The following is a 55,725-nucleotide window of genomic DNA, read 5'->3' on the forward strand; positions in this document are numbered from 1 at the left end:
CGCACGCCCGTCCGGGGCGCGCACGGCCGTGTGCAGCGACTGGTAGTTGTTGCCCTTGGGCTTGAGGATGTAGTCGTCAAACTCGTTCGGGATCGGCGTCCACAACTGGTGCACAACAGAGAGCACCGCATAGCACTCTTCCACTTTGTCGACCAGCACGCGGAACGCGCGCACGTCATACACCTGCGAGAAATCCAGGTGCTTGCTGCGCATCTTGTTGTAGATGCTGTAGATGTGCTTGGGCCGCCCATAGACCTCGGCCTTGATGCCCAGCGCGGTGATTTCCTTTTGCAGTCGCTCGATGGCGTCGTGGATGAAGGCTTCGCGCTCCACGCGACGTTCGTCGAGTTGCTTGGCAATGCGCTTGTAGGTCTGCGGCTCGAGGAAGCGGAACGAGAGATCTTCCAGCTCCCACTTGAGCTGCCACACTCCCAGGCGGTTGGCCAGCGGTGCGTAGAGATCGAGGCTTTCGCGCGCGATCTCCTGGCGGACGGCTTCGTTGCCTTCCTCCTTGCGCTCGGCGAAATGGCGCAGCGTCTGCGTGCGCGAAGCAAGGCGCAGCAGGATGACGCGAATGTCTTCGGCCATCGCCAGCACCATCTTGCGCAGCACTTCGGTCTGCGCATGCAGGTCGGCATGGGAAGCCCCGTCCGACACCAGCCGCAGGCGGTTCAGCCGCCGGCCGCCTTCGGCCAGTCGCGCCACCATCGAGCCGAAACGCTCTTCGACCTGCGTGGCGAGCTTGTCGTCGTCTTCGCCGACGGCAAAGAGAATGGACGCCAGGCGTGTTTCGAGGTCCAGCCGCAGCGATACGCAGATCAGCGCCATGCCCAGCGCGTGCTGCCAGGTCGACTCGCCCGTGCCAAGGGTGGCGTCGCCATAAACGGTCTGTGCCCAATCGATGGCGCGGGCAAGCGGCTCGCGCGCCTCGCCTGGCAGGCCTTCGCCAAGCACTTCGGGCAGGGAAGATGTAGCGTCGGTGTTAGCGACGGAATGCTGAACTGAAACCATTGCGCGATTATCCCACAGCGCCCGCGGCGGCCACGCTACCCTATGGGGTCGCAAACAACACGCGTTCGCTTCATGTTCGGTCTGAAGAGTCTATTCCGGCGCGCACCGCGCCCGGATGTCCCCGAAACCCTCTGGCAAGAGGTGGAATCGGCCCTGCCGTGGCTGTCGTATCTCAGCGCGGCCGAGCGGCTCGACCTACGCAAGATGGCGCTGGAGTTCCTGGATCGCAAGGTCTTTTCCGGCGCTCGCGGATTCGAACCGAACAACGTCGTACGCCTTTCGATCGCCCTGCAAGCCTGCGTGCCGATCCTGAAGCTCGGACTATCGTCGTACGACGGCTGGAGCGGCATCGTGGTGTACCCGGGGGAATTTGTCATCCCCCGCCGCACCGTCGATGAAGACGGCCTGCTGCATGAATACGACGAAGAGGCGCTGGGCGAATCATGGGACGGCGGCCCGGTGATCCTCACCTGGTTCGACAACCCTGACGACTACGCCGGCGCCCAGGTCGTCGTACACGAGTTTGCCCACAAACTCGACCAGCTTTCCGGTGGAGCCGACGGCATGCCGCCGCTGCATTCGGGCATGTCGATCGACGACTGGTGCGACGCGTTCGAAGCCGCTTTCGATGATTTCTGCGACAAGGTCGACCAGGCCGAAGAGGATGGCTCGGAGACGGCGATCGACCCATACGCAGCCGAGCATCCCGCGGAATTCTTCGCCGTGCTGAGTGAAGTCTTCTTCACCGATCCGCAACGACTTCTGTCGGAATATCCATCTATTTATCAACAGCTTATGCTGTTCTACCGACAGGATCCGGGACACATCAACAAAGCGCCGTGACACATTTGTGTCCACTGAAATCCCTGCCTATGGTGAAAGTTCTGCCAGTGCAAAACTGCGCAGGTCTTCATGCACTTCATCGGAGGTTTTCCCTATGTCGACCACCTGGATTGTCGTTGCCAACGCCCGCACCGCGCGTATTTTTGCCAACCATGGCCCCAACAAGGGCATCGAACTGGTCACGGAAAAGGCCGCCGCTCCGGAAATCGAGGTATTCGACCCACTTGGGCGGTCCGATCGGCGCGGGGAACCGACCCGCGCCGCGACGCAGGGCTTTGCCCACGAGTTAGCGCGCGACCTCCAGATGGGACGAAGTCGCGGCGACTACAAGCGCGCCGTGCTGGTCGCGCCACCGAGCTTCATGGGCATGCTCAATTCCGAACTCGATCCGCCCACCGCATCGATGGTGTCGAACCGGCTGGACAAGGATTACACCAAGCTGCAGGGCCGCGATCTGAACACCCAACTGGGCCAGTGCCTGTGCGTCTGATCGACCGCTGAGCTTTCGGTCATCCAAAGAAAAAACGGCTCCATCGGGAGCCGTTCTTTTGTCTGGTGATGAGACGTCATGGATTGTCGGTCATGTAGAGGCCCGGCTGCGCCTCTCCCAGGGTGAGGACATACCCGCCGCCCGAAGTCGCCGCTGCATTGGCCTGCAGCGTCGACCTCACGAAATTCTCGTAGCGGCCATCGGCCGACAGGCGCGATAGCTGCCTCACTGTCACCGTGCCTTGTGCCGTGTAGCGGAACGTGATGGAACTGTTCGCCAGCGCGGCGAAATTGCCCTCGGCGATGACTTCGTAATTCATGCTTGCGCCACCGGATGCCGGCAGTACGGATTCAGGCGCGGCACCGACGCAGAGCTTGAGATTGCCCATGCCGGAAGTAGGCGTGTGGACGGTCAGTTTGGCTACGCCGTCGCTGCTGGTGACGGATATGTCGGCATTGGCCAGGCTACTCTCGCTCAGCGTTATGGCGGAATAATCGGCCGGGCAACTGCGTGCGGAAGAACTGCTGCTGCTCGACGAACTACTGGCGCTGGATGACGACGAAGACGAAGACGACGAACTCGACGACGAGTTGCCGCCGAATGGATTGTCTTCGCTGTGATCGTCACCGCCGCATGCGGCAAGGGAAAAAACGACGGCCGCGGCGAGGCAGCAGCGCAAGGCATGACGGGGCATGGATCTCTCCGGAATTTACAGCGACCGATGCCAGCCGCATAAGCCCGGAGATTCTAAATCATGGGTGCCATACAAGCTTGATGGCACGCAAGGGGTCGCTTCAGCGCGAGGCCGTGATCCGCCGCGACAGCACGATCACCGGCAGCAGGCCAGCCGCAACGATCGTGAGGGATGCCGTGGACGCCTCGGCCAGTCGTTGGTCCGAAGCAAGGATATTGGCCTGTGTCGCCAACGTGTCGAAATTGAAGGGGCGCATGACGAGCGTTGCGGGCAACTCTTTCATTACATCGACGAATACCAGCAAGGCCGTGGTCAACAGGCTGCCGCGCAAGAGCGGCCAGTGCACCCGGCGCATGACGTCCGCGCGCGAACTCCCCAGGCTCTGGGCGGCATCGTCCATATTCGGCGTAACCTTGAGCAGCCCGCCTTCCACGCCCTGCAACGCCACCGTGAGGTAACGCACCAGGTAGGCATACACCAGCGCAAAGATGCCGCCGGTCAGCAACAGACCCGGATTGTGGCCGGTCAGCGACTGGATCGTCGCGGCCAGCCAGTTGTCGAGCCGTGCCACGGGAATCAGCACGCCGACGGCGATGACGGCCCCCGGCACTGCGTAGCCCAGCCCCACCACGCGATTGAAGAACACTGCCAGCCTCGAGCGCGTCGCACGTGCGTTGTAGGTCAGCACCAATGCCAGCAGCACCGCGATCGCCGCCGTCACGCCCGCCAGCAATGCGCTGTTGCGCACCAGCCGGAAATAACGCTCGCCGAACTGGGCGTCGCCCTGCGTGATTGCCATGTGCAACAACAGGCCGGCAGGCAGGATGAAACCGAAGAACAGCGGCAACGCGCAGGCCGCCGTCACGGACCAGCCGCCGATGCGACCGAGCTGCGAACGACGCACCGGTCGATGCTTGCCACCCCCCGCATAGCGGGCGCGTCCGCGCGAGGCCCGTTCCAGCAGCAGAACCAGTGCCACCACCACCAGCAGGGCGGTGGCCAGTTGCGCCGCCGCCACGCGATCGCCGAGCGAAAACCACGCGCGGTAGATGCCGGTGGTAAAGGTCTGTACGGCGAAGTACTGCACCGTGCCGTAATCGGCCAGCGTCTCCATCATGACCAGCGCCAGCCCGGCGACGATGGCGGGCCGGGCGAGCGGCAAGGAAATGCGCCAGAACCTCGCCCACGGTGACAAACCCAGCGACTGCCCGGCATCGAGCATGGCGCCCACGCGCTCGAGGAAGGCCGTGCGCGCCAGCATGTACACGTATGGGTAGAAGACAAAGATGAACATGGCGCACGCGCCACCGAGTGTGCGCACGTCGGGGAACCAGTAATCCGCCCGCGTCCAGCCGAAGGTGTCGCGCAGCCAGGTCTGGAACGGGCCGACGAACTGGAAAAAGTCGGTATAGACATAGGCCATGATGTAGGCCGGCACGGCCAGTGGCAGGATCAGCGCCCAGTCGAAGAAACGCCGCCCGGGGAATTCCAGCATGGTCGTCGCCCACGCCGTGCCCACGCCGATCACCGCCACGCCGATGCCGACGACAGCGCACAGGATCAATGTGTTGGTCAGGTAGCGAGGCAGGACGGTGTCGAGCAGGTGCCTCCAGACTTCGCCCGTGCCGCCACTGAACAGGCTCGACGCCACGGCCAGCACGGGCACGGCGATGAGCAGAGCCACCACGGCGGCGGCAACGGCCAGGGCGGACGGCAGACGTAAAGGGGCAGACTTGGGCGATGCGGCGGCAGTGGCCGGCAGGGTTTGCTGAGCGGAGGTCAATTGCGGGATGGGCGGAAAAATGAATCGCTTGCACGACGCCCGACGGACGTCCAATGAGAATCATTATAATTGAGCCTGATCAAGAATCCCGCCGGCAGCCTTCATGTCATCTCCCATCCTCTCCGCCCACGCCCTGCGCCTCGGCTACGGCGCCATCGACGTCGTGCACGACGCCAGTTTCGCGCTGACGCGCGGCACCATCGCCTGCCTGCTGGGCCCATCCGGGTGCGGCAAGACGACCATCCTGCGCGCCATCGCAGGCTTTGAGCGCCTGCGCGCCGGCAGCATCTTCTTCGATGGCGATACGCTGGCCGCCGATGGCGTGCACGTGGCCCCCGAGCGGCGGCGCATCGGCATGGTGTTCCAGGACTACGCGCTCTTTCCACACCTGACGGTGGCGGACAATGTGGCCTTCGGCCTGCGCCGTCTGGATGCGGCGGCACAGAAAGCGCGACAGGCCGAGATGCTGCGGCTGGTCGGCCTGAGCGGACAGGGCGGGCGCTACCCGCATGAGCTCTCCGGCGGCCAGCAGCAACGCGTGGCGCTGGCCCGGGCGCTGGCACCCGATCCGCGGCTGGTGCTGCTGGACGAGCCCTTTTCCAATCTCGACGTCGATCTGCGCGAGCGCCTGTCGCTCGAAGTGCGCGACATTCTCGGCACGGCAGGGGCCACCGCGATCCTGGTCACGCACGACCAGCACGAAGCGTTCGCCATGTGCGACGAAATCGGCGTCATGCACGAAGGCCGCATGCAGCAATGGGGTGGTGCTCACCATCTCTATCACAGCCCCGCCAATCGCTTCGTGGCCGACTTCGTGGGGCAAGGCGTGCTGCTACCCGGGACGGCCCGTGCGGATGCGCGGGTGGATATCGAACTGGGCTCGCCCGCCGTGCACGGCGGCGATTTCGGTTCGGGCACGCGGGTCGAAGTGCTGCTGCGCCCCGACGACGTCGTGCATGACGCGGCCAGCCCGCTTCGGGCGCGCGTCGAGCACAGCGCGTTCCGTGGCGCCGAAATCCTCTACACCTTGCGCCTCGCCAGCGGCGCCAAGGTGCTCTCACTGCTGCCCAGCCACCAGGCGCATCGCGTGGGCGAGACCATCGGCATTCGCCTCGCGGTGGATGAAGTGGTAGCGTTCAACGCCTGATGCTGCCCTGGCTCACGACCCCTCATTTCCCGCCCGCCCGCCGCGCGCTCAAGGAGCCCAACGGCCTGCTCGCGCTGAGCGACACGCTCACGCCCGAATGGCTGCTGGCCGCCTACCGGCAGGGCATCTTCCCCTGGTTCATGGAAGGCGAGCCGGTCATGTGGTGGAGCCCCGATCCGCGCATGGTGGTGTTTCCGTCCGAACTGCGCATCACGCGCTCGCTGCGCAAGACGCTGGAGCGCGGCCAGTTCGAAGTGCGCTGCGATACGTCCTTCCGCCGCGTCATGGACGAATGTGCCGCACCGCGAGGCGGGGAGCGGCTCACCTGGATCGGATCAGAAATCACTGAGGGATACTGCCAGTTGCATGAACTAGGCTGGGCGCATAGCGTCGAAACATGGCTCGACGGTGAGCTGGTCGGCGGACTCTATGGTGTGGCCATCGGGCGCGTGTTCTACGGTGAATCGATGTTCCACCGCGTGAGCGACGCGTCCAAGGTGGCCTTCGCGCATCTGGCGCGCGGTTTGCATGATCGCGGTTACGCCCTCATCGACTGCCAGATGACGACGCCACACCTGGCATCGCTGGGCGGGAGAGAAATCCCCCGCGATGTGTTCATCGCCGCGCTGGAACGCTGGACCGAGGTCGATGCCCGCCCGCAGCGCTGGCCGGTGGATGCCTTGCGACGCGACTGGCGCACCGATGCACCGGCGCCTGAACGAACCTGAACAACGGACTTGCACGACCCTGCCGGGCTTGGCAAAGCGGTCAACGTGGAGCAGCACATGTCACTGTTGAAAGACCTTCCGTACGCCTTCCTGCAGTTCTATTCGACCGCCCCCTACAGTTGCTCGTACCTGCCCGAGCGCACAGCGCGCTCGCAGGTTGCTACGCCGAGCCACATGATCGACACGGTGCTGTATGGCGAGCTCGTTCGCGGCGGCTTTCGGCGCAGCGGCGTATTCACCTACCGGCCGTATTGCGATGCCTGCAACGCCTGCGTGCCGGTGCGCATCAACGTCGAGCGCTTCGACCCCGACCGCGCCCAGCGCCGCGCATGGCGCCAGCACGCCCGGCTCAGCGCGCGCGAACTGCCACTCACCTTCCGCGAGGAGCACTACCAGCTCTACCAGCGCTACCAACTGTCGCGCCACGCCGGCGGCGGCATGGACCAGGACAGCCGCGAGCAGTACACGCACTTCCTGCTGCAGAGCCAGGTCGACACGCGACTGGTGGAATTCCGTGAAGGCGCGGTGCTGCGCATGGTGTCGATCATCGACTGCCTGTCCGACGGACTGTCCAGCGTCTACACCTTCTACGATCCGGACATGCCGCGCGCGAGCTTCGGGACCTACAGCATCCTGTGGCAGATCGAAGCGTGCCGGCAACTCGGCCGTCCGTACCTGTACCTGGGCTACTGGATACGCGACAGCGACAAGATGAACTACAAGCGACGCTATCGCCCCATCGAAGGACGCGTGCAGGGCATATGGCGGGAGCTGGACGAAGACGATTTCGAACGCCTGGGCTAGCGGTCTTCGCACCCACCAGGCACCACACCCCTTTCAACGATAAGCGGCAACATAGCCGCGCGAGGAAACATCCGTGTCACACAAGATCGGCCGCATCCTGCTCACCGGCGCAGCAGGCAATCTCGGGCGCATCATCCGCCCCGGCCTGCGCGAGCAGGCAAAGGTCCTGCGCCTGACCGACATCGCACCATTGCCCGAAGCCCCCGTCGAAGGCGAAGAATCCACGCTTTGCGACCTGGCCGATCGCGGCGCGCTCGACACACTGCTCGAAGGCGTCGATCTCATCGTGCACATGGGCGGCGCATCGCACGAGCAACGCTTCGATCCGCTCATGCGCAGCAATGTGCTCGCCGTCTACAACCTCTACGACGCGGCGCTCGCACATGGCGTGCGCCGCGTGGTGTATGCCAGCAGCAACCACGTCACTGGCTATTACGAAAGCACCGAATGCGTCACCCCGGGCATGGCGATGCGCCCGGACAGTCTTTACGCCACCACCAAGGGCTTCGGCGAGCTGGTGGGCAGTTTCTATTGGCATCGCCACGGCATCGAGACCATCTGCCTGCGCATCGGCAGTTGCACCGAGCAACCCAAATCGCAGCGTGCGCTGGCGGCTTGGCTAAGCCACCGCGACCTGTGCGAGCTGGTACGTTGCGCCATTGCCGCACCGGCCGTCGGCTTTGCCGTGGTGAATGGCGTGTCGAACAACCCGGTCAAATGGTATGACGGCGATGCGGCCGAACTGATCGGCTACCGGCCCCAGGATTCCGCCGGCGAGCATGCCGAAGAAATCGCCGCCAAGTGGCCGCCGCTGCGGTCCGGACATCTGCTGCAACGCTGGCAGGCAGGCAATATCCTGCGGCAGGACTACCGGCTTGACGGTGGCATTCCGCCCGAACTCGAAAACCCGGTCTGACGGTCTCATGGGCGCGAGGCCGCCGAATGCGTATCATCGGCAGGCCTCCTCCATCACGCCCCGCCCATGTTCAAGAAAAGCCTCGACTCGATCTTCCGCACCTGGCTTGCCGGCCTGGTCGCGCTCTTGCCGCTGGCCTTGACGCTGGCGTTGATAGGCTGGGTCATCAGCCTGCTCAACCGGTTCATCGGGCCCGAGAGCATCGTCGGTCGCGTCTTTGCCGCCTTGGGTCACCCCTTCGCCGACAGCCGGCTGGCGGCCTACCTGCTGGGCACGCTGTTGCTGGCGGTGGCGCTTTATCCGCTCGGGCTGGCGGTGCGCTCGAGCCTCAAGCGCCCGCTCACGCGCCTCATCGATCTGACCCTGCGGCGGCTGCCCCTGATCGGCGGCCTCTACAACATGGCCGACCGCTTCGTCGGCCTGCTCGACCAGAAAGAAGAAGCCGACATCGCAGCGATGAGTCCGGTGTGGTGTTTTTTTGGCGGCGACGGCGTTGCAGTGCTGGCACTCATGCCCAACCCCGAACCGATCGAACTCGACGGGCGCACCTATTGCGCCGTGCTGGTGCCCACAGCGCCGGTACCGATCGGCGGAGGCCTGCTGTACGTGCCGACCGACTGGGTACGCCCGGCCAACATCGGCGTCGACAAGCTCACGGCGATCTATGTGTCGATGGGCATCACGCCGCCGCCCGCGCTGCGTCGCGCAGTTGCCGACGCAGACACGGCGCAGCAAGACTGAATCAGCTCGTCTCGCGCGATGGCCGCTGCATGACGAATGCGCGCAAGGTGTCGTAGAGCCAGTTGAAGATCACCGTGTAAGGCAGCATGAACAGGGCAAAGCCGACCTCCAGCAAGAAGGCCGGCACCATGCCGATGTTCAGCCAGAGCGCGGCCAGCGGCACTGCCACCAGCAACAGACCCAGTTCGAACAGGACGGCATGACAGATGCGCACGATGAGTGTGCGACGAAGGCCGAAGCGCGACTCCGCGCGTTCGAACAGTGCGTTGAAAATCATGTTCCACGCCATGGCGATCAGCCCGATGGCGATGGTGAGAATGCCCATGTCCACCACCCGCACATCCATGATCCAGGCGAACAGGGGTGAGGCCACGCACAGCACGCCGACCTCGAAGCAGACGGCGTGAAAGATGCGTTCTCGGAGCGTTTTGGTGGGGGCGGACATCAACGGGCATGTTCCTTGGGGAGCGCCAGTCTAGCGCACCGGGCCGCACACCGGCCGCGATCAGTGGGTGATCAGCGCACGATGTTCATTCTGGCGGGCCCCCAGACCGCGTCGCAGCACGCTCATGAAGACGTCGTGCGTCACGGGCGGGCAGAAGAAATACCCCTGCGCCTTGCGGCAACCCTCACGCAGGAGGAAGTCCACCTGCGCGCGCGCCTCCGCCCCCTCGGCAATGACGTCCAGCTTGAGGCTGCGCCCGAGCTGGATGATGGCGCGGACGATGGCGGCGTCATCGGGGTCATCGGCGATGTCGCGCACGAACCCCTGGTCGATCTTCAGCCGGTCTACGGCAAAGCGCTTGAGGTACGACAGCGACGAATATCCGGTGCCGAAGTCGTCAATGGAAAGGCGCACGCCGAGCGCCTTGAGCCGATGCATGGTGTCGAGCACTTCGTCGCCCTGATGCATGAGCAGCGATTCGGTCAGTTCCAGTTCGAGCCGCTCCGGCGCCAGCCCGGTTTCGGCCAGCACCTCGCTCACCGCCGTCACGATGTCGTCGCGGGCGAACTGCAGTGCCGAGATATTGACCGCCACGCCGACCGGCGCGAGCCCCGCATCCTGCCAGGTGCGCGCATGCAGGCAGGCCTGCCGCAATACCCATCGCCCGATCGGCACGATGAGGCCGGACTCTTCGGCGATGGGAATGAAGCGGCCCGGCGGCACGAATCCGAGCGCCTCTGACTGCCAGCGGATGAGCGCTTCGGCGCCCAGGATGGCGCCTGTGCCGAGGTCGACCTGCGGCTGGTAGTTGAGCAGCAATTCGCCCCGCTCCAGCGCCTGGCGCAACTGGCTTTCGAGATGCAGGCGTTCGAGCGCATTGGCATTCATCGCCTCGGTGAAGAAGCGATAAGTATTCCGGCCGTTCTCCTTGGCGTGATACATCGCGGTGTCGGCGTTCTTCATCAGGCTGTCGACACTGCGGCCGTCGTCCGGATAGATGGCGATACCAATGGAAAACGATGTGCCAAGCCGATGGCCATCGATGTCGAACGGCTCCGACAGGCAGCGCAGGATCTTGTCAGCGACGCGTGCCGGCGTTTCCGGGTCGCCGACATCGGCGAGCACGATGATGAATTCGTCCCCGCCCTGGCGGCAGATGGTGTCGGTCGTGCGCACGCAGTCCTTGAGACGGCCCGACACGGCTTGCAGCAGGCGATCGCCGGCAAGGTGCCCGAGCGAATCGTTGATGGTCTTGAAGCGATCCAGGTCGAGGAACAACAAGGCCACGCGCTGGTGATGCCGCTCGGCGCGTGCCAACGCTTGTTCGAGACGATCCTGGAAGAGCGTGCGGTTGGGCAGTTCGGTCAGCGGATCGTGGTGCGCGAGGTAGGCGATGCGCGCCTCGCTGGCCTTGCGCTCTGTAATATCCGAGAACACCGCGACGAAATGCGTGATCTGGCCGCGCGGGTCATACACCGCCGACACCGACAGCCACTCGAGGAACTCCGATCCATCGCGCCGCCGTTGCCAGGTTTCGCCCTGCCACGCGCCGGCCTGCGCCGCACGCAGCCAGATGTCGTCGTACTGCGCGCTGTCGTTCGCTGAGGTGGCCGCCAGCAGCACGGGCGTATTGCCCAACACCTGCGCGGGCTCGTATCCGGTCAGATCGGTGAAGGCGCGATTCACCGACAGGATATGGCGATGCGCATCGGTGATCATGATCGCTTCGATGCTGTTGTCGAACACCGTCGCAGCGAGCCGCAGTTCTTCTTCCGCACGGCGTTGACCGGTCACGTCGTTGAGCGTCAGGACAACCGGATAGAGTCCGGTGCGCGAATCCCGTTGCAGGGGTTCGGCGCGCGAGACGAACCAGACGCGCGAGCCGTCGCCGCGTTCGATGCCGACCGTACCGGCGCGCGACTCGCCCGTATGCATGGCGTGGAAGCTGGGGAGCTCTTCCACCGGACAGGTGGTGCCATCTTCGCGCAGGTATCGCGTGCCGGCGTCGTGCAAGGGCGGCAGGGCCGCGCCGGGCGCAACGCCATAGATGCGCCGCGCGGCGCCATTGGCCACGATCACGTCGCCGCCGGCATTGCGGAGAATGACGCCTTCATTCATGGCCGAGAGAATCGAGCGCATGCGCCCTTCGCTCTCGCGCAGTTCGGATTCGGCATGCCGCCGGGCGGTGATGTCTTCGATCACTTCCATGAAGTGACTGGCGCCTCCCTGCGCCGGCTTGACCAGCGCAATCGAAAGATTGACCCACACAACGCTGCCGTCGGGACGCCGGATGCGTTTTTCCATCGAGGTCTTGGCACTGTTGCCAATGACCAGCCCGTCGAGCAGGCGATCGTTGCCTTCGACGTCCTCACGCCAGGTGATTTCGCGGAAATCGCGTTCGAGCAGTTCCTTTTCGGTGTAGCCGGTGATGTCGCAGTAACGCGGGTTGACGCGCACGAAGCGGCCGGAGATCGCGCACAAGGCCATGCCTACGGCGGCCTGTTCGTAGGCGCTGCGGAATCGCGCCTCGGAGTCTTCCAGCGCGGCTTCGGACGCCTTGTACGCGGTGATGTCGACAAAGATGCCGCGCATGCCCATGACATGGCCGCCGGCGGCAATCGGAGAGCGCAGATCGCGCACGAAGATGACGTGACCGTCGGCGTGCCGCATGCGGTACTCGCAGTCGTGTGGCGCGTCGGCGACGAGCTGGCGACGCAGGAATGCCATGGCCGCGTCGCGGTCGTCCGGGTGCAGGCGTGAGCGCCAGAAACCCGACTGCTTCCAGTCCTCGATCTGGAATCCGAGCAAGCCTTCGCCCGGAGCGGATACGTAAGTGAAGCAATCCGCGCCGATGTCGTATTCCCACGCAACCACGTTGGTGCCTTCGACGATGACGCGGAAACGTTCTTCGGACAGGGCCAGTGCCCGGGTGCGCTCGGCCATGCGGTGCATTTGCCGCTTGTAGAGCCATACCGCCGCCAGCAGCACCAGCATCACGGCCACCAGCATCAGGCCGCCCAGAGAGGACAGCGCGGCTTGCGCCTCGCCCAGTTGTGCCAGGGCAGGCGCGGTCGACAGGGCGCACGGCACACCGATCGTGAGGGTGCGAGCAAAGCGGGACAAGCGATGCTGCAGAACCGCCATGGACGGAGTCTCCGTACGCGTCTATCGCCGGAGAAGGCCGGACCGAGCGCGCTATTCAAATCAAACGGTGCGGGTATGTCGGACCGGACGGTCGCAGGCCGGCCTGCCGTCGATGTGCGCCGGACGAGCTCCGGGCGCAGGGCGGTCGGCCGCATTCCGAACGCAGACCAATCAACGGCAGCGTTGGATTAATACTTGAATGGATGCAAAAGAAAACGGCACCGGTCGTGCGGCCGGTGCCGTTCGGAGGCTGGCGCGAGGTGCGCCTGCGCGTCGGGTTACAGCGACGAGGCGTTTTCAGCCAGGTAGCGGGCCACGCCGTCGGTCGAGGCGGTCATGCCCTTCTCGCCCTTCTTCCAGCCGGCCGGGCAGACTTCGCCGTGTTCTTCGGTAAATTGCAGGGCGTCGATCATGCGGATCATTTCGTCGATGTTGCGGCCCAGCGGCAGGTTGTTGACGACCTGGTGCTGCACGACGCCGTCGCGGTCGATCAGGAACGAGCCGCGGAATGCCACCCCGCCTTCGGATTCAACGTCGTAGGCCTTGGCGATTTCGTGCTTCACGTCGGCAACCAGCGTGTAGCCGACCTTGCCGATGCCGCCCTTCTCGACCGGGGTGTTCTTCCAGGCCAGGTGCGTGAATTGGGAGTCGATCGAAACGCCGAACACTTCGACATTGCGCTTCTTGAACTCGTCCAGACGGTGATCGAAGGCGATCAGCTCGGACGGGCACACGAAGGTGAAGTCCAGCGGGTAGAAGAAGACCACGGCGTACTTGCCACGAGCCGCTTCAGAGAACTTGATGTCCGTGATTTCGTTGTTGCCGAGGACAGCGGACGCGGTGAAATCGGGTGCTTTCTTACCAACGAGGACGGCCATGTTACGACTCCGTATAGTTGCGGGGAAGAACGATTATGGCGACCCTGCAGGCTAAAGGTCAAATCGAGTTCGATTGGTTTTGGCTATCAGAAAGATAGTTGCACAGACATCAAAGTGTCGCCGCCGGGGTAAAACCTGTTGCGATTTCGGTGGAGTCCTCGACCTCTACTTCTTCCACCTTCGCGCCTGCCGGGCCGTGCATGGCCCAGTCGATCATGGCCGCAACAGCTTGTTGGGGGCCGCAGACCAAGGACTCGACCGTTCCGTCCCGCTTGTTGCGCACCCAGCCGTCCACCCCCAGCGCTTCGGCCTGCCGCTGCATGGTCCAGCGAAAGCCCACACCCTGCACACGGCCGCGAATGACCAGGTGGCGCGATATGCGGGGTTGTTCCATGGGCTTCTTCCTCGTCCGGGGCCGGACAGGATACACCGCAAAGCTCTGCCACATTGCCGGAACTCCTGCCGCGCGAACGCCACTGACTGAGTGGAGCGCCTTCGGCGCCGAGCAACCTTCAGAGGAGAATCAAGATGATGAAGAAACGCCTGATCGTCGCATGCCTTGCCGCCGCTTGTTCTACCGCTTGGGCTCAACAGGGCGGTTTCAGCGATCCAGCCACAACGCCGGCCGCCGGCGGCTTCGTCGGCCCAACGGCCAGCCTGACGACCGTTGAACAGGCGCGCTCGCTTCGCGACGACACCTTCGTCGTACTCGAAGGGCGTATCGAGCAGCGCCTCGGCCGCGACAAGTACCTGTTCCGCGACGGCTCCGGCACCATCACAGTCGACGTCGATGACCGACGCTGGAACGGTCAGCGCGTCACGCCGCAGAATCGCGTGCGCATCGAAGGCGAGGTCGACAAGGACTGGAACTCGGTGGAGATCGACGTCAAAACGATCACCAAACTATAAGCAGCGCGCCTGCGGCCGCCGCCCGCCCATCAAAGGCGGCGGCCTTCAGTTGCGGTCCAGGATATCGTCGGCCCGACGCAGCGCCGCCGGCAGGTCGTCGCAGACGTTGATCATTTCGACCTGGGCACACAGACCGGACCGCATGGCAATCGACCGAGGCTGCATTTCGAGCCCGCACAGCACGAGCGTCGTACCCCGCTTGGCAAGCGTGCGCTGCACGCCGGCGAGCCAATCGATCCCGGTCGTGTCGATGTTGAGCAGCCGGTGCAGGTCGAAGATCACGACCCGTGTGCTGACCTGTTGCGGATCGAAAAGGCGCTCGAGCTTGGCCACGGCGCCGAAGAACATGGAGCCCCGGATAGCCCAGGCACGCACCTCGCTGCGCGCGGCCGGCACATCAACCGGCTCGACCATGGTGAGGCTCTGCATCCGGTAGATGAAGAACAGGCTCGCCAGCACCATGCCGATCTCGACTGCCACGGTCAGGTCGAAAAGCACCGTCAGCACGAAGGTCGCCAGCAGGATGATGCGGTAGTTCCATGAGAACTGGCGCAGGCGCCGGAATTCGTGCCACTCGCCCATCTTTACCGCCACCACCATGACGATGGCCGCCAGCGTGGCGATCGGTACGTAGGCCGCCAGCGGCGCGGCAACGAGCACGATCAGCAGCAGCGTCAGCGAATGGACCACGCCTGCGATCGGCGTGCGCCCGCCGGCCCGGATGTTGGCCGAAGTGCGCGCGATCGCGCCGGTCGCTGCGACACCGCCGAAGAAAGGCGAGACGATGTTGGCGATGCCCTGCCCGATCAGCTCCTGGTTCGGATCGTGACGATCATCGACGTAGGCATCGGCGACACGGGCGGACAGCAGTGATTCGATGGCGCCCAGCAGCGCGATGGTGATGGCCGGCGTAACCAGTTGCCCCAGACTGCTGAGCGACGGCAGCGGGAAAGCCGGCATGGGCACGGCTTGGGGAATACCGCCGAAGCGCGAGCCGATGGTCTCGATCGGCAGCGACAGCACCGCGCACAGCGGTGTCATGATGAGCAGCACGGCCAACTGCGGCGGCAAGGCGCCGAGCACGCGCAGGCGTCCGTGCAGCCGCCCCAGGCGCTCGACGATGAAGCCCCAGCCCACGATCACCAGCACCGAGACGATCGCCACCACGATGGTGGTCAGGTCGGCGGTCTCGGCGCCCGCGGCCAGTACGCGGATGCGCGCGAAGAACTCCGCCGGCACCTCGCCGATGTGCAGGCCGAAGAAGTCCTTCAACTGCGACATGAAGATGACGACGGCAATACCGTTGGTAAAGCCGATCACCACCGAAACGGGAATGAAGCGGATCAGTGTGCCGAGTCCGGCAAAGCCCATGGCGACGAGCAGGATGCCGGCCATGAACGTGGCGGCCAGCATGTTGGACAGGCCGTGGCTGGCGACGATGGCATAGAGGATGGGGATGAAGGCCCCCGTCGGGCCCCCGATCTGCACACGCGAGCCGCCGAACAGGGAAATCAGCAGGCCCGCGATGATGCCGGTCCAGATGCCGGCCGACGGACTTGCGCCGCTGGCGATTGCGAAGGCCATGGCCAGCGGCAGGGCCAGCACGCCGACGGTCAGGCCCGCCGATACATCCGAACCGAATTGCCGGCGCGAATAACCGGACAGCGTGTCCCACAGTTTCGGGCGAAAGCCTTGCATTGCACATCCTCACAAACGCACGGCGCCACGCAGGCGCCGAGTCATTGAGGATAAGGGCTGCGAAGCCGACGCGCTTGGCCCGCGCTCAAACTTCAGGAAGAGAGCGGTACGAAAACACTGATTTTGTACGTCAGCGCACTCTCATGCCCGGCTCTGCCCCGACGTCTGGCGACATCAGGAAGATCCCCGGCACTTCGCCAGCCTCGTCCGCGGCCGCCAGTACCATTCCCTCGCTCATGCCGAACTTCATCTTGCGCGGCGCCAGGTTCGCCACCATCACCGTCAGACGGCCAACCAAGGTGGCCGGATCGTATGCGCTTTTGATGCCCGCGAATACCTGGCGCGGCTTTTCCTCGCCGATGTCCAGTTGCAGGCGCAACAACTTGGCCGCGCCCTCGACGTGTTCTGCGGCGACGATCTTCGCCACGCGTAGGTCGACCTTCATGAAGTCGTCGATGCTGATCGGGCTGGCCGCATCTTCGGCGCTCGCCTCGGCGGCCTTTTCGGGCTTGGCAACGGCCTTGGCTTCTTGTTTGGCAGGAGCGGCGGCAGCAACCGGGGCTTCGAGCGACTCCTTGTTGGCGTCGATGAGCGCGTCAATCTGCTTGCGCTCGATGCGCGTCATCAGGTGCTTGTAGGCATCGATGACATGACCAGCCGGTAGCGGACGGAACAGATCGGTCCACGCGAAAGCCGGCACGCACAGGAAGGATTCGACCTGCGCGGCCAGGCCCGGCAGCACCGGCTTGAGCATGATCGCCAACGCGCGGAACTGGTTGAGCGCCGTGCTGCATACACGATGCAGGCGTTCGGACTGCGCCGGGTCCTTGGCCAATTCCCACGGCTTCTCGTCATTGACGTACACGTTGGCAGCATCGGCCAGGCGCATGACTTCGCGCAGCGCGACGCTGTAGTCGCGATCGTTATAGGCCTTGGAAACAGCGTCGAGCGACTCGGCGGAGAACGCATCCAGCGCGGTGACATCCGACTCGCCCAGCTTGCCGTCAAAGCGCTTGGCGATGAAGCCCGCGCAACGGCTGGCGATGTTGACGAACTTGCCGACGAGGTCGGAATTCACCTTCGCCACGAAGTCGTCCAGCGACAGGTCCAGGTCTTCGATATTGGCGTTGAGCTTGGCGGCAAAGTAATAGCGCAGCCATTCCGGGTTCAGTCCGAGATCGAGGTAGCTGCGCGCGGTGATGAACGTACCGCGGCTCTTCGACATCTTGGCGCCGTCCACCGTCAGGAAGCCGTTGACGTTGAGGAAGGTCGGCGTGCGGTAACCGGCGAACTTGAGCATCGCGGGCCAGAACAACGCGTGGAAGTACAGGATGTCCTTGCCAATGAAGTGCACCATCTCGGTACCCAGCGCGGCGGCCTTGTCCGGGTCGGTATAGTCAGTGACTTCGACGCCGCCCACACGATCGGCATAGTTGCGGAAGCTCGCGAGGTAGCCGATCGGCGCATCCAGCCAGACGTAGAAGTACTTGCCCGGGGCGTCCGGAATCTCGAAACCGAAGTACGGCGCATCGCGCGAGATGTCCCAATCGGAGAGCTTGTTTTCGCCTTCCGAGCCGATCCACTCGCGCATTTTGTTGGAAGCTTCCGGCGGCATGCGGGGTGAGCCGTCGGCGTTGACGCCTTGCGTCCATTCGCGCAGGAAGGCCACTGCCTTCGGGTCGGACAGACGGAAGAAGTAGTGCTCTGAGTTGCGCAGTTCGGGCTTGGCGCCCGACACGGCGGAGTACGGATTCTTGAGTTCGGTCGGGGCGTAGGCCGCGCCGCACACTTCGCAGTTGTCGCCGTACTGGTCCTTCGCGCCGCACTTGGGGCATTCGCCCTTGATGAAGCGGTCCGGGAGGAACATCAGCTTGACCGGATCGTAGAACTGCTCGATCGAGCGCGTCTCGATGAAGCCGGCAGCCTTGAGCTTGCCGTAGATGTCCTCGGCATAGGCGCGGTTTTCGTCGCTGTGCGTCGAATGGTAGTTATCGAATTCGACCAGGAAATCGGCAAAGTCGCGCGAATGGCTGGCGTGGGCGCGAGCGATCAGTTGCTCCGGCGTGATGCCTTCCTTTTCGGCGCGCAGCATGATCGGCGCACCGTGCGTATCGTCCGCGCAGACGTAGTGCACCATGTTGCCGCGCATGCGTTGGTAGCGCACCCAGATATCGGCCTGGACGTAACCGACCAGGTGTCCGAGGTGGATGTCGCCGTTGGCATACGGCAGGGCATTGGTGACGAAAATCTTGCGAGCGGACATGTGCGTGACAGACTGAAAAATGCGTTAAACGATGAATTCTAGCCCATGGCGCCAACGGCTCCGTGACGCGCCAGGCTGCAAATGAAAACGGCCGCACGCTGGCGGCCATTCTCATAGCAAGTACGGCAAGGCCCGCATGCACGAGCCTGTACCGGTTTCTTAGTTCTTGCTTTGGTCGACCAGCTTGTTCTTGGCGATCCACGGCATCATCGCGCGCAGTTGGGCGCCGACCTTTTCGATCGGGTGCTCGGCCGTCAGACGACGGCGCGCGGTCATGGCCGGGTAGTTGGTGCGACCTTCCAGGATGAATTGCTTGGCGTATTCGCCGGTCTGGATGCGGGTCAGCGCCTTCTTCATCGCCTTCTTGGTCTCTTCGGTCACCACTTCCGGGCCGGTGAGGTATTCACCGTACTCGGCGTTGTTGGAGATCGAGTAGTTCATGTTGGCGATGCCGCCTTCGTACATCAGGTCGACGATCAGCTTGAGTTCGTGCAGGCACTCGAAGTAGGCCATTTCCGGAGCGTAGCCCGCTTCGGTCAGGGTTTCGAAACCGGCCTTCACCAGTTCAACCGCGCCGCCGCACAGCACGGCTTGTTCGCCGAACAGGTCGGTTTCGGTCTCTTCGCGGAAGTTGGTTTCGATCACGCCGCCCTTGGTGCCGCCGTTGGCTGCTGCGTACGACAGTGCCACGTCACGCGCCTTGCCGGACTTGTCGGCGTAGACAGCGATCAGACTGGGCACGCCGCCGCCCTTGAGGTATTCGGAACGCACGGTGTGGCCCGGACCCTTCGGGGCGACCATGATCACGTCCAGGTCGGCGCGCGGCACGATCTGGTTGTAGTGCACGTTGAAGCCGTGGGCGAAGGCCAGGGCCGCGCCTTCCTTGATGTTCGGCTCGATGTCGCGCTTGTAGACGTCCGGCTGGTTTTCGTCCGGCAGCAGGATCATGACGACGTCGGCGCCCTTGACCGCTTCGGCCACTTCGGCGACCGGCAGGCCGGCGGCTTCAGCCTTGCTCCAGGAGGCACCACCACGGCGCAGGCCGATGGTGACGTTCACGCCCGAATCCTTCAGGTTCAGCGCGTGTGCGTGGCCTTGCGAGCCGTAACCCACGATGGTGACCTTCTTGCCCTTGATGAGGGAAAGGTCGGCGTCCTTGTCGTAATAGACTTTCATTGCATTTCTCCAGTGCGATGCGTGCAGGGCGCACGGTCTGCGTCACGCCATCGGCATGAACCGCCCGACCGCACACGCCAGTCGGTATTCAGAAACTCAAATCTTCAGAATGCGGTCACCGCGGCCAACGCCACAGGCGCCGGTACGTACGGTTTCCAGAATCAGGTCGCGGTCGATTGCCTGGATAAAGGAATCGAGCTTGTCTTGCGCGCCGGTCAGTTCGATCACATAGCTGGAGTCGGTCACATCGACGATGCGACCGCGGTAGATATCCGCCATGCGCTTGATCTCTTCGCGGTCCTTGCCGATGGCGCGGACCTTGATCAGCATGAGTTCGCGTTCGATGTGGGCGGCCTCGGAGATATCCACGACCTTGACCACGTCGATCAGCTTGTTCAGTTGCTTGTTGATCTGCTCAATGATGTCGTCCGAGCCGCGCGTGACGATCGTCATGCGCGACAGCGAAGCGTCCTCGGTCGGGGCCACCGTGAGGGACTCGATGTTGTAGCCGCGTGCCGAGAAAAGGCCCGCCACGCGCGAGAGCGCGCCTGCCTCGTTTTCGAGCAGCAAAGAAATGACATGTCGCATAGCGTTTGTTCTCAAACCAGCCAGTGATCCGAACACTGCGCGATACAGCCTGCCGCAGGGCGACAGCCGCGCCGGGACGTGCCGGTAAGCACGCCACGGCGGAACGGACCGGGTGGATCCGTCCCCCGCACACACATCCGAAATGTTCAAACCCGGTCGCGGCGAGGTTGTGGTGACTGGTCGCGGCGGGTTTTTCTCATGCCTGCCAAGCTACCGGCAGGCTTTCAGAGCCTTCTATCCACCTGCGTTGCAGGCGGGCACAACGGTTTTCAGAGGTCTTCCGGCGCGAGGATCATCTCGGAGAGACCCTTGCCGCCCTGGACCATCGGATAGACGTTTTCCGTCGGGTCGATCTGGAAGTCCAGGAAGACCAGTTCGTCCTTGCGGCGGAATGCTTCGCGCAAGGCGCCTTCCACATCGGAAGGCTTGGTGATCTGCATGCCGATGTGGCCATAGGCTTCGGCCAGCTTGGCAAAATCGGGCAGCGAATCCATGTAGGACTCGGAATAGCGGTTGCCGTGGAAGAACTCTTGCCACTGGCGGACCATGCCCAGGTAACGGTTGTTCAGGCTCAGAACCTTGATCGGCAGACGATATTGCTTGCAGGTCGACAGTTCCTGGATGCACATCTGGATCGAGCCTTCGCCCGTGATGCACGCCACCGGCGAGCCGGGGTTGGCGAGCTGCGCGCCCATCGCGGCAGGCAGGCCGAAGCCCATCGTGCCCAAGCCACCCGAGGTCACCCAGCGACGCGGCTTGTCGAAGTGATAGTACTGGGCGCCCCACATCTGGTGCTGGCCGACGTCGGTGGTGACGAAGGCTTCGCCGTTGGTGACCTGCCAGAGCTTCTCCAGCACGTACTGCGGCTTGATGACGTCGTCGGAGTTGCGATAGGCCATGCAGTTGCGGCCACGCCAGGCATCGATTTGCTTCCACCATGCGCCGAGCGCGTCGGCGTTGGGGCGTTCGGCACCGGCTTCGATCAAACGGATCATTTCGTCGAGGACTTCGCCCACGTCACCGACGATGGGCACGTCCACCTTGACGCGCTTGGAGATCGACGACGGATCGACGTCGATGTGAACGATCTTGCGCGGCTCGGCGGCGAAGTGCTTCGGATCGCCGATGACGCGGTCATCGAAGCGCGCGCCCACGGCCAGCAGCACGTCGCAGTACTGCATCGCCATGTTGGCTTCGTAGGTGCCGTGCATGCCGAGCATGCCGACGAATTGCTTGTCCGACGCCGGGTAGCCGCCAAGCCCCATCAGCGTGTTGGTAACGGGGTAGCCCAGCAGACGCGACAGGCGCGTGAGCTTTTCGGCCGCATTGGCCAGGACCACGCCGCCGCCGGTGTAGATCATCGGGCGCTTGGCTTCGAGCAACAGTTGCGCCGCCTTCTTGATCTGGCCGTGATGGCCCTTGACCACCGGGTTGTACGAGCGCAGCTCGACGGTCGACGGGTATTCGAAGTCGCAGCGCTGTGCGGAGATGTCCTTGGGGATATCGACCAGCACGGGGCCGGGGCGGCCGGTTGCCGCCAGATAGAAAGCCTTCTTGATGGTCGAGGCGATGTCGCGCACATCCTTGACCAGGAAGTTGTGCTTCACGCACGGACGGGTGATGCCGATCGTGTCGACTTCCTGGAAGGCGTCCTGGCCGATGGCGCTGGACGGAACCTGGCCGCTGATGATGACCAGCGGAATGGAATCCATGTAAGCGGTGGCAATGCCGGTCACCGCGTTGGTGGCGCCGGGGCCGGAAGTCACCAGCGCCACGCCGACCTTGCCGGTCGTGCGGGCGAAACCGTCAGCCGCGTGGACCGCAGCCTGTTCGTGGCGCACCAGCACGTGGCGCACGCCGTCCTGCTCGAACAGCGCGTCATAAATGAAGAGTACCGCTCCACCAGGATAGCCGAATACGTACTCGACCTTTTCTTCCTGGAGACACCTCACTACAATCTCGGCACCCGTCAAAGTCATTGCGCTAACCCAGCCGACAGCTTTAAAAAGAACCCGTTACGTTACCGGGGCATGGCCGATTGGTCAAGGAGCACGGCCTGTCGAACCCCGGCCGCTCCTGATGCGGCGGGCGCCCTATAAGAAGAATCTGCTCTGGCTTCTCTCGACGAACTCTCCGATTTTCTTGCCTCGGTGGAACGCCGCGCGTTCCGCCAGGCGCAGTTCGCTCTGAGGGATGACGAGGCTGCGCTAGACGTCGTCCAGGACGCCATGATGCGCCTGACCGAAAAATACGCCCACAAGCCGGCGGCGGAACTCCCCCTGCTATTCCAGCGCATCCTGCAAAACGCAGTGCGCGACCATCACCGTCGCAGCAAGGTCCGCAACCTCTGGGTCTCGCTCTTGTCTGCCTTTACGTCGCGCGAGGACGAGGACGGCGATCCGCTGGACACGATGGAGCTTGCTGCGGAGCATGGCGCAAGCCCGACGCCGCACGGCGAATTTGAACAAATTCAAACGCTTGCGTTGATCGAAGAAGAGATTCAGCGACTGCCCGCTCGTCAACGCGAAGCCTTCCTGATGCGTTACTGGGAGGAGATGGATATTGCAGAGACGGCCGCCGCCATGGGGTGCTCCGAGGGCAGCGTTAAAACGCATTGCTCCCGCGCCACCCACACACTGGCCGCCGCCCTGCGAGCCAAGGGAGTGACTTTATGAACGAGCTGGAACAACGCGCCTTCGGCCTGAAGGTCCGCAACAAGCTCAACGGCAGCACCGCCCGCATGGAGCCGGAGCTGACGGAGCGCTTGCGCGTGGCACGCGAAGCCGCTCTGGCACGCGCCCGGGCGGCGCAACGCGAGCCGGTCCTGGCGGGCTTTGGTCATACGATCGCCGAATGGGGCCGCGAAGCCTGGCGTCCGCTGGCGGTGGCCGCCCTGCTGGCCGTGCTGGCGCTCGGCTTCGACCACTGGCAGACGATCCAACGCGCCCGCGAACTCGAAGAGGTCGACAGCGCGCTGCTGACCAACGAACTGCCGCTGGACGCTTACCTCGATCACGGTTTCTATCGATGGCTGCAAAACTCAGACGCGCGCTGATCGGTTTGGCGATGGCCCTGTGCTGCGTCGGCGCACAGAGTGCATCGACGCCGGCATCCACGCCCCAGCCCGCTGCATGGCGCAGTCTGACGCACGAGCAGAAAGCCCTGCTCGCACCGCTCGCCGGCGAGTGGGATGACTTCACGCCGGTACGCCAGCGCAAATGGCTGGGCATTGCCAATCGCTACCCGACCATGACATCGCAAGAGCAGGCCAAGCTGCGTAGCCGCGTGGCCGACTGGGCGAAGCTGACCCACGAAGAGCGCGAGGCGGCACGCGCACAGTTCAAGAAGATCCAGGCCCAGCAAACGTCCGACGCGCCCAGCCTGCAGGAACAATGGCTGCGCTACGACGCGCTGCCGGCGCATGAGAAGGAAAAGCTCAAGCAGGCGCCGCGCACGCTGGGCACGACGACCAATCCGCTCAAGCCGCTGAGCGCTGCAACGGCGCATGACGACAAAACGCCCGTACAATCGGGCTCCGAGCCGCCGGCCTTGCCGTCAGACGCATCTGCCGGCGCCCCCAAGGTCGCCAACGACACACCCGCCGCCACGCCATGAACCCAGCCACGCCGACTTCCGCCCCTGCGAATGCCACAGCCATCCGCACGGAAGTCGAACTGGCCTCGCTGCGCCGTCGCCTGGCCAGCATGTTGTATGAAGGCTTGCCGGCCTTCGGCGTCATGGTAGTAGGCGGCCTTCTCCCCATGACCATCGTCGGCATGACGTTTCACGTCACGCCCCCCGGCTGGTTCCTGTGGCTCTACGTCTTTGTCCTGATGGGCTGTTACTTCGTAACGGTGTGGCGCAAGGCCGGGCAGACGCTGGCCATGCAGACCTGGAGCCTGCAACTGGTCGACGCCGCCACAGGCAAGGCACCTTCCCTGCGCCAATTGATCGTTCGCTATACCCTGGCCTGGCCGTCGCTGGTGCTGATCCTGGCGGGCGTGGGCATCCTGTGGGCGGCCTTCGTCGATCGTGACCGACAATTTGCGCACGACCGACTCGCCGGCACCTGCCTGGTTTTCAACCCGCGCCGCAAAACCCGGTAGTCCCGCTGCGGACTACTCGACCTCTCGCGCCAACCGCGCCAGCCATTCATCGACGCCCGTGACGGGCACATCCAGCCGACGCACAACCGGTGCGACGGTCGGATAGCCGCCGACTTCGTCCTGACTGTCGATGCGGGCCCCCTTGCCGGCGCGGATGTCGGCGACCAATCTCGCATCGACCGTGTCGCGATCGCGAGGACGCGCACCTGCGTGGGCGAGGACAGCTTCACGCACCGCCGAAGCCGGCAGCGGCGACAGGCCCGCCACCCACGACGGCGCCGATTGCAGCCGCGTCACACCCGGGCCGGTCTGCGCCGCTGCACGGCCATTGCGATCGAGTGCGATGTTGTCGTCGACGTAGGCGTTGCCGTTGTTGAACCCGGAGCCGACCAGCGCCACATTGCCCGCCGTATTGACGCCGTACTGCAACACGTTGCCCACCACGCTGATGGACGGAGCACCCGGCAACGTCCGCCCCTCCCACTCTTTGGGGTTGTAGCCGACGCGCACTGCCCAGGTGCCTGGGTTGTAGATGAAGTTGTTGACCACCACGCCCGTGCCGTTGGCCTTGAACCACGGATTGCGGTCGTTGTTGTGCGCGTACAGATTGCCGATGACGGCGACCTCCTGCACGTTGTCGTGAATGAGCGTCCCCATCGAATGCCGCCCCTTGGTGTGCGGCCCGTCGTAGAGGCCCTGGGCGATGATGTTGTTGCTCAGCGTGACGTGGCGCGCGGTCCCGGCCGGCCCGTCGTAACGCTCGCCGGACACCGACAGGTTCTCATCCGTGCCCCAGGCGAACGAGCAATGGTCGACGACGACGTTGTAGGCATTCTTGCCGACGATCGACACGTCTCGCTCGAAGCCGCTCTTCCTGGCGGCCCCTGCGTCGCCGATACGAAAGCGCACATGGCGCATGATAACGTCATGCGTGCCGATGTACATGCCGCCGCGAATCAGCGTGATGCCGGGGCTCGGCGCCGTCTGGCCGGCGATGGTGACGAAAGGCTCGCGCAACGCCAGATCCTTCTTGTCCAGGTCGATCACGCCGCCCACCTCGAACACAATGACGCGCGGCCCGCGCACCTCCAGCGCCGCTCGCAGCGTTCCCGGACCTTCCGACGCCAGGCTGGTCACCTTGATGACGCGCCCGCCCCGCCCTGCAACGGTTTCCGAGCCGTAGCCGACGGCCCCGGGAAAAGCGCGCGGGCCGACGGGGGCATCATCCGCCAGCGTCAGTACGTTCGTCGGCGTAGCGGACGGTGCACTGCTGCACGCGACCAAAGCGAACAGGGCGAGCGCGCCAGTGCCGGCCAGGATCGATTTATTCATGGTTGTCCCCGTCTATTGTTTTTCGTGCGCCATGCGCTGCTGCGCCTGGACACCGAATGCAAAAACGCCCGGGCGGTTTCCCGGCCGGGCGTTCCTGTCAATTCAACACCGCGCGTCAGACTTCGTCGATTTCGGCGGAGGTATAGACGTCCTGCACGTCGTCGAGCGACTCCAGCGCGTCGAGCAGCTTCTGCATCTTGATGGCGTCCTCGCCAGTCAGCACGGTTTCGTTCAGCGGCTTCATGCTGACTTCGGCAAACTCCGGCTTGAAGCCGGCCTTTGCAAGCGCTTCCTGAACGGCCGGCATTTCGTACGGCGCCGTCAGCACTTCGATCGAACCGTCTTCGTTGCTGACGACATCTTCGGCGCCCGCTTCGAGCGCGGCTTCCATCAGCGCATCTTCGTTGGTGCCCGGCGCGAACAGCATCTGCCCACAGTGCTTGAACTGGAAGGCCACGCAGCCGTCGGTGCCCATGTTGCCGCCAAACTTCGAGAAGGCATGACGCACATCGGCCACGGTACGCGTGCGGTTGTCGGTCAAGCAGTCGACCATCACGGCTGCGCCGCCGATGCCATAGCCTTCGTAGCGAGCCTCTTCATAGGTCACACCGTCGAGCTCGCCCGTACCACGCTTGACCGCACGATCAATGTTGTCGCCCGGCATGTTCTCGGCCTTGGCCTTATCGACGGCCAGACGCAGACGCGGATTGAAGTTCGGGTCGCCCCCACCCATGCGGGCGGCCACGGTGATTTCTTTGATCAGCTTGGTGAATACCTTGCCCCGCTTGGCGTCCTGGCGGCCTTTACGGTGCTGGATATTGGCCCATTTCGAATGCCCGGCCATGGTGTCCTCGTCTTGGTTCGTTCAGCGCAGAGGGCGGGATTATACAGCCGCCGGTCTGGCCGGCGACGGGTCCGACATTTGCGCCTTGCTAGAGTCCATGCGAATTTTCTGTCATCGCGGAGATCGCATCATGCCTGCCTGCTGGCGCCTGCTGTGTCTGCTTGTCGTGCTGGGCTGCGCCCGCCCGGCGCTGGCTGACACGCTGTATACCTATGACGGATGCACCGACGCCCGCGGCGGCGCCATCGCCTCGGTGGCCGACCCGGGGTTGCCGCTGGTGGCGGCCAGCGCCATCGTCGACGGCAAGGTGCATGTGCGCTACAACCCGGCCGTGCTGCCACGCCTGCTGCCGGAGAGTCGATTGTTCCTGTACGCGCACGAGTGCGCGCGCCACACGCTGGGACTGCCCGACACGGGCACATTGACGCCCGAGCAGGCGCGGCGCGCCGACTGTGCCGCCGTCGCCACGCTCCGCCGCTCCCACCTGCTCGACGCGCCGGACGCACTGGCCGCGCTGCAGGTGGACCTCGTGTTCTCGCCACAGGAATGGGGGGCCATCCCCGGCCCGCAGCGCACCTTCGATCTGGCGTCATGTGACGTCGCCAAGGGCACCGGGAGCGGACAACTCGGGTTGCCGTCGCCAGACGCGCCGCGCAGCGATCGCTGGAATGCCTGCGTGCAATCCTGTGCGGCGCGCTCCTTCAGTTGCGAGCAGCAAAGCGGCCGCAATGCAGCGCGCTGCACGAGTGCCTACGATCAATGTAGCGCCCATTGCACGCCCTGATCCCGGGCTGAGCGTCGTAGCGAGAGATCGCGCCTCGAGCCGTGGGACAGTGTGATCAGCATTGTGCGATTCTTCTGTTGCCAAGCCCACGGGCGCTGCCGTAAGTTCGCGGACACTGCAACCTGGAGCACACCATGAGTGAACCCCTCGTCGTCGCCAAAGCCCATGGGACCGATCTGGCCCTGCTGCCGGCGCTGGCCAACCGCCACGGACTGATCGCCGGCGCTACCGGCACCGGCAAGACCGTCACCCTGCAAAAGCTGGCCGAGTCGTTTGCCCGAGCTGGCGTCCCGGTCTTCATGGCCGACGTGAAGGGCGACCTTTCCGGCATCGGCGCGCGAGGCGAACTCAAGCCCAAGATCCAGGAACGCCTGCAATCGCTGGGCGTGACGGATTGGGAGCCCGAAGCCTGCAAGATCACCCTGTGGGATGTCTTCGGCGAGGCCGGCCACCCGGTGCGCGCCACCGTGTCCGACATGGGCCCGTTGTTGCTGGCGCGCCTGCTGAGCCTGAACGAAGTGCAGTCCGGCGTACTGCAGTTGATTTTCCGCATCGCCGATGACAACGGCCTGCTGCTGCTCGACCTCAAGGACCTGCGCGCGATGGTCCAGTACGTCGGCGACAACGCCAAGCAGTTCACGACGCAGTACGGCAACATTTCGACGGCATCGGTCGGCGCCATCCAGCGCGGTTTGCTCGCCCTCGAAGCCCAGGGCGGCGACAAATTCTTCGGCGAGCCGATGCTCAAGATCAGCGACCTCATGCGTACCGACACGCAAGGCCGGGGCATGGTGAACATCCTGGCCGCCGACAAGCTGTACAACTCGCCAACGCTGTATGCCACCTTCCTGCTGTGGCTGCTGGCCGAGCTGTTCGAGCAACTGCCGGAAGTCGGAGACCTTGAAAAACCCAAGTTGGTGTTCTTCTTCGACGAGGCCCATCTGCTGTTTACCGACGCACCGCCGACGCTACTGCAGAAGATCGAGCAGGTCGTGCGCCTGATCCGCTCCAAGGGCGTGGGCGTCTACTTCGTCACTCAGAACCCGCTGGACATTCCGGACACCGTTCTCGGGCAACTCGGCAATCGTGTGCAGCACGCACTGCGCGCTTTCACGCCGCGCGACCAGAAGGCGGTCAAGACGGCAGCCGAAACGCTTCGCCCGAACCCGGCCTTCAGCGCCGAAGCCGCCATTACCGAACTCGGCGTCGGCGAAGCACTGGTGTCGTTCCTGGATACCAAAGGTACGCCGACCATGGTGGAGCGCGCCTTCGTCATTCCGCCGGCGTCGCGTATCGGGCCGCTGTCGCAGGACGAGCGCAACGCCGCGATCAACAATTCGCCGGTTTACGGCCAATACGAAGACGTGCTCGATCGCGAGTCCGCCTACGAAAAGCTAAGCTCCGGCACCCTGGCCGCCCCGAAGGCGACCGGTGCGGCGACATCGGCCCAGGATCAGAACGCCAGCGCCGACGGCGGTCTGCTTGGCGGCGCGCTGGGCGAAGTTCTCTTCGGCAAGACCGGCCCGCGCGGCGGCCATCATGACGGCATCGTGCAGACCGCGGCCAAGAGCATGGCACGCACCATGGGCAACCAGGTCGGCCGCCAGATTCTGCGCGGCGTGCTGGGCTCGATCTTCGGCGGACGCCGCTGAGGCAGGGCGCATTCAATCCTTGGCCGGCCCATGAGGCCGGCCGGCCCTCCTATACTCACGCCACGACGCCGGCATTCGCGCATGCGACGCATGTGCTGGCGCCGCACGAGCATTTGTCATATATCAAATAAGGCAAGGCCGCACACAGGAATCATTCTCAATATCGATTCCACCCTCCAATTCTTGCTACCTCCCCGACAGACCATGCGTCACTTTGCCTGCGCCGCCCTCGCCGCCTGCTGCATTCCCGTTGCCCATGCCGGCCGCCCTCTCACGACCGACGACGCGGGCGTACTCGATCGCGGCACGTTTGAACTCGAGTCCTTCATGTTCCGGCAGACCGAGCGCGATGCGCCACGCACGGACGGCTGGCACCTGCAACCCAGCATCGGCCTCGGATTGAACACGCAGATCGGCATCGGCTACGGCAGCGACACCGCCGATGATGAACGCTCGTGGAACCGGCAGATCTACGGCAAGACCTTCATCAAGGAACTCACCGACGACGCATTCGGCATTGCGCTGTCATACGGCGCAGGCGACAGCAAGCTGCCGGGGGATTCGTTCCGGTACGACACCGCGTACGTGAATGGCATCGTCACCGTGCCGGTGGCATCTTGGCTGCTGCATGGCAACCTTGGCTGGTCGCGCTCGCGGCTGAACGCGTACAACGCTACGACCTGGGCGCTGGCGGCGGAACGTCCGGACGCCTTCGGTCCTGTCGATGTCGCGTTCGAAATATGGGGCGATGACCACGCCGCCGCCTGGGGTCAGATCGATGCGCGGTGGAACGTGATTCCCGGCCGTCTTTCGCTGGATGCTTCGTTCGCGCAACAAACCGACAGCAAGCGCGTGCGAATGCTCACGCTGGGCCTGAAGCTCACCTACTGAGTCCGCGCGCGGCAGAGCTTTATCCAACGCCGTGTTCCTGCAGCTTGCACATCAGTGTGCGCCGACAGACGCCACGCCAGCGCGAGGCGAATCAGACGTGCCTCGGTACGCTTGAGTTCGTGGCGCAGCGACATCCCGTCCTCTTCGGAAACAGAGCACGCGGAGTGGAGGCACTTGCACCCGGCAGTGCAAGTACATTCCGCACGCACTGGCTGAAGATCCTGGCGCAATGCAACAATGTCGGGCAAGACCGGTCAATCCTCTGACCGGGATCGCCTCGCTCATGCATGATGAATAAACCCACCCTCGGCATCACGTTCGCCTCGCTCGGCGCGTTGGGATTTTCCTTCAAGGCCGTCTTCATCAAGGCCGCATACGTATACGGCGTCGACGCAGAGACGCTGCTGGCATTGCGCATGGGGTATTCGCTGCCCTTCTTCATCGTGATGGGCGTAGTGGCGGCGCGCAGTCAGCCGATGACGCTGGCGCGCAAGGATTGGGGGATGCTGGCCTTGCTGGGTGTGCTCGGGTACTACCTGGCGAGCTACCTGGACTTTCTCGGTCTGCAGTACATCTCCGCCGCGCTGGAACGATTGATCCTCTTCCTGTACCCGACTTTCGTCCTGTTGCTATCCGCCGTTTTCCTGAAAAAGCCCATCACGCGGAGCGCGATCATGCCGCTCGCGCTCTGCTACGGCGGCATCACCATTGCGGTAGTGGGAGACGGCCGGTCGGCATCCGGTGGCGGCCAAGGCGCTCTATTGGGAAGCGCGCTGGTGGTGGCCAGCTCGCTGGCCTATGCAATCTATCTGATGCTATCCGGCCAGATCGTACGCAGGCTGGGATCGCTGCGCGTCACGGCGTACGCCACGATGGTCGCGTGCGCATTGAGTCTGATCCAGTTCGTCTTGATCCGACCGCTATCGTCGTTGGCACAGCCATGGCAAGTGCACGCGCTCAGCGTCTGCATGGCCATATTCAGCACGGTGTTGCCGATCTGGTTGGTGGCGGAAGCAATCCGCAGGCTCGGCGCCGGCCCGGCTTCAATGGTCGGCTCGCTCGGCCCGGTATTCACCATCATCCTGGCCGCGGTGATTCTTGGAGAGCACATTGGCCCGTGGCAGATAGCGGGCGCCGCACTGGTGATCGTCGGCGTCAGCCGCGTCTCGCGCATGAAGGCCTAGCCTGATCAGCCTTCGCGCTGGCGCGCGCTGCGCGCGTAGCCCGACATGCCCACGAGGATCCGCACCAGTGTCAGCGCCACCCAGCCGGCCAGTCGTTCTGCCAGTGGACGACGACGCCACTCGTCGGGCGTAAGCTCGACGCCGCCGTCGACCATCGCGCGCGTCAGGCTTGCGCGCAATTGAGCGGCGAAGGCGGCATCGCGCACGACGACGTTCGCCTCGCGCGCGACCAGCAGGCTGAATGGATCGATGTTGCTGGAACCCACCGTCGCCCAGTCGTCATCCATCACGGCGACCTTGGCATGCAGGAAGCTCTTGCGATATTCGACGATGCGCACGCCGGCCTGCATCAAGTGCGGATACAGCGCCCGGCAGCCATGCCGCAGCAGCCAGTACTCCATACGTCCTTGCAGCAGCAGCGTTACGGTCACGCCGCGCCGGGCGGCGTCCACCAGCGCATTGCGAAAACGCCGGCCGGGCAGGAAGTACGCGTTGGCGATGATCATCTCGCGCCGCGCACGCTGCAGCGCCGCGAGATAGGCGCCTTCGATATCGTTGCGGTGCCGGAAGTTGTCGCGCAGCACCAATGCTGCGTACTGATCCCCAACCGGCAGCGGTGCCGACACCGGCAGGTGCACCAGCGACGGCGGCCGACGAAAGTTCGTCCAGCACAGCCGCTCCCACAACTCGCTGGCGGCTTGCCAGACCATGCCGGCCAGCGGGCCGCGTATGAGGACCGAATAGTCGATACGCGGCGGAATCTGATTCGGCGTATGCATGTCGTCGATGATGTTGATGCCGCCGATGAAGGCATTCTGGCGGTCTATCACAGCCAGCTTGCGATGCAATCGCCGCAAGCGCTGGCGCCCCGCGGTGATGCCGAACTCCCGGTTGTAGAGCAGGACTTCGACGCCACCGTTGAGCAGAACCGGCATGGTGTCATGTGCGAAATCGCGCCCGCCAAATGCGTCGACGATCACACGTACGCTCACACCACGTGCGGCGGCCGCCAGCAGTGCATTGGTGACCAGAATGCCGCTGTCATCACGATTGTAGATGTAGCTTTCGAGGTGGATTTCGTAGCGCGCGGCATTGAGCGCGGCGCACAGCGCGGGAAAGAATTCGCCGCCGGACTCCAGCAGCCGAAGCGCGTTGCCGGGCAGGAGCGGCGCCGCCATCAGGACAGACGAATCTCGGCGGTCAGCGCCGCGTGATCGGAAATGCCCGACCACGGTCGGCCCCAGTGCACTTCGGCGCGGGCGACATCAAAACCGCGAAGGTAGATGCGATCGAGCCGCAGCATCGGCAGATTGCTCGGAAAGCTGCGTGCCGGCATGCCGACGTGCGTGGTAAAGGCTTCGCGCAGGCCCAGTCGTTCCACGGCCCAGTCGGCGGCGCGATTGCGCCAGTCGTTGAAGTCGCCGGCAATGATCAGCGGCGCATGGGACGGGATTCCGTTTTCGATGTGATCGGCCAGCGCTGCCAGTTGGCGCACCCGCTGTTGCTCGGTGAGCGAGAGATGTACGCAGATGCAGTGAATGCTCGTGCGCACGTTGGGCAGCTCCAGCTCGCAATGCAGCAGGCCGCGCCGCTCCAGTCGATGCTGCGTGACGTCGTGATTGTTGGAGGCGACGATACGGTAGCGCGACAGCACCGCGTTGCCATGATGACCATGGCCGTATGCCGCGTTGCCGCCGTAGGCGGCCTGCCAGCGCGTACTGGCGAGGAATTCGTACTGCGGCTCGGTCGGCCAGTCGGCGTGGCGACGGGCGTGGCGCAGGTGCATGCCCTGCACTTCCTGCAGAAAGACCACGTCCGGGTCGAGCACGCGCAGGCGATCACGCAGTTCGTGGATCACCATGCGCCGGTTGAACTGCGAGAAGCCCTTGTGGATGTTGTAGGTGCAAATGCGCAGCTTGTGCATGTATGCCGAGTGGATTTCTCCGACTGTAGGAATCTGTTGCCGATCTTGCTGCGAGATCGGTGCAGACTCCAGGGACGTTTTATGAGACGGCCAGCATGCGGTCGAGCGCCAGCTTGGCCAGTGCCGCTTCGTGCGCGGGCACGGTGATGCGGTTGACCACGTTGCCTTCGGCAAGGTTCTCCAGCGTCCACGCGAGGTGCTGCGGATCGATGCGCTGCATGGTCGAACACATGCACACCGTGGGCGCCATGAACTGCACCGTCTTGCCTTCGGGCTTGACCTCTTCAGCCAGGCGCGACACGAGGTTCAGTTCCGTGCCGACCAGCCACTTGGTGCCGGCGGGCGCTTCTTTGATGACCTTAATGATGTACTCGGTCGAACCGACGTAGTCGGACTGCCGGCACACCTCGAAGGCGGATTCCGGATGCGAGATGACAAAGCCGTCCGGATTCTGGTTGCGCCAGCGGATGATGTGCGAAGGCTGGAACATCTGGTGCACCGAGCAGTGGCCCTTCCACAGCAGCACGCGCGCACGACGGATCGCCTCCGGCGTGTGGCCGCCGTTGGGCAGGTCCGGGTCCCACACCAGCATGTCTTCGAGCGGCACACCCATGCCGTAGCCTGTCCAGCGCCCCAGATGCTGGTCGGGGAAGAACAGCACCTTCTCGCGCTGGGCGAAGGCCCATTCGAGAATCTTCGGCGCGTTGCTGGACGTACACACGATGCCGCCGTGCTCGCCACAGAAGGCTTTCAGATCGGCTGCCGAATTGATGTAGGTGACCGGCGTGATGCACTCGTCCGGATTGCCAAGGACGTCCGCCAGTTCGCGCCAGCTACGTTCGACCTTGGCGAGGTTCGCCATGTCGGCCATCGAACAGCCGGCAGCCAGGTCGGGCAACACGGCGATCTGGTTGGGCTTGGAGAGGATGTCCGCCACTTCGGCCATGAAGTGCACGCCGCAGAAAACGATGTATTCGGCATCCGTCTGGCCTGCCAGCCGCGACAGCTTGAGCGAGTCGCCCGTCAGGTCCGCGTACTGATAGACGTCGGCGCGCTGGTAGTGATGGACGAGCAGCACGGCACGATCGCCCAGGCGGGCGCGGGCGGCGCGGATGCGCTCGTGCGCAGCCTCGTCGGCAAGCGTGTTGAAACGGTCGAACTGGATGGTGGCGGTCTGCATGTTGCGTACGATCGGGGCGGTTGCGGTACTAATCAAGCCTGGCCGGCGCGGCCGGCATCGTTATCCCGCGTCGGACAAGCTCCTGCCGGATCGAGTCCGGCATCTGGCGACACGCACAGTGAGCGCTGTGGGCAAGGTGCCATGCAACGCGCTCGTCGAGCGTCGCTCGCTCGGGCATGCGATTGTGCGCATGCCATTCACGGTTTATGACAGCCATCGTCGCGATCCGGAATGCGGGGTGGGGCAGAATTCTACCCCGTCCTCCTGACTCCGCGCGCCCCCTGTGTCGGTTGATGGATCAGCTCTGAATCCAGGGCAGGCCGGCATGGCGCCAGCCGCCGATCTTGCCGCGCTGGCCGCTGGCGTCCTTGTCGCCTTCGAAGCCCTCGAGCACGTTGTAGCACTGCGGATAGCCGGAGCCGTTGGCGGCGATGGCGGCAGCGTGCGAACGCGCGCCGCTGCGGCATATGAACATCACCAGCGATTCAGGATCCACCTGCTGGCGCAGTTGGGCAAGGAAGTTCGGATTGGGCTGATTGCCCGGATAGGTGTTCCATTCGATCTCGACCGCGCCCGGTACGCGACCGACCCAATCCAGTTCGGCCCGAGTGCGTACATCGACCAGTTTTGAGCCCGGCGCCTGCTTGAGCACTTCGGCGGCTTCCTGGGGCGTCAGCGCGCCCTCGTAGGGCAGCTTGAGCTGGCGTGCCCGGTCACGGGCCAAGGTAAGGATATCTGCGAGGGTTCCCATGGATGCATCTTTCATTTGCTGTTCCGCAAGTATGGTCCGTGGCTGGCAGACCGGCAATCGCGTCCAAAGTGGTGCCAATGCTCCAAACAGGTGCAATTCATCGATCTTATGCACAGGCTTGGTGCGCACTCAGTTTGATGTATGTCGTATCGAAGCTTGTGGCACAATTCGGCCCCGCTCACCTGAGCGCCGCAATGCCGATCTGTCGGCCGATCCACGATCCGCCGGACAGCCTTTGGCATGGTCCCTGCTTTTACGCTCCCGATAACCGCTGTCAGCCGGTTTGACGGGCCCAGGCAGCTCGTTGTGTCCCGCTTGTTGCGGCCGCGGACAGGTTCATCGCAATAAAACCGAATCAATGCGCTAGGAGTGTGTGTTAATGACGACTGCCCAAGATGTGATCAAGCTGGTCAAGGAAAACGACGTCAAGTTCGTCGACTTCCGCTTTACTGATACGCGCGGCAAGGAACAACACGTCGGTGTGCCCATCAGCCACTTCGACGAAGACAAGTTCTCGGAAGGTCACGCCTTCGACGGTTCGTCGATCGCCGGCTGGAAGGGCATCCAGGCTTCCGACATGCTGCTCATGCCGGACCCCGCCACCGCCTACATCGACCCGTTCTTCGACGAAACCACGCTGGTCCTGACCTGCGACGTGGTCGAGCCGTCCGACGGCAAGGGCTACGACCGTGACCCGCGCTCCATCGCCAAGCGCGCCGAAGCCTACCTGAAGGCATCCGGCCTGGGCGACACCGCCTTCTTTGGTCCGGAACCCGAATTCTTCATCTTCGACTCCGTGGAGTGGAAGATCGACATGTCCGGCGCCTCGCACAAGATCTTCGCTGAAGAAGCGGCGTGGTCCTCGGGCGACAAGTTCGATGGCGGCAACACCGGCCACCGTCCGACCGTCAAGGGCGGCTACTTCCCGGTTCCGCCGGTCGATTCGGCCAATGACATCCGCGCCCAGATGTGCCTGTTGCTGGAAGCCGCCGGCGTGCCGGTCGAAGTGCACCACCATGAAGTGGCCACCGCCGGCCAGAACGAAATCGGCACCAAGTTCAACACCCTGGTTCGCCGCGCCGACTGGACGCAAGTGCTCAAGTACATCGTCCACAACGTCGCTCACCAGTACGGCAAGACGGCCACGTTCATGCCCAAGCCCATCGTTGGCGACAACGGTTCCGGCATGCACGTTCACCAGTCGATCTGGAAGGACGGCAAGAACCTGTTCGCAGGCAACGGCTACGCCGGCCTGTCGGACTTCGCGCTGTACTACATCGGCGGCATCATCAAGCACGCTCGCGCGCTGAACGCCATCACCAACCCGCTGACCAACTCGTACAAGCGCCTGGTCCCGGGCTTCGAAGCTCCGGTGAAGCTGGCCTACTCGGCCCGCAACCGTTCCGCTTCGATCCGCGTGCCCTACGTCCAGTCCGACAAGGCCCGCCGTATCGAAACCCGCTTCCCGGATCCGGGCGCGAACCCGTACCTGGCCTTCTCGGCCCTGATGATGGCGGGCCTGGACGGCGTCCAGAACAAGATTCACCCGGGCGATCCGGCCGACAAGAACCTGTACGACCTGCCGCCGGAAGAAGACGCGAAGATCCCGACCGTCTGCTCCTCGCTGGAACAGGCTCTGGAATACCTGGACAACGATCGCGAGTTCCTGACCCGCGGCGGCGTGTTCTCGAATGAGATGATCAGCGCCTACATCGACCTGAAGATGGAAGAAGTCCAGCGCTTCCGCATGACGACCCACCCGGTCGAGTTCGACATGTACTACTCGATCTGATCGGCGGGGGGCTCCGGCCCCACACCAGCAGACCCAGAAACGGGGATGGCTTGCGCCATCCCCGTTTTGCTTTATGCCGAACCATTCATCCGCGCATTCGTCGCCGCACTTGTCCGTGCGCTTTGCGTTTTCCGGACGCGCGCCTAAACTGGCGGCTCCCCGATATTGCTCAGGTTCCGCGCATGCGCGCCCGTTTTCTCGTTTGTATGATGGCTGTCCTCGCCGCCCCCGTGGCGCAGGCCGATATCTACAAGTGTCTGGACGACGCCGGACACGTGACCTACACCAACGACCGGCCGGCCAACGGCAAGGGCTGCACGCTGCTCACACGCGAACAGCCCATTACCACCATCCCGGCCCCCAGGCGCCCGGCGCAGACGCCCACGCCGGCGTCCTTCCCCAAAGTCGACGACGCAACGCAGAAGTCGCGCGACGAAACCCGCCGCCAGATTCTCGACAACGAACTGGCCGCCGAACAGAAGCAGCTCGAAGAAGCGCGCAAGGAACTCGCCGAACAGGAGTCCGTACGCCTGGGCAACGAACGCAACTTCCAGAAATTCCTGGACCGCGTGCAGCCGTTCAAGGACAAGGTGGCACTGCACGAACGCAACATCGAAGCCATCCGCAAAGAGCTGTCGAACCTGAAGTGAGGGCTGCCACACCATGGCGGCAGGCAAGTGGCGTAGTTCTTGCTGTTGTCATGGAATATGAGCGCGCCCACACCCATCGATCCTGATTCCGCCCAGCCACGGCTGGCGTCGTCCACCAGCGGGCTGGAACTGCTGTCCTCCGCTGTCGTGATGGTCGACGCTTCGCTGTGCGTCTGTTACGTCAATCCATCGGCCGAAAACCTGTTCGCGGTAAGTGGGCGCCAGCATCTGGGCCGCCCGCTCAATGCCATGCTGGGTGAAGTCACCGGCCTGCGCGCGGCGCTCGACAACGCGCTCTCCAACGACTGGAGCTACACCGGCCAGAACGTGGTGGTGAACACCGCGCCGAACACACCTCTGCATCTGGACTGCACGGTGACGCCGGTCGACCTGCCGCCGGCGCGCCTGCTCCTCGAGTTCCGTCCGATGGATGCGCAACTGAAAGTGGCGCGGGAAGAGCGACTCATCGAACAGCAACAAGCCAATCGCGAGCTGATCCGCAGTCTCGCGCATGAGATCAAGAATCCGCTGGGTGGCATTCGCGGCTCTGCGCAACTGCTGGAACGCGAGCTGGACAACCCGGAGTGGCGCGAATACACGCAGGTCATCATCGCCGAAGCCGATCGCCTGCAGGACCTGATGAACCGCCTGCTCAATTCGCATCGCATGATGCATCCGGCGCCGCTGAACATCCACGACGTGCTCGAACGGGTGCTGAGGCTCATCCTGGCGGAATTCGCCAACGTGCGCGTGCAGCGCGACTATGACGTCAGCCTGCCGCAACTGACCGCGGATCGCGAGCAACTCATCCAGGCCGTGCTCAACATTGCGCGCAACGCCGCGCAGGCCATGCAGGGGGCGGGTGACATCATCCTGCGCACGCGAGCTGCCCGTCAGGTCACCCTCGCCAAGAAACGTTACAAACTGGCATTGGAATTGCAAGTCATCGACAACGGCCCAGGCATCCCGGACGATATCCGGGACAAGATCTTCTATCCGCTGGTCACCGGCCGCGAAGGCGGCACGGGACTCGGACTGTCGATCGCGCAGAGTTTCGTCGAACAGCATCAGGGTACGATCGAACTCGATAGCGCGCCGGGCCGCACGTGCTTCACGATCCGTCTGCCTATCGTGCAGACGGGGACAACGTGAGCCAGACCACAACGATGACAGATGGATACCCCATGAACGCAGTCTGGATAGTCGACGATGACCGCTCCATCCGCTGGGTACTGGAAAAGGCCCTTGCCCGCGAGAACATCCCCTATCGCAGCTTTACCTCTGCCACCGAAGCGCTGACCGTTCTCGACAGCAACGGCGCAGCTCCGCAGGTACTGATCTCGGACATCCACATGCCCGGCGACTCAGGCCTTGTGCTCCTGCAGCGCGCCAAAGAGCGGCGGCCAAACATGCCGGTCATCATCATGACGGCCTTCTCCGACCTGGACAGTGCGGTCGCGGCGTTCCAGGGCGGGGCGTTCGAATATCTGCCCAAGCCGTTCGATGTCGATCAGGCCATCGATCTGTTGCGCCGCGCGCTTGAAGAATCGACGCACCAGATCGGTGCGGAGCCGGAAGTCACCTCCGTGCCGGAGATTCTCGGACACGCCGCCTCGATGCAGGAAGTCTTCCGCGCCATCGGCCGCCTCGCGCAGTCACACGCCACCGTGCTGATCAACGGCGAATCCGGCACGGGCAAGGAACTCGTGGCGCGCGCCCTGCACCGGCACAGCCCGCGCAAGGATGGCCCCTTCATCGCCATCAATACCGCCGCCATTCCGCGCGACCTGCTCGAATCCGAACTGTTCGGCCACGAACGCGGTTCGTTCACGGGTGCAGCCGCACAACGTCGCGGACGCTTCGAGCAGGCCGAAGGCGGCACCTTGTTCCTCGACGAGATCGGCGACATGCCGCCCGAGTTGCAGACACGCCTGCTGCGCGTGCTGTCGGACGGACATTTCTATCGCGTGGGCGGACATCTGCCCGTCAAGGCCAACGTGCGCGTCATCGCGGCCACGCACCAGAATCTCGAACAGCGCGTCCGCGACGGACTGTTCCGCGAAGACCTCTTCCACCGGCTGAACGTCATCCGCCTGCGCCTGCCGCCGCTGCGCGAGCGTCGCGAAGACATCCCGACGCTGGCCAAGCATTTCCTGCAGCACAGTGCGCAGGAACTGTCGGTCGAGCCCAAGCGCTTGTCGGACGCAGCCCTGCGCCACCTGCAATCGCTCGACTTCCCCGGCAACGTGCGCCAACTGGAAAACCTCTGCCACTGGCTGACGGTCATGGCGCCGGGGCAACTCGTCGACGTCGCCGACCTGCCGGTGGAAATGCGCGAGCCGGGTGCCAATGGGCATGCCGGCCATGGCGCGGGCGGCGGCGACTGGCTGACCGCGCTCAACGCCGAAGCCGACCGTCTACTGGGCCAGACGCCGGGCGAGGTCTTCGACCGGCTCAACCGCGAATTCGAAAAAGCCCTGATCCTGCGCGCCTTGGCCAGCACTGGCGGCCGTCGCGTAGAGGCAGCCCAGATCCTGGGCATCGGCCGCAATACGATCACGCGCAAGATCCAGGAGCTGGGCATCGACGGCGGCAAGGGCGACGAGCACGAATAAAGGCGGCTGCCGGCGGATGTCCGAGCAGGAAGCACGACACGGACACAACGACGGGTGACGCGGTACACTGCCGCGTTTTCGTCGTCCCGGCCCGAGCCTTGCCCACCGAACTCCTCGCCCCATCCTTCGATCTGGCCGTCTTGCGCCGCACGCTCGGCAAGACGGCCGGCCGCGTCGATGTCGAACACGTCGACACCTGCACGTCCACCAACACGCTGTTGCTCGACCGCGTGATGCAGGGCGCGCCCAGCGGTCTGTCCATCGTCGCCGACGAACAGACGGCGGGGCGAGGGCGCCGCGGTCGGCGCTGGCAGTCGGCGGCGAGCCACAGCCTGACCTTTTCTTTGCTGTGGCGCTTCCCGGACCGGGCCGCCATGTCCGGCCTGAGCCTGATGACCGGCGTGGCCGTTGCGCGCGCGCTCGAACGCCTGCACATCGATGGCATCGCGCTGAAGTGGCCCAATGACATCCTGCTGTTCGGTCGCAAGCTCGGCGGCATCCTCGTCGAAGCCAGCACCGATGCGCGCGGGGCCGCCGCCATCATCGGCATCGGCCTCAACCTGCGGCCACACCCAGCATGGGCCGGCCATATCGAGCAGCCCTTTGCCGCCCTGCTCGACGCGGGCTACACGGGGGGCCGCGAAAATCTGCTGGCCGCCGTGCTGCGAGAACTCGTCGCTGCGCTGGATGCATTCTCCACGCGTGGCTTCATATCGTGTCGGCGCGACTGGTTGCAGCGTAATGCCTTCCAGGATCTCCCCGTGAAGCTCACATCCGAACGCGGCGATCTCATCGGAACCTGCCGTGGCGTCGATGACACGGGCATGCTGCTGGTGGAAACTGCCGGCGGCATCGTACCCGTCGTCAATGGCGACGTCAGCCTGCGGAGCCTGTGATGTACCTGCTCATAGATGGCGGCAACACCCGTATCAAAGTCGGCTGTCATGACGGGCAGGCGTGGATCGCCCGCCAGGCTGTCGACAATGGTCAGCTCGATACGGTGGCTCTGCCGGCCGGCTTCCGGCCGCAGCGCGTCGTCATCGCCAACGTCGGCGGCCCGCGCAGCGCCAGCCAGATCGAAGCGTGGCTGGCCCCGGGCGCCGCGCACGTCGAATGGCTGCGCGGCACGCCGGAACGCGCAGGTGTGCGTTGCGACTACATGTACCCGGAACGACTCGGCGCCGACCGCTGGGCAATCGCCATCGGCGCATGGCACGCACTGCATCGCAGTTGCCTGCTGGTCAGCGCGGGCACGGCCACGACCATCGACGTTGTCGATGACGATGGCGTGTTCCGCGGCGGTTGCATCATGCCCGGGCTGGCGATGATGAAGGCATCGCTGGCCACTGGCACGGCCGGCCTGCCGGAGGCCGGAGGCGAATTCCAGAACCTGCCGCGCAACACCGACGACGCCATCCACAGCGGTTGCGTCAATGCCCAGCTCGGCGCCATTGAACGCATGGCGCGCAGCCTGCCCGCCGGAGCCCCGATCATTCTCGCCGGCGGCGCGGCACCCGCGCTGCAGGGACATGGCATCGACTTTGTCGACATGCCCTGGCTGGCACTTGACGGCCTGCTCGCCATCGCTCGCAGCGAGCCGGCTGCGTAATCGCGTCGCTACGTCCAAACGGCGCGCACGCGTCGCAAGCCGCAGCGCGCTTGGTACACTGCGCGGCCCCTTTTGACGCCCCCATGCCATGCTCGCCCGCCTGCTTGCACCGTTGTTCGTCGTACTCTGGAGCAGCGGCTTCGTCGGCGCCAAGCTCGGCCTGCCGTATGCCGAGCCGCTGACCTTCCTGACACTGCGCTACGCCTGCGTCATCGTATTGATGGGTGCGGCGGCGCTCCTGTGGCGTGCACCATGGCCGCGCGGACGAGCGATTCTGCATATCGCGGTGGCGGGCGTGCTCATCCAGACCACCTATCTCGCAGGCGTCTTCGATGCCATCCACCACGGCCTGCCCGCGGCACTGGTCGCCCTCATCGTCGGGCTGCAACCCATCATCACCGCGATCGTTGCCGGCTGGCTGCTCAAGGAAAAAGTCACCGCCCGCCAATGGCTAGGGCTTGCCGCCGGTTTCGCCGGCGTCGCGCTGGTGGTCACGCACAGCCGCGACCCCGGCCTCGGCCAGAACTGGGACATGCGCGCCCTGTGGCCGGCCATCGCCGCGCTCGCCGGCATCACGCTCGGTACGCTTTATCAGAAGCGTTTCTGCCCGAGCTTCGATCTGCGCGCCGGCTCGGTCATCCAGTTCGGCGCCAGCCTGCTCGTCACGCTGCCGCTGGCATGGGGCGTGGAGACGATGCAGGTGACATGGAGCAAGCCGTTCGTGTTTGCCCTCGGCTGGCTCGTGCTGATGCTGTCGGTCGGCGCCATCAGCCTGCTCAACCTGCTGATCCGGCGCGGCAACGCGGTGGCGGTCACGAGCCTGTTCTATCTGACCCCAGCGGTCACCGCGCTGATCGCGTGGCTGCTGTTCCGCGAGCACATGCAGCCGCTCGCGCTCGCCGGCATGGCGGTGGCGGTATTCGGGGTATGGCTGGCGCGGAAGAAGTGAGCAGGCTGGTAAGCTGTGCTCCGATGCCATTGCACGCATAGCGAACGAACCATGAAATTCTGCAAACGAATCCTCCTGGCGGTGACGATTTTTGGTCTGGTCGGCCCCCTCATCGGCGGAGCGCTGGTGTCGATCCTGACGAGCGTCGTCGCCATCGCTCGCGGCCACGGCGTCATGGAGGTGCTGGAGAACCTCCCCAAGGTCGGCGCAACGACGCTGGTGTTCGCCTACCTGCTCGGGCTCGCGCCCGCCGCGCTGACAGGCATGGCCGCCGAACTGCTGCCGACGCACTGGAAAAGCGGTGCCTGGTTGCCCGCGGTCGTCGCGTTCGGCATGGCCTCATCATTCATCTTCGTCAGCGTGTTCTTTCCCGCCGCCGGTCTGGCCTCGGTCTGCGCCCTGATGTCGGTGCCCTCCTCGCTGCTGCTTGGATGGTTCTGGCAGCGCTACGAGGGGCCGGACGCACTCTGAGCGCGGCCGACACATAGAATGCGCCCATGACTTCCCCGGTCGCCCATCTTCCCACCCGCATCCTGGGCATCGACCCGGGGCTGCGCATCACCGGCTTCGGCGTGATCGAACGCGTCGGCACCAAGCTCGCCTATGTCGCCAGCGGATGCATACGCACACCCGATGGCACGTTGCCGGAACGCCTGCGCGTCATCCTTGATGGCGTGCAGCAAGTCGTCGACACCTACCAGCCGGCCGAAGCCGCGGTGGAAATCGTCTTCGTTAACGTCAATCCCCAGTCGACGCTGTTGCTGGGCCAGGCACGCGGCGCCGCAATCTGCGGCCTGGTGTCGCGCTCGCTGCCTGTCTCGGAATACACCGCCCTGCAGGTCAAGCAGGCCGTAGTGGGCTACGGCAAGGCCAACAAGGAACAGGTGCAGCACATGGTCAAGCGTCTGCTGCAATTGCCGGGCGATCCGCAGGCCGACGCCGCGGATGCGCTGGCCTGCGCCATCAGCCACGCCAACGGCGGGCAGGCCGGCGGACTGCTCGGATCGCTTGGTACGCGCGGTCGCAAGCGCGGCACGCGCGTCGTCGCCTGATCGCGCCGTGGCCTGATCTGCTCCGCTAGGGCAGGTCCCGATTTGTACTGCCGGGAAAAACCCGGAAATTATCCGGGCGGCGCAGTGTCTCTGGATCGCAGCCCTTGCATCCGCATTGCGCAGTTCAGCCTTGCCCACCCCAACACCCACGGGCCCGGCGCATGACCTCGCACAACAAAAAAGCAAGCGAATCGGAGGCCTTCCATGAATGAGGCACATCGCCGCCCTGAGCCGCTGTGGCATTTGCTGTATCGTTATATATGGCCGTTCCAGTACTTCCGCGACGTCAGTCGCGGGTCGCAACTGGAGCGACAACAGAACTACCGCTACAACCGTTCGATCCGCCACTACCTGCCGGCCTTTGCCCTGCGCTGGTTCATCATCAGCGCGGGCCTGTTCGGCATCGGACAGAGCCTACACGGCAGCATGGCCGTGCCGATGGCGGGGTGCTTCGTCAGCGCCTCGCTCGCTTCCGTGGTGTGGATCGAACTGGTAATCGCCTGGTATTGGCTCGAGCGATTCCCGGAGCGGTATTAGCGGGGCCGGCCACGCAAATCGAGCGACAGCGCATGACTTGCGTGGCGGCCCATATAACGGAGACATGGCGGCGCCAGCCATGGGGCCGCTGACAAAACACGGCAAAGCGGTGCGGGCTCGGCGCCCCGCCGCAGCAGTCGCCAGGACAGTTCTGTCAGTGGCTCTTAGCCAACGCCGTCAGGAGGTCGTTGAATGCAAGGAAAACCACGGGTCGGCCTGTTCGCCACCTGTCTGATGAATCTGTTCCGGCCGAACATCGGCTTTGCCAGTGTCAAACTCCTCGAGGACGCAGGTTGCCTCGTTGAAGTCCCCTCCCGACAAACCTGCTGCGGCCAACCCGGCTACAACAGTGGCGATTTCGACGCCGCGCGAGCCCTGGCCCGCCAGGTGATCGAAACCTTCGAGCATTACGACTACATCGTCGGTCCTTCGGGTTCGTGCATGGCAACCATCCGCCACGACTATCCGCAGCTCTTCAAGGACGAGCCTGCGTGGTATGAGCGCGCCTGTGCCATGGCGGCCAAGAGCTACGAGATCCTGTCGTTCCTGGTCGATGTCATGAAGGTGGAAGGCGTCGACGCGCACTATGCCGGCACGGTGACCTACCACGATTCGTGCTCGGGCCTGCGTGGGCTGGGCATCAAGGGCCAGCCGCGCAAGCTGCTGCGCAGCGTCGAGGGCCTGCATCTGGTCGAAATGGAAGAAACCGAGGTGTGCTGTGGATTCGGTGGCACGTTCGCCGCCAAATACCCGGAAATCTCCGGCCGCATGGTCGACGACAAACTCGGCAACGCCGGCCGTACCGAAGCCGACACACTGGTGGGCGGCGATCTCGGCTGCCTGATGAACATCGCAGGCCGCGCCGCCCGCACAGGCATCCCGCTGCGCGTATTCCACACCGTCGAGATACTGGCCGGCATGGCGCGCGACGAAGGCATCACCGGACGGAGGGACGACTGATGCGCATGGAAAGCCCGCGCTTCAAGGAAGCCGCCGTCGAAGGGCTCAACAACAAGCATCTGCGCATGGCACTGGCACGTTCGCGCGAGGGTTTCATCGGCGGACGGCAACGAGCCATCGACCTGGTGCCCGAGTTCGAGCGCCTGCGTGAAGAGGCGCGCAGCATCAAGAATCACGTCCTCGACAATCTCGACCACTACCTCGAACGCTACGAAGCCGCCGTCACCGCGGCCGGCGGTCACGTGCATTGGGCGCGCGACGCCGCCGAGGCGCGCCAGATCGTGCTGGACATCTGCCGGCGCGTCGGCGCGCGCACCATCACCAAGGGCAAGTCGATGGTGAGCGAAGAGATCGGCCTGAATCCGGCGCTGATCGAAGCCGGCTACGAGGTCGTCGAAACCGACCTGGGCGAGTACATCATCCAGCTCGCCAATGAACCGCCTTCGCACGTCGTCGGCCCGGCCCTTCACAAGACGCGCGAGCAGGTCTCCGAACTGTTCGCCGAACATCACCAGCGGCCGCTCAAGACGGGCATTCCGGAACTCGTCGCCGAAGCGCGAGAGATGCTGCGCGAGAAGTTCTTCCGCGCCGATGTGGGCATTACCGGCGGCAACTTCCTGATCGCCGAAACCGGCACCAGCGTCATCGTCACCAACGAGGGCAACGGCGACCTGTCGCAGACGCTGCCCCGCGTGCACATCGTGACCAGCGGCATCGAGCGCGTGCTGCCCAATCTCGACGATCTTTCGGTGCTGTTGCGCGTGTTGGCACGCAGCGCCACCGGGCAGGACACCGAAACATACACCACGCTGTCCACCGGCCCGCGCCGGCCCGGCGACCCTGATGGCCCCGAGGAGTACCACGTAGTGCTCGTCGACAACGGCCGTTCGCAGATGCTGGGCGGGCGCTTTCGCGAAATGCTCCGTTGCATCCGCTGCGGCGCGTGCCTGAACCACTGCCCGGTGTACGGATCGATCGGCGGCCATGCATACGGCTGGGTGTATCCCGGCCCGATGGGTTCCGTGCTCACTCCGCTGATGCAAGGGTTGGACAACGCCTACGACCTGCCCAATGCGTGCACACTCAATGGACGTTGCGGCAGCGTGTGCCCGGTGAAGATCCCACTGCCCGAAATGCTGCGCGAACTGCGCCATCTACAGCATCGCAACCGCCTCGGCCCGCGACTGCAGTATCGAGCGCTCGGGCTGTGGCGTTGGGTCGCGCTGCGTCCGGGCCTGTACCAGTTCGGCAATCGGCTGGCCGCGCGCATGCTGGCGTGGATGGGAGGAAAGCGGCGGCGCATCGGCAGCCTGCCGATCGCCAATGGCTGGACCGCCATGCGCGACCTGCCCGCGCCCGAAGGACAGACTTTCATCGAACAGTGGCAAGCGCAGCGGGGCAAGCAATCATGAGCGGCAATCAACAATCGGCGCGCGACGCGGTACTCGGGCGCATTCGCGCCAGCCTCGGTCGCGGCACCACGGATGCAGCAACTGCCGCCGCGCTCGACACGCGCATCAACACCCGGCCCGGACATACGCGCCCGGCGCAATGCGGTGAATTCGTCGACCTGTTCAAGCAGCGCTTCGAGGCGCGCGGCGGCACGGTCACAAGGATCGCCAGCCGCGAGGACTTCCCGCGGGCCGTGGCGGATTTGCTCGGCACACTCGGTCTGCCCCCGCGCATCGTGGTCGGCGGCGCGCTCGCCGGCATCGTCTGGCCGCAAGGCATCGAACACGAAGTGCGCCGCGCAGAGAAGACCGACCTCGTGTCGGTATCGGCCTGCCAATTGGCGATCGCCGAGACCGGCAGCCTGATGTTCTGCGCCGGGCCGGAATCGCCCACCACGCACAACTTCGTGCCGGACTATCAGATCGTGTTGCTGGACGCTGGCACGATGGTGTGCCATCTGGAAGATGCGTGGGAAGTGCTCCGGGCGCGTGGCGGCATGCCGCGCGCTGTCAATCTGGTGTCCGGGCCGTCGCGCACGGGCGACATCGAACAGACCATTCAGCTCGGCGCCCACGGGCCGCGCCGTGTGTTCGTCATGGTTTACGGCACACCCGCAGCATAGGCATCAACACAGCGCGCCAGGCGATCAACGACCGATCGCATTGGCGCCGTCCGCGCGACAGGCGCAAACGCAGGCTACGACTTCTGACGCACTTCCCACGCTTGCGAGAGTCTCCTGACAAAACGCTCAGCAATCGTCGTGAGATAAGTTCTGTACCGCGTACCGGCAACGAGGGCAGCCCGCCGGGGCGGGTCAACGTCGAGGAATTTTCCTTAACGGCAAACCGCCCTCTGGAGTAAAATTCGCGGCTTTCCCTTTGCGTCACATCCCATGGAATTTGCGGGCATACGCCTTCGCAATAATCTGTTCGTCGCGCCCATGGCGGGTGTGACGGACCGGCCTTTCCGCCAGCTTTGCAAGAAGCTCGGCGCGGGTCTGGCCGTATCCGAGATGGTGACTTCCAACGCGCTGCTGTACGGCAGCACCAAGACGCAACGGCGCGCCAACCACGCCGGGGAGACCGATCCGATCTCGGTCCAGATCGCAGGCGCGGACCCGGCGATGATGGCTGAAGCGGCGCGCTACAACGTCTCGCGCGGCGCCCAGATCATCGATATCAACATGGGCTGTCCGGCCAAGAAGGTGTGCAACGTCGCCGCCGGCTCCGCGTTGATGCGTGACGAAGATCTCGTTCGCCGCATCCTCGAAAGCGTGGTGCGGGCGGTGCCCGACGTGCCCGTCACGCTCAAGTTCCGTACCGGCTGGGACCGCGCCAACCGCAATGCGCCGACCATCGCGCGCATTGCCGAAGACGCCGGCATCCGGTTGATTGCCATTCACGGCCGCACGCGTGCCGACCAATACATGGGTCAGGCCGAGTACGACACCATCGCCGACGTCAAGCGCCGGGTGTCGATCCCGGTGATCGCCAACGGCGACGTCGACTCAGCCCGCAAGGCGCGCTTCGTGCTCGACTACACGGGCGCGGACGGCCTCATGATCGGGCGCGCCGCACAGGGCCGGCCGTGGATTTTTGGCGAAATCGAACATTACCTCGCCACTGGCGAAGAATTACCGCCGCCACGCGTGGAAGACATCCACCGCGTGTGCCGGGAGCACCTGACCGATCTCTACGCGTTCTACGGCAGGGAGGCCGGCGTTCGCGTAGCGCGCAAGCACATCGGCTGGTACACCAAGGGCCTGGTGGGTTCGCAGGCGTTTCGCAACGCCATGAACCTGCTGCCCACCATCGAGGAACAGCAGGACAGCGTGGATGCCTTCTTCACCGAACTGGCATCGCGCGGCGACCGGCTGGCCTACGAAGAACAACAAACAGAAGAGGAAGCACTCGCGGCATGAGCCATAAGAACGAGATCGCGCTCTGCGTCGCGCAGGCACTGGACCGATATTTCACCGACCTGGACGGGGAACGCCCGGTCGGTATCTACGACATGGTTTTGCGCCAGGTCGAGCGCCCGATGCTCGAATCGGTGCTGCGCCATGCGCAAGGTAACCAGACGCAGGCGGCGGAGATGCTCGGCATCAATCGCAACACCCTGAGGCGCAAACTGGCCGACCACGGACTGCTATAGAACGTGCCCACAGTTCTTGGATGAGGCGCAACGGAGGGACCGGCGTTCATGGCCGCAAATGAGGATTCCGAATAGCGCATGAGCCCCGATCACAGCCTCGCAGCAAGACGACGAACAGGTTCGAACCCCATCATCACACCCGCATGCCGGGCCTTTGCATTTACGCGTTGAGAGATCTGTCCCATGAAAGTCACCCAAGCCCTGCTGAGCGTTTCCGACAAGCGCGGTGTGGTCGAATTTGCCCGCGAACTGAATGCGCTGGGCGTCAAACTGCTGTCCACCGGCGGCACCGCCAGGCTGCTGGTCGAAGCCGGCCTGCCCGTCACCGAAGTCGGCGACTACACTGGTTTCCCCGAAATGCTCGACGGCCGCGTCAAGACGCTGCACCCGAAGGTGCACGGAGGCATCCTCGCCCGCCGCGATCTGCCGGAGCACATGGCGACGATCGGCGCCAATGACATTCCGCGCATCGACCTGGTGGTGGTGAATCTCTACCCGTTCCAGCAGACCATCGCCAAGGAAGGCTGCTCGCTCGAAGACGCCATCGAGAACATCGACATCGGCGGCCCGACCATGGTCCGCGCGGCAGCCAAGAACCACGGCAATGAAGCTGGCGGCGTGGGCATCGTGACTGACGCCGACGATTACGCGACGATCGTCGCGGAGCTCAAGTCGAATGGCGGAGCACTGTCGTACAAGACCCGCTTCGACCTCGCGCGCAAGGCATTCACGCACACCGCGCGCTACGACTCGGCGATCTCCAACTACTTGACCGCGCTGGCCGACGACGGCAGCAAGAAGGTCTACCCGGAGCGCCTGCAATTCGCGTTCGACAAGGTGCAGGACCTTCGCTACGGCGAGAACCCGCACCAGTCCGCCGCGTTCTACCGCGACCCGGTCGCCGCTCCCGGTGGAGTGGCCGGTTACACGCAATTGCAGGGCAAGGAACTGTCGTACAACAACATCGCCGACGCCGATGCGGCGTGGGAATGCGTCAAGGCCTTCGACACCACGGCCTGCGTGATCATCAAGCACGCCAACCCGTGCGGCGTGGCGCTGGGCGTGACGGCGGAAGAAGCCTATCGCAAGGCGTTCCAGACCGATCCAACCTCCGCTTTCGGCGGCATCATCGCCTTCAACACCACCGTCGATGAAGCCACTGCAAAGGCGGTCTCCGGCCAGTTCATGGAAGTGCTGATCGCGCCGGCCTACACGCCCGAAGCCCTGGCGCTGCTGACCGCCAAGCAGAATGTGCGCGTGCTGACCTGCGCGCTGGGCCACGTGTCGCAGACCGACTTCAAGCGCGTCGGCGGCGGCCTGCTGGTGCAGACCTACGATGATGCCCGCATCGACCCGTCGCAGCTCAAGGTCGTGACCAAGCGCGCACCGACCCAGCAAGAACTCTCCGACCTGCTGTTTGCCTGGCGCGTGGCCAAGTACGTCAAGTCCAACGCCATCGTCTACTGCAAGGACGGCATGACCGTTGGCGTGGGCGCCGGCCAGATGAGCCGCGTCGACTCGGCCCGCATCGCCAAGATCAAGGCGGAGAACGCTAACCTGCAGATCGCCGGTTGCGTGGTGGCGTCGGACGCCTTCTTCCCGTTCCGCGACGGACTGGACGTACTGGCGCAGGCCGGTGCGCGCGCCGTGATCCAGCCAGGCGGCTCGATGCGCGACGCAGAAGTCATCGCCGCGGCCGACGAGCAGGACGTCGCCATGGTGTTCACCGGCTTCCGCCACTTCCGTCACTGATCGGACCCACGGACCATGAAAATCCTTGTCATCGGCTCGGGCGGACGCGAACACGCGCTGGCCTGGAAACTCGCGCAGTCGCCGCGCGTGCAGAAAGTGTTCGTCGCGCCCGGCAATGCCGGCACCGCACGCGAAGAAGCGCTGACCAACGTCGCCATCACCGATCTGGCTGAGCTGGCCGCCTTCGCCAAGAAGGAAGGCATCGGCATGACGGTGGTGGGGCCCGAGGCGCCGCTGGCCGCTGGCGTGGTCGACCTGTTCCGCCGCGAAGGACTGGCGATCTTCGGGCCGACCAAGGCCTGCGCGCAGCTCGAGTCGTCGAAGGACTTCTCCAAGGCGTTCATGGTCCGCCACAACATCCCGACGGCCAAATACCAGACCTTCTCGGACGCTGCCGAGGCGCACGCCTACGTCGACCGCGAAGGCGCGCCGATCGTGGTCAAGGCCGATGGCCTGGCCGCGGGCAAAGGCGTCATCGTCGCCATGACGCGCGACGAGGCGCACGCCGCCATCGACGACATGCTGGTCGGCAATAGCATGGGCGACGCTGGCGCCCGCGTGGTGATCGAAGAATTCCTGCAAGGCGAAGAAGCCAGCTTCATCGTCATGGCCGATGGGCGCCATGCGCTGGCAATGGCTACGAGCCAGGATCACAAGCGTCTGCTCGACGCAGACGCCGGCCCCAATACCGGCGGCATGGGCGCCTACTCGCCCGCCCCGGTGGTGACGCCCGAAATCCATGCGCGCGTCATGCGCGAAGTCATCCGTCCGACGCTGGCCGGGATGATTGCCGAAGGCACGCCCTACACCGGCTTCCTGTACGCCGGCCTGATGATCTCGCCGGATGGCAGCATCCGCACGCTGGAATTCAATTGCCGCTTTGGCGACCCCGAAACCCAGCCGATCATGATGCGCCTGAAGAGCGATCTGGTGGATCTGGTCGAAGCCGCGCTGGAAGGCAAGCTGGACCAGACCGAAGCCGACTGGGACCGCCGTGTCGCACTTGGCGTAGTGATGGCCGCTGCCGGCTATCCAGAAAATCCGCGCAAGGGTGATGTGATCTCCGGATTGGACTTCAAGGCCGATGACGCACACATCTTCCACGCCGGCACCTCGCTTGCCGATGGCAAGGTCGTCACCTCGGGCGGCCGCGTGCTGTGCGTCACCGCGCTGGGGGACTCGGTGCGCGAAGCGCAGACCCGCGCCTACGAGGTCGCCGCCAAGGTGAGCTTCGACGGCGCGCAGTATCGGCACGACATCGGTTATCGCGCCATCAAGCGTTGAGCCAGCTCGTCGGCGCATTCCCCGCGCCGACACCAAAATTCACCGCTCGCCGAGATCCTTGGCGGGCGGCGTTTTCCTTCAATACCCGCTCGTTTTCTGGCCGTTCGCCGCCAGTCTTTTCTGATCCAATCGAAATTCCGCAGGTGGTCCGCGGTCTAGTATGAAACATGGAAACCGGTCAGCCGATCGCTCACCGGCCCCGGTGGTGCTCCGCGCCGCCGCTGTTGTCATAACAAACAGGAGACGACGCCATGCCGCACCTCATGCTGGAATACACCGACAACCTGCACGACGCGTTCAACCCCCGCCAGACCCTGTTCAAACTGCATAAATCGCTGGTCAATAAACACTTCTGCGAGCCAGAAGAACTCAAGAGCCGCGCGATCAAGCTGAACGACTACCTGATCGGCGACGGCTCCATCGAACGCGGCTTCATTCACCTGCGCTTTGCACAGCGGGCCACGCTGCCCGAGGAAGACAAACAGCGCCTGATGGAATCCCTGCACGAACAGTTGTGCCAGTGCATCGGTTCCCCCGCGATCCCCGTGCAGATCACCACGGAATCCATCGATCTGCAGCCGCAGACATGCCGGTACCTGAAGACGGTACGGCAGGCACGGAGCTAGTCGCGTTGACAAGAACGGTCGCTTTGGTGGAGCGGCCGTTCGGGTTCATGGCGGGCGCGGAAAAGCGCATTCTCGCCTGATAGCGGGTTGTTCAGGCGTGACCTAGGCTGCTGGACATTGGCCGGGCGCCCTCGATCAACGCATCCCGCAAGTCGCGACAACACGGACAACGAAGGAGCCCAAACTTCATTCATCCTCAGAACGGTCGCACGATCACCAATATCACCACCGCGATGAGCACTACCGCCGGAGCCTCGTTGAACCACCTGAACCACACATGGCTCCTGGTGTTCGACCCACGCTTGAAAGCTTTCAGCAGACTGCTGCAATAGCCGTCATACCCCGTCAGCAGCACAACCAACGCCAGCTTGGCGTGGAACCAGCCCTGCGTCTTCCAGTATTCCCACGGGAACGGCCCCCAAAAGACAATCGCCAGGCCAAACACCCAGGTACCGATCATCAGCGGCAGCATGAAGCGCTTGAGTCTGACCGACATCCCGAGCAAGCGCAGGTATTCGGCAGAGCTGGTGTCTTCCACCTGCGCCAGGTTCACGAAAATGCGCGGCAAGTAGAACAGGCCCGCGAACCAGCTCACCACGAAGAAAACGTGGATCGCCTTGAACCAGGGGTACAGGGTTGCCATGCGTGAGTGCTCCTTTATCTTGATTTTGATCGTGCATCGACCGCGGCACGAATACCGTCGGCGACGCTTGGATAGCGCAGCCGCACACCGAGTTCGCGCACGAGGCGGTTATTGGCGATGCGGCGGGATTCGCTCATGAATGACAGTGTCGCCGGCCCCAGCCGCGCAGCGCATTCAAGACGCGTCATGCGCGGAGGACGTGGCAGGGCGAAGCTGTCCGCCAATAGATCGTAGAAGTCACCCATCGGCATGTCGCTGTGGTCGACAGCGTTGTAGACGCGGCCCGGCGCCGCTCGTGTGATGGCCCGGATGGCGGCGGCGGCCAGGTCTTCGGCGTGGATGTGGTTAGTGAAGACATCTTCGCCTTGTCGGAGCACAGGATCGGCGCGACGCAGCCGATCGAGCGGCAGTCGATCGGAAGCGTAGATGCCGGGCGCGCGCAGGATGGCAACCGGCACGCCACAGCGAGCGCCGAATGCGCGCAGGGATTTTTCGGCAGCGATGCGGCGTCGCGCGCGGGGCGTGGTCGGGTGTGGCTGGCGGGTCTCGTCGATCAACGCTCCGCGACAGTCGCCGTAGACGCCCGTCGTACTGATGTATATGAGGCCGCATGGTAGACTTTGCCCCCTGCCAAGAGCCGCCAGCAGCCGTCGTGTGCGCGGGTCGGCATTGCCGGTTGCCGGGGGTGGCGCGCAGTGCAGGACGATGTCCGCCACGCCCGCCAGGCGCCGCAGTGAATCTGTCGCATCGAGATCGCCGATGATCGGCCTGGCGCCCAAGGCTCGCCAGATTTGCGCGGACTCGGCCTGCCGCACCAGCGCGAACAGGCGATAGCGCCCGCCCAGTTGTCGGGCCACGCGCTGCGCTACATCGCCCGCGCCGATGATCAGCAGTCGCCTCTTGGTGTTCATTCTTACGATTATCACACGCCAGGTTTCTCGCTCATGTCCTTCCAGGTAACGCTCAAGCCCAGCGACCGCCAGTTCGAGACCAACTCCGACACCACCGTCCTCCAATCCGCGCTCGATGCCGAACTGATCCTGCCTTATGGCTGCCGCGACGGCGCGTGCGGCTCGTGCAAGGCCAAGGTGTTGTCCGGGCAGATCGACCACGGCAAGTCGCCGCTGACCACGCTGCCGGAGAGCGAGCGCCAAGCCGGCATCGCCCTGTTGTGCTGCGCGCATGCCCGCTCGGACCTGACCGTCGAATGCCGCGACGTGCGCTCCGCACACGATATCCCGCTGCGCAAGCTGCCCTGCCGCGTGCAGAGCATCGCCCGCCCGGCCGACGATGTGATCGTCGCCACCCTCAAGCTGCCGGCCAATGACACTTTCCGCTTCTACGCGGGGCAGTACATCGACTTCCTGCTGGCGGATGGAAAGCGCCGCAGCTTTTCGATCGCCAATGCGCCGCACACGGCCGAAGCGCTGGAAGTGCACATCCGGCGCGTTCCCGGCGGACACTTCACCGAGCATGTATTCAGCAATATGAAGGAGCGCGACATCATGCGCTTCGAAGGTCCACTCGGCGGCTTCTACCTGCGCGATTCGGACAGACCGATCATCTTCCTGGCGGGCGGCACGGGCTTCGCACCGATCAAGAGCATCGTCGAGGACATGATCCACGCCGGCAACAAACGCCCTGCCGTGCTGTACTGGGGGTCACGCGACCGCGCCGGCCTGTATCAGCATGAGCTCGCCGAACAATGGATGGAGGCGCTGCCGAATTTCCGCTACATCCCGGTGATCTCCGATGACGTCCCGGACGGTTGGGACGGCCGCACGGGTTTTGCGCACCGCGCAGCGATGGACGATATCGCCGATATGACGGGCTATCAGGTGTATGCCTGCGGCTCGCCGGCGATGATCGACGCCGCTCGTCGGGATTTCGAGACCGAGCGCGGCCTGCCGGACGGCGAATTTTTCGCTGATGCTTTTACATTTGCTGCCGATAACAACAGTTGAAGCGCCCTGATGTGCGCTGCGCCACGGTCCGCGGACCGTGACCGGCGCGGCAACGGGGCCGACATGACCGCAGCGAATGAGGCCCCGATGCAGCAAGGTGTACTGATCACCCGCGAACCCGTCGTCAACAAGCAGCGCGCCATTACCGCCAACCGCTTGATCGTGCATGCCCCCAACATGGCGGAGGCGACGGCGGCGCTGAATTCCCTGTCAGAAGTCTGGCCCAGCGAACACATGGTGTTCCTCAGCCTGGGCAAACTGGTCCCCACGCCCGAACTGCTGGGCTGGCAGGTTCCGCCCAACACCATGGTGGAAATCCCTGCGCAGACCCTGCAGCACCCGCACACCCAGGAACTCCTCGCGCAGTTGAATGCGACGGGCGTACCGCTGGGGCTGGCCTGGTACCAACCGGGCGTGCAATGGCCAGAGGGCGTGGATTGCCGATTCAGCCTGGCCGATGCACGCCGGGTCGCGTCGCCCGCAGGCGCGCCGGGGCTGGTGCTTGCGTGGGGGCTGGGCGATCTGACTTCGTTTGCGCCGGCCGTGGCCGCAGGCTATGCCGGAGCCGCCGGGATGTTCTTCCTGCGCGGCACGAACGCCGCGGCCAAGCTCGAGGCATCGCACGCACAGATCGTGCGGCTGCTCAATCTGGTCCGCCAGAACGCCGACATCGCCGAGATCGAGGCCGCCCTCAAGCAGGACGTGACACTGTCGTACAAGCTGCTCCGCTACATCAACTCGGCCGGTTTCGGGCTGATGGTGGAAGTGCAGTCCTTCCGT

The 55,725-nt window shown here is 64.3% G+C and carries 56 protein-coding genes (2 of these 56 only partly in view); 36 read left to right on the top strand and 20 right to left on the bottom strand.

What is annotated here, in order from left to right; genetic code table 11:
• Positions 1-1,011, bottom strand: partial view of a bifunctional (p)ppGpp synthetase/guanosine-3',5'-bis(diphosphate) 3'-pyrophosphohydrolase gene (locus ACDA63_RS12195; protein WP_373663526.1) — the 5' end (the start) only. The gene continues 1,206 nt to the left of window position 1, outside the view; only the first 1,011 of its 2,217 coding nucleotides appear in the window; the start codon lies at positions 1,009-1,011; its stop codon lies off the left edge, out of view.
• A 72-nt stretch (positions 1,012-1,083) separates the two neighbouring features.
• Between ACDA63_RS12195 and ACDA63_RS12200 the strand changes: the two genes are divergently transcribed.
• Both ACDA63_RS12200 and ACDA63_RS12205 read left to right on the top strand, forming a co-directional pair.
• Positions 1,084-1,854: a zinc-dependent peptidase gene (locus ACDA63_RS12200; protein WP_373663527.1), complete on the top strand. Its 771-nt coding sequence runs from the start codon at positions 1,084-1,086 to the stop codon at positions 1,852-1,854.
• A gap of 94 nt (positions 1,855-1,948) precedes the next feature.
• Positions 1,949-2,344, top strand: a complete 396-nt coding sequence (locus ACDA63_RS12205; protein ID WP_373663528.1) for a host attachment protein — start codon at positions 1,949-1,951, stop codon at positions 2,342-2,344.
• Positions 2,345-2,420: 76 nt separating this feature from the next.
• On the opposite strand, the gene ACDA63_RS12210 is transcribed toward ACDA63_RS12205, so the two are convergent.
• Together ACDA63_RS12210 and ACDA63_RS12215 are read right to left on the bottom strand one after the other, a co-directional pair.
• Positions 2,421-3,038 (bottom strand): hypothetical protein, encoded by a 618-nt coding sequence (locus tag ACDA63_RS12210; protein ID WP_373663529.1) that lies wholly within the window; start codon positions 3,036-3,038, stop codon positions 2,421-2,423.
• A 100-nt stretch (positions 3,039-3,138) separates the two neighbouring features.
• A complete protein-coding gene (locus tag ACDA63_RS12215; protein WP_373663583.1) occupies positions 3,139-4,755 on the bottom strand; it encodes an ABC transporter permease in 1,617 nt (538 codons plus the stop codon).
• Between the two features lie 169 nt (positions 4,756-4,924).
• Here ACDA63_RS12215 and ACDA63_RS12220 point away from each other — a divergent pair, with 169 nt between their 5' ends.
• The 5 genes from ACDA63_RS12220 (at position 4,925) to ACDA63_RS12240 (ending at position 9,157) form a co-directional block, all read left to right on the top strand.
• Positions 4,925-5,968 (top strand): ABC transporter ATP-binding protein, encoded by a 1,044-nt coding sequence (locus tag ACDA63_RS12220; protein WP_373663530.1) that lies wholly within the window; start codon positions 4,925-4,927, stop codon positions 5,966-5,968.
• Positions 5,968-6,696 (top strand): leucyl/phenylalanyl-tRNA--protein transferase, encoded by a 729-nt coding sequence (gene aat / locus ACDA63_RS12225; RefSeq protein WP_373663531.1) that lies wholly within the window; start codon positions 5,968-5,970, stop codon positions 6,694-6,696. The genes ACDA63_RS12220 and aat overlap by 1 nt, the downstream gene beginning before the upstream one ends.
• Positions 6,697-6,759: 63 nt before the next feature.
• Positions 6,760-7,500 carry an arginyltransferase gene (locus ACDA63_RS12230; protein ID WP_373663584.1) on the top strand — a complete coding sequence of 247 codons (741 nt, stop codon included), beginning with the start codon at positions 6,760-6,762 and terminating at the stop codon, positions 7,498-7,500.
• A gap of 73 nt (positions 7,501-7,573) precedes the next feature.
• Entirely contained in the window at positions 7,574-8,416 is an 843-nt protein-coding gene (locus tag ACDA63_RS12235) for an NAD-dependent epimerase/dehydratase family protein (protein ID WP_373663532.1), read from the top strand.
• 66 nt (positions 8,417-8,482) lie between these two features.
• A complete protein-coding gene (locus ACDA63_RS12240) occupies positions 8,483-9,157 on the top strand; it encodes a DUF502 domain-containing protein (RefSeq protein WP_373663533.1) in 675 nt (224 codons plus the stop codon).
• 1 nt (position 9,158) lies between these two features.
• Here the strand turns inward: ACDA63_RS12240 and ACDA63_RS12245 are convergent, their stop codons facing one another.
• The 4 genes from ACDA63_RS12245 to ACDA63_RS12260 all read right to left on the bottom strand — a co-directional run bounded on the left by ACDA63_RS12245 (position 9,159) and on the right by ACDA63_RS12260 (position 14,018).
• Entirely contained in the window at positions 9,159-9,602 is a 444-nt protein-coding gene (locus ACDA63_RS12245) for a multidrug/biocide efflux PACE transporter (protein ID WP_373663534.1), read from the bottom strand.
• Positions 9,603-9,662: 60 nt separating this feature from the next.
• Positions 9,663-12,746, bottom strand: coding sequence for an EAL domain-containing protein (locus ACDA63_RS12250; protein ID WP_373663535.1), 3,084 nt, complete (start codon positions 12,744-12,746; stop codon positions 9,663-9,665).
• 278 nt (positions 12,747-13,024) lie between these two features.
• Entirely contained in the window at positions 13,025-13,624 is a 600-nt protein-coding gene (locus tag ACDA63_RS12255) for a peroxiredoxin (RefSeq protein WP_373663536.1), read from the bottom strand.
• 109 nt (positions 13,625-13,733) lie between these two features.
• Entirely contained in the window at positions 13,734-14,018 is a 285-nt protein-coding gene (locus ACDA63_RS12260) for an acylphosphatase (RefSeq protein ID WP_373663537.1), read from the bottom strand.
• A gap of 134 nt (positions 14,019-14,152) precedes the next feature.
• Between ACDA63_RS12260 and ACDA63_RS12265 the strand changes: the two genes are divergently transcribed.
• A complete protein-coding gene (locus tag ACDA63_RS12265) occupies positions 14,153-14,533 on the top strand; it encodes a YgiW/YdeI family stress tolerance OB fold protein (protein WP_373663538.1) in 381 nt (126 codons plus the stop codon).
• Between the two features lie 45 nt (positions 14,534-14,578).
• Here the strand turns inward: ACDA63_RS12265 and ACDA63_RS12270 are convergent, their stop codons facing one another.
• From ACDA63_RS12270 to ACDA63_RS12290, 5 genes are all read right to left on the bottom strand, one after another.
• Positions 14,579-16,231 carry a SulP family inorganic anion transporter gene (locus ACDA63_RS12270; protein WP_373663539.1) on the bottom strand — a complete coding sequence of 551 codons (1,653 nt, stop codon included), beginning with the start codon at positions 16,229-16,231 and terminating at the stop codon, positions 14,579-14,581.
• 130 nt (positions 16,232-16,361) lie between these two features.
• Positions 16,362-18,494, bottom strand: a complete 2,133-nt coding sequence (gene metG, locus ACDA63_RS12275; protein WP_373663540.1) for a methionine--tRNA ligase — start codon at positions 18,492-18,494, stop codon at positions 16,362-16,364.
• Positions 18,495-18,653: 159 nt separating this feature from the next.
• A complete protein-coding gene (ilvC, locus tag ACDA63_RS12280; RefSeq protein ID WP_373663541.1) occupies positions 18,654-19,670 on the bottom strand; it encodes a ketol-acid reductoisomerase in 1,017 nt (338 codons plus the stop codon).
• A 96-nt stretch (positions 19,671-19,766) separates the two neighbouring features.
• Complete coding sequence (gene ilvN / locus ACDA63_RS12285; protein ID WP_373663542.1) at positions 19,767-20,258, bottom strand: acetolactate synthase small subunit; 492 nt, start codon at positions 20,256-20,258, stop codon at positions 19,767-19,769.
• Between the two features lie 269 nt (positions 20,259-20,527).
• Entirely contained in the window at positions 20,528-22,237 is a 1,710-nt protein-coding gene (locus ACDA63_RS12290) for an acetolactate synthase 3 catalytic subunit (RefSeq protein ID WP_373663543.1), read from the bottom strand.
• Positions 22,238-22,369: 132 nt separating this feature from the next.
• Between ACDA63_RS12290 and ACDA63_RS12295 the strand changes: the two genes are divergently transcribed.
• The 4 genes from ACDA63_RS12295 to ACDA63_RS12310 are packed head-to-tail and all read left to right on the top strand — an operon-like array spanning position 22,370 to position 24,364.
• Positions 22,370-22,933: an RNA polymerase sigma factor gene (locus ACDA63_RS12295; RefSeq protein ID WP_373663585.1), complete on the top strand. Its 564-nt coding sequence runs from the start codon at positions 22,370-22,372 to the stop codon at positions 22,931-22,933.
• Positions 22,930-23,313, top strand: a complete 384-nt coding sequence (locus ACDA63_RS12300) for a DUF3619 family protein (RefSeq protein ID WP_373663544.1) — start codon at positions 22,930-22,932, stop codon at positions 23,311-23,313. The genes ACDA63_RS12295 and ACDA63_RS12300 overlap by 4 nt, the downstream gene beginning before the upstream one ends.
• Positions 23,286-23,873, top strand: coding sequence for a DUF3106 domain-containing protein (locus ACDA63_RS12305; RefSeq protein ID WP_373663545.1), 588 nt, complete (start codon positions 23,286-23,288; stop codon positions 23,871-23,873). Before ACDA63_RS12300 ends, ACDA63_RS12305 begins: the two co-directional genes overlap by 28 nt.
• Positions 23,870-24,364 (top strand): RDD family protein, encoded by a 495-nt coding sequence (locus ACDA63_RS12310; RefSeq protein WP_373663546.1) that lies wholly within the window; start codon positions 23,870-23,872, stop codon positions 24,362-24,364. The genes ACDA63_RS12305 and ACDA63_RS12310 overlap by 4 nt, the downstream gene beginning before the upstream one ends.
• 12 nt (positions 24,365-24,376) lie before the next feature.
• Here ACDA63_RS12310 and ACDA63_RS12315 read toward each other — a convergent pair whose 3' ends face one another.
• Both ACDA63_RS12315 and ACDA63_RS12320 read right to left on the bottom strand, forming a co-directional pair.
• Positions 24,377-25,696 (bottom strand): polysaccharide lyase family 1 protein, encoded by a 1,320-nt coding sequence (locus ACDA63_RS12315; RefSeq protein WP_373663547.1) that lies wholly within the window; start codon positions 25,694-25,696, stop codon positions 24,377-24,379.
• A 115-nt stretch (positions 25,697-25,811) separates the two neighbouring features.
• Positions 25,812-26,540 (bottom strand): YebC/PmpR family DNA-binding transcriptional regulator, encoded by a 729-nt coding sequence (locus ACDA63_RS12320; RefSeq protein WP_373663548.1) that lies wholly within the window; start codon positions 26,538-26,540, stop codon positions 25,812-25,814.
• A 130-nt stretch (positions 26,541-26,670) separates the two neighbouring features.
• Here ACDA63_RS12320 and ACDA63_RS12325 point away from each other — a divergent pair, with 130 nt between their 5' ends.
• From ACDA63_RS12325 to ACDA63_RS12340, 4 genes are all read left to right on the top strand, one after another.
• The gene (locus tag ACDA63_RS12325; RefSeq protein WP_373663549.1) at positions 26,671-27,324 is read left to right on the top strand and encodes a hypothetical protein; all 654 of its coding nucleotides are present in this window, start codon (positions 26,671-26,673) and stop codon (positions 27,322-27,324) included.
• A 134-nt stretch (positions 27,325-27,458) separates the two neighbouring features.
• Positions 27,459-28,976, top strand: coding sequence for a helicase HerA-like domain-containing protein (locus ACDA63_RS12330; RefSeq protein ID WP_373663550.1), 1,518 nt, complete (start codon positions 27,459-27,461; stop codon positions 28,974-28,976).
• Between the two features lie 204 nt (positions 28,977-29,180).
• On the top strand, positions 29,181-29,867 hold the full coding sequence (locus ACDA63_RS12335; RefSeq protein ID WP_373663551.1) for a hypothetical protein: 687 nt from the start codon (positions 29,181-29,183) through the stop codon (positions 29,865-29,867).
• 287 nt (positions 29,868-30,154) lie between these two features.
• Positions 30,155-31,051, top strand: coding sequence for a DMT family transporter (locus tag ACDA63_RS12340; RefSeq protein ID WP_373663552.1), 897 nt, complete (start codon positions 30,155-30,157; stop codon positions 31,049-31,051).
• A 5-nt stretch (positions 31,052-31,056) separates the two neighbouring features.
• Here ACDA63_RS12340 and clsB read toward each other — a convergent pair whose 3' ends face one another.
• The 4 genes from clsB to ACDA63_RS12360 all read right to left on the bottom strand — a co-directional run bounded on the left by clsB (position 31,057) and on the right by ACDA63_RS12360 (position 34,906).
• Positions 31,057-32,229: a cardiolipin synthase ClsB gene (gene clsB / locus ACDA63_RS12345; RefSeq protein ID WP_373663553.1), complete on the bottom strand. Its 1,173-nt coding sequence runs from the start codon at positions 32,227-32,229 to the stop codon at positions 31,057-31,059.
• Complete coding sequence (locus ACDA63_RS12350; RefSeq protein ID WP_373663554.1) at positions 32,229-32,975, bottom strand: endonuclease/exonuclease/phosphatase family protein; 747 nt, start codon at positions 32,973-32,975, stop codon at positions 32,229-32,231. Before ACDA63_RS12350 ends, clsB begins: the two co-directional genes overlap by 1 nt.
• A gap of 79 nt (positions 32,976-33,054) precedes the next feature.
• Positions 33,055-34,155 (bottom strand): quinolinate synthase NadA, encoded by a 1,101-nt coding sequence (nadA, locus tag ACDA63_RS12355; RefSeq protein WP_373663555.1) that lies wholly within the window; start codon positions 34,153-34,155, stop codon positions 33,055-33,057.
• Between the two features lie 298 nt (positions 34,156-34,453).
• Complete coding sequence (locus ACDA63_RS12360) at positions 34,454-34,906, bottom strand: rhodanese-like domain-containing protein (protein WP_373663556.1); 453 nt, start codon at positions 34,904-34,906, stop codon at positions 34,454-34,456.
• A 379-nt stretch (positions 34,907-35,285) separates the two neighbouring features.
• On the opposite strand from ACDA63_RS12360, the gene glnA reads away from it, so the two are divergent.
• The 18 genes from glnA to ACDA63_RS12450 all read left to right on the top strand — a co-directional run bounded on the left by glnA (position 35,286) and on the right by ACDA63_RS12450 (position 52,338).
• On the top strand, positions 35,286-36,698 hold the full coding sequence (gene glnA / locus ACDA63_RS12365) for a type I glutamate--ammonia ligase (RefSeq protein WP_373663558.1): 1,413 nt from the start codon (positions 35,286-35,288) through the stop codon (positions 36,696-36,698).
• A gap of 206 nt (positions 36,699-36,904) precedes the next feature.
• Positions 36,905-37,348: a DUF4124 domain-containing protein gene (locus tag ACDA63_RS12370; protein WP_373663559.1), complete on the top strand. Its 444-nt coding sequence runs from the start codon at positions 36,905-36,907 to the stop codon at positions 37,346-37,348.
• Positions 37,349-37,405: 57 nt separating this feature from the next.
• Complete coding sequence (gene glnL, locus ACDA63_RS12375) at positions 37,406-38,500, top strand: nitrogen regulation protein NR(II) (protein ID WP_373663560.1); 1,095 nt, start codon at positions 37,406-37,408, stop codon at positions 38,498-38,500.
• A 32-nt stretch (positions 38,501-38,532) separates the two neighbouring features.
• Positions 38,533-39,963, top strand: coding sequence for a nitrogen regulation protein NR(I) (ntrC, locus tag ACDA63_RS12380; RefSeq protein ID WP_373663561.1), 1,431 nt, complete (start codon positions 38,533-38,535; stop codon positions 39,961-39,963).
• Positions 39,964-40,061: 98 nt separating this feature from the next.
• Entirely contained in the window at positions 40,062-40,859 is a 798-nt protein-coding gene (locus tag ACDA63_RS12385; protein WP_373663562.1) for a biotin--[acetyl-CoA-carboxylase] ligase, read from the top strand.
• Positions 40,859-41,572 (top strand): type III pantothenate kinase, encoded by a 714-nt coding sequence (locus ACDA63_RS12390; protein ID WP_373663563.1) that lies wholly within the window; start codon positions 40,859-40,861, stop codon positions 41,570-41,572. Before ACDA63_RS12385 ends, ACDA63_RS12390 begins: the two co-directional genes overlap by 1 nt.
• Before the next feature lie 88 nt (positions 41,573-41,660).
• Positions 41,661-42,521, top strand: a complete 861-nt coding sequence (locus ACDA63_RS12395; protein ID WP_373663564.1) for a DMT family transporter — start codon at positions 41,661-41,663, stop codon at positions 42,519-42,521.
• Between the two features lie 51 nt (positions 42,522-42,572).
• The gene (locus tag ACDA63_RS12400) at positions 42,573-42,992 is read left to right on the top strand and encodes a hypothetical protein (protein WP_373663565.1); all 420 of its coding nucleotides are present in this window, start codon (positions 42,573-42,575) and stop codon (positions 42,990-42,992) included.
• 26 nt (positions 42,993-43,018) lie between these two features.
• Positions 43,019-43,573: a crossover junction endodeoxyribonuclease RuvC gene (gene ruvC, locus ACDA63_RS12405; protein ID WP_373663566.1), complete on the top strand. Its 555-nt coding sequence runs from the start codon at positions 43,019-43,021 to the stop codon at positions 43,571-43,573.
• A 204-nt stretch (positions 43,574-43,777) separates the two neighbouring features.
• Positions 43,778-44,110 carry a hypothetical protein gene (locus ACDA63_RS12410; RefSeq protein WP_373663567.1) on the top strand — a complete coding sequence of 111 codons (333 nt, stop codon included), beginning with the start codon at positions 43,778-43,780 and terminating at the stop codon, positions 44,108-44,110.
• A gap of 192 nt (positions 44,111-44,302) precedes the next feature.
• Positions 44,303-45,070, top strand: a complete 768-nt coding sequence (locus ACDA63_RS12415) for a (Fe-S)-binding protein (protein ID WP_373663568.1) — start codon at positions 44,303-44,305, stop codon at positions 45,068-45,070.
• A 5-nt stretch (positions 45,071-45,075) separates the two neighbouring features.
• On the top strand, positions 45,076-46,482 hold the full coding sequence (locus ACDA63_RS12420) for a LutB/LldF family L-lactate oxidation iron-sulfur protein (protein ID WP_373663569.1): 1,407 nt from the start codon (positions 45,076-45,078) through the stop codon (positions 46,480-46,482).
• Positions 46,479-47,144: a lactate utilization protein C gene (locus ACDA63_RS12425; protein ID WP_373663570.1), complete on the top strand. Its 666-nt coding sequence runs from the start codon at positions 46,479-46,481 to the stop codon at positions 47,142-47,144. The genes ACDA63_RS12420 and ACDA63_RS12425 overlap by 4 nt, the downstream gene beginning before the upstream one ends.
• A 270-nt stretch (positions 47,145-47,414) precedes the next feature.
• Entirely contained in the window at positions 47,415-48,443 is a 1,029-nt protein-coding gene (gene dusB / locus ACDA63_RS12430; protein WP_373663571.1) for a tRNA dihydrouridine synthase DusB, read from the top strand.
• On the top strand, positions 48,440-48,676 hold the full coding sequence (locus tag ACDA63_RS12435; protein ID WP_373663572.1) for a Fis family transcriptional regulator: 237 nt from the start codon (positions 48,440-48,442) through the stop codon (positions 48,674-48,676). Before dusB ends, ACDA63_RS12435 begins: the two co-directional genes overlap by 4 nt.
• A gap of 183 nt (positions 48,677-48,859) precedes the next feature.
• Positions 48,860-50,428, top strand: coding sequence for a bifunctional phosphoribosylaminoimidazolecarboxamide formyltransferase/IMP cyclohydrolase (purH, locus tag ACDA63_RS12440; protein ID WP_373663573.1), 1,569 nt, complete (start codon positions 48,860-48,862; stop codon positions 50,426-50,428).
• Between the two features lie 15 nt (positions 50,429-50,443).
• The gene (purD, locus tag ACDA63_RS12445; protein WP_373663574.1) at positions 50,444-51,712 is read left to right on the top strand and encodes a phosphoribosylamine--glycine ligase; all 1,269 of its coding nucleotides are present in this window, start codon (positions 50,444-50,446) and stop codon (positions 51,710-51,712) included.
• Positions 51,713-51,963: 251 nt separating this feature from the next.
• Entirely contained in the window at positions 51,964-52,338 is a 375-nt protein-coding gene (locus ACDA63_RS12450; RefSeq protein WP_373663575.1) for a 5-carboxymethyl-2-hydroxymuconate Delta-isomerase, read from the top strand.
• 196 nt (positions 52,339-52,534) lie between these two features.
• Here ACDA63_RS12450 and ACDA63_RS12455 read toward each other — a convergent pair whose 3' ends face one another.
• Together ACDA63_RS12455 and ACDA63_RS12460 are read right to left on the bottom strand one after the other, a co-directional pair.
• Positions 52,535-52,981 carry a CopD family protein gene (locus ACDA63_RS12455; RefSeq protein ID WP_373663576.1) on the bottom strand — a complete coding sequence of 149 codons (447 nt, stop codon included), beginning with the start codon at positions 52,979-52,981 and terminating at the stop codon, positions 52,535-52,537.
• A 14-nt stretch (positions 52,982-52,995) separates the two neighbouring features.
• A complete protein-coding gene (locus ACDA63_RS12460) occupies positions 52,996-53,892 on the bottom strand; it encodes an SDR family oxidoreductase (protein ID WP_373663577.1) in 897 nt (298 codons plus the stop codon).
• Between the two features lie 33 nt (positions 53,893-53,925).
• Here ACDA63_RS12460 and ACDA63_RS12465 point away from each other — a divergent pair, with 33 nt between their 5' ends.
• Positions 53,926-54,945 carry a CDP-6-deoxy-delta-3,4-glucoseen reductase gene (locus ACDA63_RS12465; protein WP_373663578.1) on the top strand — a complete coding sequence of 340 codons (1,020 nt, stop codon included), beginning with the start codon at positions 53,926-53,928 and terminating at the stop codon, positions 54,943-54,945.
• 87 nt (positions 54,946-55,032) lie between these two features.
• Positions 55,033-55,725, top strand: partial view of an EAL and HDOD domain-containing protein gene (locus ACDA63_RS12470; protein WP_373663579.1) — the 5' portion only. The gene runs 447 nt beyond the window's last position; 693 of the gene's 1,140 nt are visible here — the first part of the coding sequence; its start codon is at positions 55,033-55,035; the stop codon falls past the right edge of the window.

Origin of the sequence: Uliginosibacterium sp. sgz301328, assembly GCF_041807905.1 — a bacterium.
GTDB lineage: Bacteria > Pseudomonadota > Gammaproteobacteria > Burkholderiales > Rhodocyclaceae > JBGVSA01.

Excerpts from the sequence above, each read along its gene's own strand:
- ACDA63_RS12335 (WP_373663551.1), top strand. The coding sequence starts at position 29,181 with ATGCGTCACTTTGCCTGCGCCGCCCTCGCCGCCTGCTGCATTCCCGTT.
- ACDA63_RS12425 (WP_373663570.1), top strand. The coding sequence starts at position 46,479 with ATGAGCGGCAATCAACAATCGGCGCGCGACGCGGTACTCGGGCGCATT.
- purH (WP_373663573.1), top strand. The coding sequence starts at position 48,860 with ATGAAAGTCACCCAAGCCCTGCTGAGCGTTTCCGACAAGCGCGGTGTG.
- ACDA63_RS12305 (WP_373663545.1), top strand. The coding sequence starts at position 23,286 with ATGGCTGCAAAACTCAGACGCGCGCTGATCGGTTTGGCGATGGCCCTG.
- ACDA63_RS12210 (WP_373663529.1), bottom strand. The coding sequence starts at position 3,038 with ATGCCCCGTCATGCCTTGCGCTGCTGCCTCGCCGCGGCCGTCGTTTTT.
- ACDA63_RS12395 (WP_373663564.1), top strand. The coding sequence starts at position 41,661 with ATGCTCGCCCGCCTGCTTGCACCGTTGTTCGTCGTACTCTGGAGCAGC.
- ACDA63_RS12240 (WP_373663533.1), top strand. The coding sequence starts at position 8,483 with ATGTTCAAGAAAAGCCTCGACTCGATCTTCCGCACCTGGCTTGCCGGC.
- aat (WP_373663531.1), top strand. The coding sequence starts at position 5,968 with ATGCTGCCCTGGCTCACGACCCCTCATTTCCCGCCCGCCCGCCGCGCG.
- metG (WP_373663540.1), bottom strand. The coding sequence starts at position 18,494 with ATGTCCGCTCGCAAGATTTTCGTCACCAATGCCCTGCCGTATGCCAAC.
- ACDA63_RS12310 (WP_373663546.1), top strand. The coding sequence starts at position 23,870 with ATGAACCCAGCCACGCCGACTTCCGCCCCTGCGAATGCCACAGCCATC.
- purD (WP_373663574.1), top strand. The coding sequence starts at position 50,444 with ATGAAAATCCTTGTCATCGGCTCGGGCGGACGCGAACACGCGCTGGCC.
- ACDA63_RS12245 (WP_373663534.1), bottom strand. The coding sequence starts at position 9,602 with ATGTCCGCCCCCACCAAAACGCTCCGAGAACGCATCTTTCACGCCGTC.
- ACDA63_RS12410 (WP_373663567.1), top strand. The coding sequence starts at position 43,778 with ATGAATGAGGCACATCGCCGCCCTGAGCCGCTGTGGCATTTGCTGTAT.
- ACDA63_RS12420 (WP_373663569.1), top strand. The coding sequence starts at position 45,076 with ATGGAAAGCCCGCGCTTCAAGGAAGCCGCCGTCGAAGGGCTCAACAAC.
- ACDA63_RS12455 (WP_373663576.1), bottom strand. The coding sequence starts at position 52,981 with ATGGCAACCCTGTACCCCTGGTTCAAGGCGATCCACGTTTTCTTCGTG.
- ACDA63_RS12300 (WP_373663544.1), top strand. The coding sequence starts at position 22,930 with ATGAACGAGCTGGAACAACGCGCCTTCGGCCTGAAGGTCCGCAACAAG.
- dusB (WP_373663571.1), top strand. The coding sequence starts at position 47,415 with ATGGAATTTGCGGGCATACGCCTTCGCAATAATCTGTTCGTCGCGCCC.
- ACDA63_RS12340 (WP_373663552.1), top strand. The coding sequence starts at position 30,155 with ATGATGAATAAACCCACCCTCGGCATCACGTTCGCCTCGCTCGGCGCG.
- nadA (WP_373663555.1), bottom strand. The coding sequence starts at position 34,155 with ATGCAGACCGCCACCATCCAGTTCGACCGTTTCAACACGCTTGCCGAC.
- ntrC (WP_373663561.1), top strand. The coding sequence starts at position 38,533 with ATGAACGCAGTCTGGATAGTCGACGATGACCGCTCCATCCGCTGGGTA.
- ACDA63_RS12320 (WP_373663548.1), bottom strand. The coding sequence starts at position 26,540 with ATGGCCGGGCATTCGAAATGGGCCAATATCCAGCACCGTAAAGGCCGC.
- ilvC (WP_373663541.1), bottom strand. The coding sequence starts at position 19,670 with ATGAAAGTCTATTACGACAAGGACGCCGACCTTTCCCTCATCAAGGGC.
- ACDA63_RS12270 (WP_373663539.1), bottom strand. The coding sequence starts at position 16,231 with ATGCAAGGCTTTCGCCCGAAACTGTGGGACACGCTGTCCGGTTATTCG.
- ACDA63_RS12360 (WP_373663556.1), bottom strand. The coding sequence starts at position 34,906 with ATGGGAACCCTCGCAGATATCCTTACCTTGGCCCGTGACCGGGCACGC.
- clsB (WP_373663553.1), bottom strand. The coding sequence starts at position 32,229 with ATGGCGGCGCCGCTCCTGCCCGGCAACGCGCTTCGGCTGCTGGAGTCC.
- ACDA63_RS12250 (WP_373663535.1), bottom strand. The coding sequence starts at position 12,746 with ATGGCGGTTCTGCAGCATCGCTTGTCCCGCTTTGCTCGCACCCTCACG.
- ilvN (WP_373663542.1), bottom strand. The coding sequence starts at position 20,258 with ATGCGACATGTCATTTCTTTGCTGCTCGAAAACGAGGCAGGCGCGCTC.
- ACDA63_RS12260 (WP_373663537.1), bottom strand. The coding sequence starts at position 14,018 with ATGGAACAACCCCGCATATCGCGCCACCTGGTCATTCGCGGCCGTGTG.
- ACDA63_RS12330 (WP_373663550.1), top strand. The coding sequence starts at position 27,459 with ATGAGTGAACCCCTCGTCGTCGCCAAAGCCCATGGGACCGATCTGGCC.
- ruvC (WP_373663566.1), top strand. The coding sequence starts at position 43,019 with ATGACTTCCCCGGTCGCCCATCTTCCCACCCGCATCCTGGGCATCGAC.
- ACDA63_RS12200 (WP_373663527.1), top strand. The coding sequence starts at position 1,084 with ATGTTCGGTCTGAAGAGTCTATTCCGGCGCGCACCGCGCCCGGATGTC.
- glnL (WP_373663560.1), top strand. The coding sequence starts at position 37,406 with ATGAGCGCGCCCACACCCATCGATCCTGATTCCGCCCAGCCACGGCTG.
- ACDA63_RS12315 (WP_373663547.1), bottom strand. The coding sequence starts at position 25,696 with ATGAATAAATCGATCCTGGCCGGCACTGGCGCGCTCGCCCTGTTCGCT.
- ACDA63_RS12415 (WP_373663568.1), top strand. The coding sequence starts at position 44,303 with ATGCAAGGAAAACCACGGGTCGGCCTGTTCGCCACCTGTCTGATGAAT.
- ACDA63_RS12220 (WP_373663530.1), top strand. The coding sequence starts at position 4,925 with ATGTCATCTCCCATCCTCTCCGCCCACGCCCTGCGCCTCGGCTACGGC.
- ACDA63_RS12435 (WP_373663572.1), top strand. The coding sequence starts at position 48,440 with ATGAGCCATAAGAACGAGATCGCGCTCTGCGTCGCGCAGGCACTGGAC.
- ACDA63_RS12390 (WP_373663563.1), top strand. The coding sequence starts at position 40,859 with ATGTACCTGCTCATAGATGGCGGCAACACCCGTATCAAAGTCGGCTGT.
- ACDA63_RS12325 (WP_373663549.1), top strand. The coding sequence starts at position 26,671 with ATGCCTGCCTGCTGGCGCCTGCTGTGTCTGCTTGTCGTGCTGGGCTGC.
- ACDA63_RS12350 (WP_373663554.1), bottom strand. The coding sequence starts at position 32,975 with ATGCACAAGCTGCGCATTTGCACCTACAACATCCACAAGGGCTTCTCG.
- glnA (WP_373663558.1), top strand. The coding sequence starts at position 35,286 with ATGACGACTGCCCAAGATGTGATCAAGCTGGTCAAGGAAAACGACGTC.
- ACDA63_RS12370 (WP_373663559.1), top strand. The coding sequence starts at position 36,905 with ATGATGGCTGTCCTCGCCGCCCCCGTGGCGCAGGCCGATATCTACAAG.
- ACDA63_RS12205 (WP_373663528.1), top strand. The coding sequence starts at position 1,949 with ATGTCGACCACCTGGATTGTCGTTGCCAACGCCCGCACCGCGCGTATT.
- ACDA63_RS12400 (WP_373663565.1), top strand. The coding sequence starts at position 42,573 with ATGAAATTCTGCAAACGAATCCTCCTGGCGGTGACGATTTTTGGTCTG.
- ACDA63_RS12460 (WP_373663577.1), bottom strand. The coding sequence starts at position 53,892 with ATGAACACCAAGAGGCGACTGCTGATCATCGGCGCGGGCGATGTAGCG.
- ACDA63_RS12265 (WP_373663538.1), top strand. The coding sequence starts at position 14,153 with ATGATGAAGAAACGCCTGATCGTCGCATGCCTTGCCGCCGCTTGTTCT.
- ACDA63_RS12450 (WP_373663575.1), top strand. The coding sequence starts at position 51,964 with ATGCCGCACCTCATGCTGGAATACACCGACAACCTGCACGACGCGTTC.
- ACDA63_RS12290 (WP_373663543.1), bottom strand. The coding sequence starts at position 22,237 with ATGACTTTGACGGGTGCCGAGATTGTAGTGAGGTGTCTCCAGGAAGAA.
- ACDA63_RS12255 (WP_373663536.1), bottom strand. The coding sequence starts at position 13,624 with ATGGCCGTCCTCGTTGGTAAGAAAGCACCCGATTTCACCGCGTCCGCT.
- ACDA63_RS12465 (WP_373663578.1), top strand. The coding sequence starts at position 53,926 with ATGTCCTTCCAGGTAACGCTCAAGCCCAGCGACCGCCAGTTCGAGACC.